61 protein-coding genes (1 of these 61 running past the window's edge) are annotated in these 53,897 nt (G+C 68.2%); 16 read left to right on the top strand and 45 right to left on the bottom strand.

What is annotated here, in order from left to right; all coding sequences use genetic code 11:
* On the bottom strand, positions 1-1,004 hold the 5' portion of the coding sequence (locus tag QO010_RS15180) for an HlyD family secretion protein (RefSeq protein WP_307350478.1). The gene continues 103 nt to the left of window position 1, outside the view; only the first 1,004 of its 1,107 coding nucleotides appear in the window; it begins with the start codon at positions 1,002-1,004; the stop codon falls past the left edge of the window.
* 459 nt (positions 1,005-1,463) lie between these two features.
* On the opposite strand from QO010_RS15180, the gene QO010_RS15175 reads away from it, so the two are divergent.
* Positions 1,464-2,756, top strand: coding sequence for a hypothetical protein (locus tag QO010_RS15175; protein ID WP_307350477.1), 1,293 nt, complete (start codon positions 1,464-1,466; stop codon positions 2,754-2,756).
* A 281-nt stretch (positions 2,757-3,037) separates the two neighbouring features.
* Here QO010_RS15175 and QO010_RS15170 read toward each other — a convergent pair whose 3' ends face one another.
* Entirely contained in the window at positions 3,038-3,280 is a 243-nt protein-coding gene (locus tag QO010_RS15170; protein WP_307350476.1) for a hypothetical protein, read from the bottom strand.
* Positions 3,281-3,405: 125 nt separating this feature from the next.
* Here QO010_RS15170 and QO010_RS15165 point away from each other — a divergent pair, with 125 nt between their 5' ends.
* Positions 3,406-3,873: a hypothetical protein gene (locus QO010_RS15165; RefSeq protein WP_307350475.1), complete on the top strand. Its 468-nt coding sequence runs from the start codon at positions 3,406-3,408 to the stop codon at positions 3,871-3,873.
* Positions 3,870-4,328, top strand: coding sequence for an RpiB/LacA/LacB family sugar-phosphate isomerase (locus QO010_RS15160; RefSeq protein ID WP_307350794.1), 459 nt, complete (start codon positions 3,870-3,872; stop codon positions 4,326-4,328). The genes QO010_RS15165 and QO010_RS15160 overlap by 4 nt, the downstream gene beginning before the upstream one ends.
* A gap of 3 nt (positions 4,329-4,331) precedes the next feature.
* Here the strand turns inward: QO010_RS15160 and QO010_RS15155 are convergent, their stop codons facing one another.
* Together QO010_RS15155 and QO010_RS15150 are read right to left on the bottom strand one after the other, a co-directional pair.
* Entirely contained in the window at positions 4,332-4,805 is a 474-nt protein-coding gene (locus QO010_RS15155; RefSeq protein ID WP_307350474.1) for an SRPBCC family protein, read from the bottom strand.
* Entirely contained in the window at positions 4,798-5,148 is a 351-nt protein-coding gene (locus tag QO010_RS15150; RefSeq protein ID WP_307350473.1) for an ArsR/SmtB family transcription factor, read from the bottom strand. The genes QO010_RS15155 and QO010_RS15150 overlap by 8 nt, the downstream gene beginning before the upstream one ends.
* 133 nt (positions 5,149-5,281) lie before the next feature.
* Here QO010_RS15150 and QO010_RS15145 point away from each other — a divergent pair, with 133 nt between their 5' ends.
* From QO010_RS15145 to QO010_RS15135, 3 genes are read left to right on the top strand one after another with little or no spacing between them, the layout of a single operon-like run.
* Positions 5,282-5,734 (top strand): DUF1801 domain-containing protein, encoded by a 453-nt coding sequence (locus QO010_RS15145; protein WP_307350472.1) that lies wholly within the window; start codon positions 5,282-5,284, stop codon positions 5,732-5,734.
* The gene (locus QO010_RS15140) at positions 5,707-6,435 is read left to right on the top strand and encodes an SDR family NAD(P)-dependent oxidoreductase (RefSeq protein WP_307350792.1); all 729 of its coding nucleotides are present in this window, start codon (positions 5,707-5,709) and stop codon (positions 6,433-6,435) included. The genes QO010_RS15145 and QO010_RS15140 overlap by 28 nt, the downstream gene beginning before the upstream one ends.
* A gap of 7 nt (positions 6,436-6,442) precedes the next feature.
* Complete coding sequence (locus QO010_RS15135) at positions 6,443-7,009, top strand: hypothetical protein (protein WP_307350470.1); 567 nt, start codon at positions 6,443-6,445, stop codon at positions 7,007-7,009.
* Between the two features lie 132 nt (positions 7,010-7,141).
* Here the strand turns inward: QO010_RS15135 and QO010_RS15130 are convergent, their stop codons facing one another.
* The 6 genes from QO010_RS15130 to QO010_RS15105 all read right to left on the bottom strand — a co-directional run bounded on the left by QO010_RS15130 (position 7,142) and on the right by QO010_RS15105 (position 10,637).
* Positions 7,142-7,402 (bottom strand): hypothetical protein, encoded by a 261-nt coding sequence (locus QO010_RS15130; protein ID WP_307350469.1) that lies wholly within the window; start codon positions 7,400-7,402, stop codon positions 7,142-7,144.
* Positions 7,403-7,466: 64 nt separating this feature from the next.
* Positions 7,467-7,742 (bottom strand): hypothetical protein, encoded by a 276-nt coding sequence (locus QO010_RS15125; protein ID WP_307350468.1) that lies wholly within the window; start codon positions 7,740-7,742, stop codon positions 7,467-7,469.
* A gap of 90 nt (positions 7,743-7,832) precedes the next feature.
* Complete coding sequence (locus tag QO010_RS15120; RefSeq protein WP_307350467.1) at positions 7,833-8,864, bottom strand: NADP-dependent oxidoreductase; 1,032 nt, start codon at positions 8,862-8,864, stop codon at positions 7,833-7,835.
* Complete coding sequence (locus QO010_RS15115; protein ID WP_307350466.1) at positions 8,861-9,340, bottom strand: PaaI family thioesterase; 480 nt, start codon at positions 9,338-9,340, stop codon at positions 8,861-8,863. The genes QO010_RS15120 and QO010_RS15115 overlap by 4 nt, the downstream gene beginning before the upstream one ends.
* Before the next feature lie 5 nt (positions 9,341-9,345).
* Positions 9,346-10,047 (bottom strand): SDR family NAD(P)-dependent oxidoreductase, encoded by a 702-nt coding sequence (locus QO010_RS15110; protein WP_307350465.1) that lies wholly within the window; start codon positions 10,045-10,047, stop codon positions 9,346-9,348.
* On the bottom strand, positions 10,044-10,637 hold the full coding sequence (locus QO010_RS15105; RefSeq protein WP_307350464.1) for a 2-hydroxychromene-2-carboxylate isomerase: 594 nt from the start codon (positions 10,635-10,637) through the stop codon (positions 10,044-10,046). The genes QO010_RS15110 and QO010_RS15105 overlap by 4 nt, the downstream gene beginning before the upstream one ends.
* 131 nt (positions 10,638-10,768) lie before the next feature.
* Here QO010_RS15105 and QO010_RS15100 point away from each other — a divergent pair, with 131 nt between their 5' ends.
* Positions 10,769-11,365, top strand: a complete 597-nt coding sequence (locus QO010_RS15100; RefSeq protein ID WP_307350463.1) for a TetR/AcrR family transcriptional regulator — start codon at positions 10,769-10,771, stop codon at positions 11,363-11,365.
* A 61-nt stretch (positions 11,366-11,426) separates the two neighbouring features.
* Here QO010_RS15100 and QO010_RS15095 read toward each other — a convergent pair whose 3' ends face one another.
* Positions 11,427-11,870 carry a MarR family winged helix-turn-helix transcriptional regulator gene (locus tag QO010_RS15095; RefSeq protein WP_307350462.1) on the bottom strand — a complete coding sequence of 148 codons (444 nt, stop codon included), beginning with the start codon at positions 11,868-11,870 and terminating at the stop codon, positions 11,427-11,429.
* 91 nt (positions 11,871-11,961) lie between these two features.
* Here QO010_RS15095 and QO010_RS15090 point away from each other — a divergent pair, with 91 nt between their 5' ends.
* Positions 11,962-13,479 (top strand): nitrilase-related carbon-nitrogen hydrolase, encoded by a 1,518-nt coding sequence (locus QO010_RS15090; protein ID WP_307350461.1) that lies wholly within the window; start codon positions 11,962-11,964, stop codon positions 13,477-13,479.
* 12 nt (positions 13,480-13,491) lie between these two features.
* Here the strand turns inward: QO010_RS15090 and QO010_RS15085 are convergent, their stop codons facing one another.
* The gene (locus QO010_RS15085; protein ID WP_307350460.1) at positions 13,492-14,424 is read right to left on the bottom strand and encodes an AraC family transcriptional regulator; all 933 of its coding nucleotides are present in this window, start codon (positions 14,422-14,424) and stop codon (positions 13,492-13,494) included.
* Positions 14,425-14,527: 103 nt separating this feature from the next.
* Here QO010_RS15085 and QO010_RS15080 point away from each other — a divergent pair, with 103 nt between their 5' ends.
* A complete protein-coding gene (locus QO010_RS15080) occupies positions 14,528-15,559 on the top strand; it encodes an SDR family oxidoreductase (RefSeq protein WP_307350459.1) in 1,032 nt (343 codons plus the stop codon).
* A 12-nt stretch (positions 15,560-15,571) separates the two neighbouring features.
* Here the strand turns inward: QO010_RS15080 and QO010_RS15075 are convergent, their stop codons facing one another.
* Complete coding sequence (locus QO010_RS15075; protein WP_307350457.1) at positions 15,572-16,987, bottom strand: alpha/beta hydrolase family protein; 1,416 nt, start codon at positions 16,985-16,987, stop codon at positions 15,572-15,574.
* A gap of 135 nt (positions 16,988-17,122) precedes the next feature.
* Here QO010_RS15075 and QO010_RS15070 point away from each other — a divergent pair, with 135 nt between their 5' ends.
* The 4 genes from QO010_RS15070 to QO010_RS15055 all read left to right on the top strand — a co-directional run bounded on the left by QO010_RS15070 (position 17,123) and on the right by QO010_RS15055 (position 19,481).
* Positions 17,123-17,686 carry a putative glycolipid-binding domain-containing protein gene (locus QO010_RS15070; protein WP_307350455.1) on the top strand — a complete coding sequence of 188 codons (564 nt, stop codon included), beginning with the start codon at positions 17,123-17,125 and terminating at the stop codon, positions 17,684-17,686.
* 130 nt (positions 17,687-17,816) lie between these two features.
* Positions 17,817-18,290, top strand: coding sequence for a DoxX family protein (locus QO010_RS15065; protein ID WP_307350454.1), 474 nt, complete (start codon positions 17,817-17,819; stop codon positions 18,288-18,290).
* Positions 18,287-18,865 (top strand): 3-keto-disaccharide hydrolase, encoded by a 579-nt coding sequence (locus tag QO010_RS15060; RefSeq protein ID WP_307350453.1) that lies wholly within the window; start codon positions 18,287-18,289, stop codon positions 18,863-18,865. The genes QO010_RS15065 and QO010_RS15060 overlap by 4 nt, the downstream gene beginning before the upstream one ends.
* A 52-nt stretch (positions 18,866-18,917) precedes the next feature.
* A complete protein-coding gene (locus QO010_RS15055) occupies positions 18,918-19,481 on the top strand; it encodes a hypothetical protein (protein ID WP_307350452.1) in 564 nt (187 codons plus the stop codon).
* A 119-nt stretch (positions 19,482-19,600) separates the two neighbouring features.
* Here the strand turns inward: QO010_RS15055 and QO010_RS15050 are convergent, their stop codons facing one another.
* The 31 genes from QO010_RS15050 to QO010_RS14900 all read right to left on the bottom strand — a co-directional run bounded on the left by QO010_RS15050 (position 19,601) and on the right by QO010_RS14900 (position 48,835).
* Positions 19,601-20,659 (bottom strand): hypothetical protein, encoded by a 1,059-nt coding sequence (locus QO010_RS15050; RefSeq protein ID WP_307350451.1) that lies wholly within the window; start codon positions 20,657-20,659, stop codon positions 19,601-19,603.
* A gap of 112 nt (positions 20,660-20,771) precedes the next feature.
* Positions 20,772-21,431: a hypothetical protein gene (locus QO010_RS15045; RefSeq protein ID WP_307350450.1), complete on the bottom strand. Its 660-nt coding sequence runs from the start codon at positions 21,429-21,431 to the stop codon at positions 20,772-20,774.
* A 419-nt stretch (positions 21,432-21,850) separates the two neighbouring features.
* Positions 21,851-23,500 carry a hypothetical protein gene (locus tag QO010_RS15040; protein ID WP_307350449.1) on the bottom strand — a complete coding sequence of 550 codons (1,650 nt, stop codon included), beginning with the start codon at positions 23,498-23,500 and terminating at the stop codon, positions 21,851-21,853.
* Positions 23,497-23,991: a hypothetical protein gene (locus QO010_RS15035; RefSeq protein ID WP_307350447.1), complete on the bottom strand. Its 495-nt coding sequence runs from the start codon at positions 23,989-23,991 to the stop codon at positions 23,497-23,499. Before QO010_RS15035 ends, QO010_RS15040 begins: the two co-directional genes overlap by 4 nt.
* Positions 23,991-24,674, bottom strand: coding sequence for a hypothetical protein (locus QO010_RS15030; protein WP_307350446.1), 684 nt, complete (start codon positions 24,672-24,674; stop codon positions 23,991-23,993). Before QO010_RS15030 ends, QO010_RS15035 begins: the two co-directional genes overlap by 1 nt.
* Before the next feature lie 168 nt (positions 24,675-24,842).
* Complete coding sequence (gene pnp / locus QO010_RS15025; RefSeq protein ID WP_307350444.1) at positions 24,843-26,993, bottom strand: polyribonucleotide nucleotidyltransferase; 2,151 nt, start codon at positions 26,991-26,993, stop codon at positions 24,843-24,845.
* Positions 26,994-27,204: 211 nt separating this feature from the next.
* Complete coding sequence (gene rpsO / locus QO010_RS15020; protein ID WP_307350443.1) at positions 27,205-27,474, bottom strand: 30S ribosomal protein S15; 270 nt, start codon at positions 27,472-27,474, stop codon at positions 27,205-27,207.
* Between the two features lie 15 nt (positions 27,475-27,489).
* Complete coding sequence (gene truB, locus QO010_RS15015; RefSeq protein ID WP_307350441.1) at positions 27,490-28,422, bottom strand: tRNA pseudouridine(55) synthase TruB; 933 nt, start codon at positions 28,420-28,422, stop codon at positions 27,490-27,492.
* Complete coding sequence (gene rbfA, locus QO010_RS15010) at positions 28,419-28,850, bottom strand: 30S ribosome-binding factor RbfA (RefSeq protein ID WP_307350440.1); 432 nt, start codon at positions 28,848-28,850, stop codon at positions 28,419-28,421. Before rbfA ends, truB begins: the two co-directional genes overlap by 4 nt.
* 301 nt (positions 28,851-29,151) lie before the next feature.
* On the bottom strand, positions 29,152-29,940 hold the full coding sequence (locus QO010_RS15005) for a dienelactone hydrolase family protein (RefSeq protein ID WP_307350439.1): 789 nt from the start codon (positions 29,938-29,940) through the stop codon (positions 29,152-29,154).
* A gap of 101 nt (positions 29,941-30,041) precedes the next feature.
* Complete coding sequence (locus QO010_RS15000) at positions 30,042-30,608, bottom strand: hypothetical protein (RefSeq protein ID WP_307350438.1); 567 nt, start codon at positions 30,606-30,608, stop codon at positions 30,042-30,044.
* 12 nt (positions 30,609-30,620) lie between these two features.
* A complete protein-coding gene (locus QO010_RS14995; protein ID WP_307350437.1) occupies positions 30,621-31,139 on the bottom strand; it encodes a DUF2939 domain-containing protein in 519 nt (172 codons plus the stop codon).
* An 8-nt stretch (positions 31,140-31,147) separates the two neighbouring features.
* Positions 31,148-31,288, bottom strand: coding sequence for a hypothetical protein (locus tag QO010_RS14990; RefSeq protein WP_307350436.1), 141 nt, complete (start codon positions 31,286-31,288; stop codon positions 31,148-31,150).
* Positions 31,285-31,740 (bottom strand): hypothetical protein, encoded by a 456-nt coding sequence (locus tag QO010_RS14985; protein WP_307350435.1) that lies wholly within the window; start codon positions 31,738-31,740, stop codon positions 31,285-31,287. Before QO010_RS14985 ends, QO010_RS14990 begins: the two co-directional genes overlap by 4 nt.
* Before the next feature lie 66 nt (positions 31,741-31,806).
* Positions 31,807-32,247, bottom strand: a complete 441-nt coding sequence (locus QO010_RS14980; protein ID WP_307350434.1) for an energy transducer TonB — start codon at positions 32,245-32,247, stop codon at positions 31,807-31,809.
* A gap of 79 nt (positions 32,248-32,326) precedes the next feature.
* Positions 32,327-35,380: a translation initiation factor IF-2 gene (gene infB / locus QO010_RS14975; protein ID WP_307350433.1), complete on the bottom strand. Its 3,054-nt coding sequence runs from the start codon at positions 35,378-35,380 to the stop codon at positions 32,327-32,329.
* A gap of 191 nt (positions 35,381-35,571) precedes the next feature.
* A complete protein-coding gene (locus QO010_RS14970) occupies positions 35,572-36,237 on the bottom strand; it encodes an RNA-binding protein (RefSeq protein ID WP_307350432.1) in 666 nt (221 codons plus the stop codon).
* A 75-nt stretch (positions 36,238-36,312) separates the two neighbouring features.
* Positions 36,313-37,983 (bottom strand): transcription termination factor NusA, encoded by a 1,671-nt coding sequence (gene nusA / locus QO010_RS14965; protein ID WP_307350431.1) that lies wholly within the window; start codon positions 37,981-37,983, stop codon positions 36,313-36,315.
* An 8-nt stretch (positions 37,984-37,991) separates the two neighbouring features.
* Positions 37,992-38,528, bottom strand: a complete 537-nt coding sequence (gene rimP, locus QO010_RS14960) for a ribosome maturation factor RimP (RefSeq protein WP_307350430.1) — start codon at positions 38,526-38,528, stop codon at positions 37,992-37,994.
* Between the two features lie 147 nt (positions 38,529-38,675).
* The gene (locus QO010_RS14955; protein WP_307350429.1) at positions 38,676-39,179 is read right to left on the bottom strand and encodes a hypothetical protein; all 504 of its coding nucleotides are present in this window, start codon (positions 39,177-39,179) and stop codon (positions 38,676-38,678) included.
* A gap of 127 nt (positions 39,180-39,306) precedes the next feature.
* A complete protein-coding gene (gene trmB / locus QO010_RS14950) occupies positions 39,307-39,990 on the bottom strand; it encodes a tRNA (guanosine(46)-N7)-methyltransferase TrmB (protein ID WP_307350426.1) in 684 nt (227 codons plus the stop codon).
* Positions 39,991-39,999: 9 nt separating this feature from the next.
* Positions 40,000-41,220 (bottom strand): methionine adenosyltransferase, encoded by a 1,221-nt coding sequence (gene metK / locus QO010_RS14945; protein ID WP_307350424.1) that lies wholly within the window; start codon positions 41,218-41,220, stop codon positions 40,000-40,002.
* 247 nt (positions 41,221-41,467) lie between these two features.
* On the bottom strand, positions 41,468-41,911 hold the full coding sequence (locus QO010_RS14940; protein ID WP_307350423.1) for a helix-turn-helix domain-containing protein: 444 nt from the start codon (positions 41,909-41,911) through the stop codon (positions 41,468-41,470).
* A gap of 10 nt (positions 41,912-41,921) precedes the next feature.
* The gene (lnt, locus tag QO010_RS14935; RefSeq protein WP_307350422.1) at positions 41,922-43,520 is read right to left on the bottom strand and encodes an apolipoprotein N-acyltransferase; all 1,599 of its coding nucleotides are present in this window, start codon (positions 43,518-43,520) and stop codon (positions 41,922-41,924) included.
* The gene (locus QO010_RS14930) at positions 43,517-44,377 is read right to left on the bottom strand and encodes a hemolysin family protein (protein ID WP_307350419.1); all 861 of its coding nucleotides are present in this window, start codon (positions 44,375-44,377) and stop codon (positions 43,517-43,519) included. The genes lnt and QO010_RS14930 overlap by 4 nt, the downstream gene beginning before the upstream one ends.
* A gap of 7 nt (positions 44,378-44,384) precedes the next feature.
* Positions 44,385-44,816, bottom strand: coding sequence for an rRNA maturation RNase YbeY (gene ybeY / locus QO010_RS14925; protein ID WP_307350417.1), 432 nt, complete (start codon positions 44,814-44,816; stop codon positions 44,385-44,387).
* Entirely contained in the window at positions 44,813-45,754 is a 942-nt protein-coding gene (locus QO010_RS14920) for a PhoH family protein (RefSeq protein WP_307350416.1), read from the bottom strand. Before QO010_RS14920 ends, ybeY begins: the two co-directional genes overlap by 4 nt.
* The gene (gene miaB / locus QO010_RS14915; RefSeq protein WP_307350415.1) at positions 45,751-47,097 is read right to left on the bottom strand and encodes a tRNA (N6-isopentenyl adenosine(37)-C2)-methylthiotransferase MiaB; all 1,347 of its coding nucleotides are present in this window, start codon (positions 47,095-47,097) and stop codon (positions 45,751-45,753) included. The genes QO010_RS14920 and miaB overlap by 4 nt, the downstream gene beginning before the upstream one ends.
* A 268-nt stretch (positions 47,098-47,365) precedes the next feature.
* Complete coding sequence (locus QO010_RS14910; RefSeq protein WP_307350413.1) at positions 47,366-47,776, bottom strand: Fur family transcriptional regulator; 411 nt, start codon at positions 47,774-47,776, stop codon at positions 47,366-47,368.
* Between the two features lie 59 nt (positions 47,777-47,835).
* Positions 47,836-48,264, bottom strand: coding sequence for a GNAT family N-acetyltransferase (locus tag QO010_RS14905; protein WP_307350411.1), 429 nt, complete (start codon positions 48,262-48,264; stop codon positions 47,836-47,838).
* 4 nt (positions 48,265-48,268) lie between these two features.
* On the bottom strand, positions 48,269-48,835 hold the full coding sequence (locus tag QO010_RS14900) for a NifU family protein (RefSeq protein ID WP_307350409.1): 567 nt from the start codon (positions 48,833-48,835) through the stop codon (positions 48,269-48,271).
* 198 nt (positions 48,836-49,033) lie between these two features.
* On the opposite strand from QO010_RS14900, the gene QO010_RS14895 reads away from it, so the two are divergent.
* The 3 genes from QO010_RS14895 (at position 49,034) to QO010_RS14885 (ending at position 53,053) form a co-directional block, all read left to right on the top strand.
* Complete coding sequence (locus QO010_RS14895) at positions 49,034-49,339, top strand: hypothetical protein (RefSeq protein WP_307350406.1); 306 nt, start codon at positions 49,034-49,036, stop codon at positions 49,337-49,339.
* Between the two features lie 462 nt (positions 49,340-49,801).
* The gene (locus tag QO010_RS24060; protein WP_307350404.1) at positions 49,802-51,640 is read left to right on the top strand and encodes a methyl-accepting chemotaxis protein; all 1,839 of its coding nucleotides are present in this window, start codon (positions 49,802-49,804) and stop codon (positions 51,638-51,640) included.
* Between the two features lie 144 nt (positions 51,641-51,784).
* The gene (locus tag QO010_RS14885) at positions 51,785-53,053 is read left to right on the top strand and encodes a cytochrome P450 (RefSeq protein ID WP_307350402.1); all 1,269 of its coding nucleotides are present in this window, start codon (positions 51,785-51,787) and stop codon (positions 53,051-53,053) included.
* A 216-nt stretch (positions 53,054-53,269) separates the two neighbouring features.
* On the opposite strand, the gene QO010_RS14880 is transcribed toward QO010_RS14885, so the two are convergent.
* Positions 53,270-53,740, bottom strand: a complete 471-nt coding sequence (locus tag QO010_RS14880) for a universal stress protein (RefSeq protein WP_307350401.1) — start codon at positions 53,738-53,740, stop codon at positions 53,270-53,272.
* Positions 53,741-53,897 lie beyond the last annotated feature (157 nt).

The raw sequence follows: 53,897 nt of genomic DNA, 5'->3' as shown, positions 1-53,897 counted from the left end.
GACAGGCCGGGCCGCAGGGCGCGGCCGGTGGGCGTGCCGCGGTCGATGGCGATCTTCACCGGCACCCGCTGGGCGATCTTGGTGAAGTTGCCCACGGCGTTCTCGACCGGGATCAGGGCGAACTCGGCGCCGGTGGCGGGGGCGAAGCTGTCGACCCGGCCCTTGATCGTCGCCTTGCCAAAGGCGTCGGCGCGGATCTCGACCGGCTGGCCGATGCGCAGCCGCGCCATCTGGGTTTCCTTGAAGTTGGCGACGATGAAGGTCTGGCCCAGCGGCACGATCGCCATGAGGGATACGCCGGGTTGCACAAGCTGCCCCGGGCGAACGGAGCGGGCCCCGACCACGCCCGAGACCGGGGCGCGGATGACGGTGCGGTCGAGGTCAATGCGGGCCTGCTGCACGGCGGCCCGGGCGGCGGCCAGCTGGGCCAGGGTCTGGGCCTTGGCCGAGCCGAGGGACTCGGCCTGCTTGCGCTCGGCTTCAAGCGCCGCCTGGGCCTGGGAGACGGCGGCGGCGGACTGGGCGGCGCCGGCCCGCACCGACTGGACCTTCTGGTCGGAGACCCAGCCCTTGGCGGCCAGGTCGCCATAGCGGCGGATGTCGGCGTTCATGCGGCCGGCCTCGGCCTGGGCGCTCTGCACCCCGGCCTGGCGCTGGGCGATCATGGCGGTTTCGAGCGAGGCCTTGTCGTCGACGGCGCGGACGGCGGCTTCCAGGGCGTCGGCGTTGGCGATGGCCTGGTCCAGCCGGGCCTGGATCGAGGCCGGATCGATGCGGGCGACCACCTGGCCGGCCTCGACCCGCTGATTGTCGCTGACCAGCACCTCGACGACATAGCCGGAAACCTGCGGGCTGACCTGGACGGTGTCGGCCTGGACGAAGGCGTTGTCGGTGGATTCGAACTGCTGCTTGTCGGCCCACCAGAAGCCGATCCCGACCACCAGGGCCAGGGCGGCGGCGCCGGCGGCGGCCGGGGCGATCATCTTCTTGGTGAAAGCGGGCATCGGCCCCCCCGAAGCGCAGTATGGGCGAAAAATGGACGCTAAAGGTCAAGTTTGGGAGATATACGCCGGTCTCGTCAGGCGGCAAGTGTAAAATGGACGCAGGGGTCCATGTTTCGATGCCGTGTGGCGGACATGCCTGAAAGAGTGCCGCTTCGCGGGGAGGAAGAGGAGTTCAAGAGGAGAAGAGCAAGCGACGGCGCTGGATCGAGCCTGGGCCGTCAAAGCCTGGCAATCTTCTCGAGGCGCTTTGCGCCTCCATAAGCCCTCTGTTCGAATGTGGCCCAGGCGCAGGCGGTCCTTCGACTAGGGCCCCTCACTCTTCTCCTCTTAACTCCTCTTCCTCCCCGCCGAAGGCGGCTTAATCCCACTTGGCCGCGCCACCGCACCCCTAAATTGCGTGTCTTTTCGTGTTTTTCGTGGTCGAACCTTGCGGCCGTTCCGCTTTCCGGGAGTCGCTCCATGCGCCGCCTTCTCAGCCTCGCCAGCCTCCTCTTCGCCCTGCTGATCGGCGGCTCGCCCGCGCTCGCCAAGCCGACCGGTCTCGACGCCGTCGCCGAGGGTTATGTGAAGCTGGTGCTGAGCGTCGGCGAGCATGAGGAGGGCTATGTCGACGCCTATTACGGCCCGGCCGAATGGGCGGCGGCGGCCAAGGCCGACAAGCGCACCCTGCCGGAACTGTCCGCCGAGGCCGACCGGCTGATCGCGGCGGCGCAGGCTTCGGTCCCCGGCAAGCCGGGCAGCCTGGAGGCCCGCCGCAAGGCCTTCCTGATCGCCCACCTGGGGGCGGTGAAATTCCGCATCGCCATGATCGGCGGCGCCAAGTCCAGCTTCGAAGACGAGGCGCAGGCGCTGTTCGCCGTGCGGCCCAGCCTCAAGCCGCTCGCCGCCTACGACCCGGTGCTGGCCAGGGTCGAGGCCCTGGTTCCGGGCGAGGGGCCGCTCTCCGACCGGGTCGAGGCCTTCAAGAGCCGCTACATCATCCCCAAGGACCGGCTGGACGCGGTGATGCGCGCCGCCATCGCCGAATGCCGGACCCGGACAAAGGCCCATATCAGCCTGCCGGACAAGGAGGCCTTCACCCTGGAGTTCGTCACCGGCAAGTCCTGGTCGGGCTACAACTGGTACAAGGGCGGGGCGACCAGCCTGATCCAGGTCAATACCGACCTGCCGATCTTCGTCGACCGGGCCGTCGACCTGGGTTGCCACGAGGGCTATCCGGGCCACCACACCCATAATGTCCTGCTCGAGGACCGGCTGGTGAAGCGGCGGGGCTGGATCGAGTTCGAGGTCTATCCGCTGTTTTCGCCGCTCAGCCTGATCGCCGAGGGCGAGGGCAATTTCGGCATCGACCTGGCCTTCCCCGGCGAAGAGCGCACGGCGTTCGAGGCCAAGGTGCTGTATCCGCTGGCCGGGCTGGATCCGGCGAGCGCGCCCGCCTACGGCCAGCTGCGCGAGACGATGAAGGCCCTGGCCGGGGCGCGGATGACGATTGCGCAGCTGTATCTCGATGGGAAGATCGACCGCGAGACGGCCATTACCCTGACCCAGAAATACAGTCTGGTCTCCCGGGCCCGGGCCGAGCAGTCGGTGCGCTTCACCGAAAACTACCGCAGCTATGTGATCAACTATGGCCTGGGCCAGGACATGGTGGGCGCCTATGTCACCGCCGCCGGGCCGGGCCAGGACGCGCGGTGGAAGCGGATGGAGAAGGTGCTGAGCGAGCCGACCCTGCCGAGTGATTTGCAGGACTAGGGCCGCGCCACTGCGCCACAGGCTGCGGGCGGCCCAAGGGTGGGTTTAAATTGGGAAGGAAGAGAAGGGGAAGAAGAAGCGTAAGCGGTAGGGGCCCGAGCCGATGCTGTGGGCCATCTCCAAGCCGCGATCTATTGAGGCGCGAAGCGCCTCGACGAGAACCAATGGGTGAGTGAAGCCTGACTCAGGGAAGCTCTGTCGCTTACGCTTCTTCTTCCCCTTCTCTTCCTTCCCAATTTAATCCGACGCCCCATGCCGTCTGCGGCCAATGCCGACGGGCCTCAGGCCGCGCAGGCCTCTTCGACCACCTGCCGCATCAGGGCCAGGGCCGCCGGGGTGCTGGGGTCGGCGCAGCCGAGGCCGGCCATCTCGCCGATCTCGCGGGTCTTGTCTTCCATGGCCTGGACCAGCAGGTCGCGACCCTGAGGCAGAGCGGTCAAGGCCTTGAGCAGGACCTCGACGACCATCAGGGCGCCGCCCTGGTCGATGGCGTCGGCGCGTTGCTCGAGCTGCAGAAGCGGCATGGGGGCTCCCCTGTGGTTGACCAACCTTTACGCGAAACACGGTCGCCGAAATCCTAACCGGCCGGGCGGCGGAACGTCGCAGGGGACTCTAGCCGGGGCGCGTGAAGCGTCTTAGAACAGGGTTCATGACGCGCACTTCGCCGATCCTTTACTGGGTGCTGGGCCTGCTGGTCCTGAGCGCGGCGTTCGGCTTCTACAACGGCTTCCACACCGCCACCCACCGCGACACCCCCGCCTGGGCCGGCGGCTCGACCCTGAGCGCCGGGCCGGGCAAGGTCGCCGCCCCCGGCTACGAGCCGCCCGACGCCCAGCCGCTGACCGACAGCCCGGCCGTGGCGGCCCCGGCCGCCGCGCCGGCCGAAAAGCCCAAGCCCAAGGACGAGGCCAAGCCCGACGGCGAGGACACCACCGCCACCGCGCTGGACGAGCCCAAGCCGGTGACCCTGCCCTCGGCGACCGGCGACAAGCCGGCTGACAAGCCCAAACCGGCCGCCAAGCCGAAACCGACGCCCGCCCCCGAGCCGCCGGCCGAGACGTCCAAACCCGCCCCGGACGCCCCGCCGCCGGCGCAGCAGCCGGCGGTGCCCTACTGACCGCCAAGCCCATCGCGATCGCCGCCGACCACAGGGGGGTCGCCCTGAAGGAACGGCTCAAGGCTTGGCTGCGGGCCCACGATCATGAGGTCATGGACTGCGGCGTGGACAGCGCGGCCGAGCGGGTCGACGCCATGGACTATGCCCTGGCCCTGGTCGCCGAGATCAGGCGCGGCCGGTCCGATTTCGCCGTCGGGATCTGCGGCAGCGGCCAGATGATGGCGATGGCCTCCAACCGCTTCGGGTTCATGCGCTCGACCCTGCTGCATACGGCGCAGGAGGCTGAGTGGGCCCGGCAGCACGGCGACGCCAACATGCTGGTTCTGGGGGCCGACATCCTCGACGCCGCGACGGCCGAACAGATACTGGCGACATTCCTGTCCACCGCCGCCCTGGGCGAGCGCTATGCGGAACGCCGCGAACGCCTGGCGCAGCTGGATGTCTCCAAGCTGTAGCCGTCAGGCCCTTGCGCTCAGGGCGATGAGCAGCTCGTCCAGCTGCTCGAACTGCTCGGGCAGACCGTCCTCGCTGCCGTGGCCAAGATCGAAGGCTTCCTTCGAGGGATAGAGTTCGTGCAGGACCAGCAGGGTCTGGCCGTCCCTGTCCTCGAAGGTCACGGTGGTGACGGGGCCGTCCTCGCCTTCGTCATTGGTCCAGACCAGGCGCCTGGGCGGGGTCACTTCCAGGTATTTGCCGAAGAAGGCGAAGGTGTTCGCGGCGTCCTCGCCGAACTCGAAGCGGTAGCCGCCCCCGGTGCGGACATCCATCTCGCAGGACCGCAGCGTCATGCCCATCGACCGGGGCGCCCACCACCGCATCATCAGCTCGGGCGTGGTCCAGGCCTCGAACACCAGGCGCGCCGGGGCGTCGAAGGTGCGGGTGACGACCATCTCGCGCTCGGACGTCCGCTCGGCCGTCGTGGGGTTACTCATCGATTGTCTCCCTGCGTTTCAAGCCTTCGACGACCGCGTCCAGGGCGTCGAAGCGGGCGGCCCAGAGCTGGCGGTAGCGCTCGATCCAGGCCGCCTCTTCCTCGAGCCGGCGCTGGCCCAGCCGGCAGGTCCGCACCCGCCCGATCTTCTCGGTCGCGACGAACCCCGCCTGCTCCAGGACGACGACATGCTTCTTCATGCCGGTGAGGGTCATGTGGAACCGGTCGGCCAGCTCGGTGATCGAGGCGTCCGAACGGCCCAGCTGCTCCAGCACGCCGCGCCGGGTGGCGTCGGAGAGGGCGGCGAAGGAGGCGTCGAGACGGGGTGTCGAAAACTGAACCATGTGGTTCAGTGTTTAGCGTGCGGATCGGCGTCTGGCAAGGGGGCCGGCCGCAGGGTGAGAAAAGTTCAGGAACGATGTCGGTTTTCCACGACGGCCGTTCGTCATTCTGGGAAGAGACCGGAAGGGCGCCGACATGACCGTGCAAGAACAGATCGACCAGTATATCGCCGACCAACCTCAGCCCAGGCGCGACGAGCTTGCGGCCTTGAACCGGATCATCCTCGCCGCGGCGCCAGGCTGCAGGCTGTGGTTCCTGGACGGCCGGAACGACGAGGGCAAAATCGTTTCCAACCCGAACATCGGCTACGGCGTGCTGCCGCACAGATACGCCAGCGGCGAAACCCGGGACTTCTACCGGATCGGGCTGAGCGCCCACACGACGGGCCTATCGGTCTACGTCATGGGTCTCGAGGACAAGACATACCTGTCGCAGACCTACGGCCAGACGCTCGGGAAGGCGAAGATCACCGGCTATTGCATCAAGTTCAAATCGATCGGAGACATCGATCTCGACGTCTTTGCAGGGATGGTCGAAAGTTTCCTGGGCGGTTCGCCGCCCTGGCCGTCGCGAAAGGACTCAGCCTGAGCTCCACGTCACCGGACCTGCGGGGATCGATCCTCATCGTCGGCGCCTCGCGGGGCCTCGGCCAGGCGATGGCGGCCGAGTTCGCGGCCAGGGGGTGGTCCGTGGTCGGCACGGTTCGGGCCGCCGCAACCCCGCTGCATGCCCTGGCGGCCGAACGGCCGGGCAGCGTCGAGGTCGAGACGCTCGACATGACCGACCCTGATCAGATCCAAGCCTTGAGCGAACGCCTGGCCGGCCGGCGGTTCGATATCGTCTTCGTGGGTGGCGGCATCGCCAACCGCCGGCCCGCCGACACCATGGCGCAGGTTTCCACGGACGAATTCGTCCAGCTCATGCTGACCAATGTTCTGGGCGTCATGCGCGCCGTCGAGGCGCTGGGCCCCCTGGCCGGGCCCGATGGGGTGATCGGGGTGATGTCCTCGGGCCAGGGCAGCCTCGCCAACAACACCAACGGCGCCAACGACGTCTACCGCGCCAGCAAGGCGGCCCTGAACCAGGCCATGGCCAGCTATGCCGGCCGCCACGGGCAGGCGGCGATGGTCCTGATGGCCCCCGGCTGGATCCGCACCGAGCTGGGCGGCCCGGGCGCGCCGTTCGGCGTCGAAGAGGCCATGCCGCAGATTGTCGATGTGCTGCTGGCGCAACGGGGTCGGCCGGGCCTGCGTTTCCTGGACCGCTTCGGCCAGACCGTGCCCTGGTGACGCGGTAATGGACCGGAACTCGCCAAAACCATTCGCGGAGGCTGCACGCGGCGCGTTTCCGTTCGCCGGCCGCGCTCTGGCGGAACAGGCCATCGGCTGTCTTTCCCGGTTCGTGGACGATAGCTATCGAATGCGATCGGCCGAGTTCGATGTGCTGGGAGAGACCGTTCGGCTTCCCAACCGCCTGTATTTCCCCGGCCTGTCCGCAACCGATCCGATGATGGCCGGCCTGCCGCCAGCGGCGCTTTGCCTGGTGTCACGCGCGACCGATGGATACCTGCGCCAGCGCGCCGTCGTGTCGCTGTTGGGCGTTGGAGACGCCTGGGCGGCGCCGTTTGTCGCCTCGCTTCTGGCCGACTACGTGCGCGAGATCGTCGAACCCATTCACGACGGCCTGCCGGCGCTAAACCGGTCGATCTATGCAAACCTGGTCCGCGAAAACCGGGGCGCGTTTCGGGTGCTTCGCGCGCGGGCGACGAGCTACTGGGCTGCCTACTATCGCCATCTCTATCCGGAGAAGCGCGACTATCCAGGGCTGAAGGCCCTGCACGAGATGGAGGCGTGGGCCGCTTGAGCCGACCTGGACGCGGCGGGGCTCACCTGGCGGAGCGAACTTGACGCGGAGGCGGCCGAGCGGGGGTGGGGCGAGCTGTTCGCCCACTACGGCCGCGCCCTGACCTAGGAAGCGGCCCCGGACCGCTTCAGTTCAGCGGCCGGGTTTGCGGAAGGCGGGATCGAAGTTGGGGTTCGGCTTGTATTCGCCCGTGATCTCGCCCTGGTCGTCGACCTTCCACGCGCCCTTTATGGCCTGAGGCGGCACGGCTTCGACCGCGTCGTAGCCGCCGCCGATTTCGTAGACCCATCCCCCCGGATTGGCCTTGGCCTCGGCCCGGGCGGCCTCGCTGGTCGGGGGCCTGGGTTGATCGCCGTCTGGTTTCGGCCTTGACCCGAACAGCTTGGAAAACATGGCCGCCCCCTTTTCGCCGGTCCGCCCGTCCGAATTTCAGCTCAGGATACCGCCCAACCGTTTCTCACCGGACCCTCTCCTTCTCCTTCGGCGCCGAAACCTTGCGCGTCCGGGGCTCGGACCTGGGCTTGGGCAACAGGCGGAAGCGGGTCTGGCACCAGGCGAAGTCGACGCCGACATCCAGCAGGGCGTCGGACCGTCCGCAGGGGCAGGCGAAGTCCATCACGTCGAGGACCCGATAGGTCTCCCCGGCCACCAGGGGCACGGGCTGTCCCGTCACATGGTTGGGGGCGGCGTTGACGCACAGAACCAGATCGCCGGGGCCTACGGTATCGCTCATGGCTTCCATCCGCTGAGGTGAGGGGAAGGATAGACCCTGACCGGCGGGGGGAGAACCCTCAGGCGGCGTTGTCCACGACCGCGCTCCGATTCAGAGAGACGGGCCATCGGTGGGCCGCCTGGCGGCGGCGTCTCTGGAAATCACCACCTTGCCGCGCACGTGTCCGGACGCCACCCGATCCAGGGCGGCGGGCGTGTCGGCGAAGGCGAAGACGCGGTCGATCACCGGACGGATCGCCCCGGCGTCGACCAGCCCGGCGATCCCGGCAAGCTGCGCGCCGTCGGCGCGCATGAACAGAAACGAGTAGTCGACGCCGCGCTTCCTCGCCCTGCGACGGATATTGAAGCTGAGGAGGCGCAGCAGCTGGCGGACAACCCAGTTGGCGCCGATCTCGCGGGCGAATTGAGGGTCGGGCGGGCCGGAGATCGAGATCAGCCTGCCGCCCGGCTTCAGCACGGCCAGCGAGGCTTCGAGCACGTCGGGACCGAGCGAGTTCAGCACCACGTCATAGCCGCTCAGCTGCTTTGCGAAGTCTTCCTTGCGGTAGTCGATGACGACGTCCGCGCCCAGGCTCCGGACCAGGTCGATGCTGTCGGCGCTCACGGTCGTGGCCACGCTTGCGCCGAGGTGCTTGGCCAGTTGAATGGCCACCGTGCCGACACCGCCGGAACCGGCATGGATGAGCACCTTCTGTCCCGGCTTCACCTGCGCGCGCTCGACCAGCGCCTGCCAGGCCGTGAGCGCGACCAGCGGCAGGGACGCGGCCTGCGACATGCCAAGGCTGGCGGGCTTGAGCGCCAAATCGGTCTCGGCGATGGCGATACGCTCGGCGAAGGCGCCGATCCGGCCCTTGTCCGGGCGCGCGAAAACCTCGTCGCCCGCCTTGAAGCGCTGCGCGCCAGGGCCGACCGCCACGACGACGCCGGCCAGGTCATGGCCCAGTATCAACGGCATCCGGTAGGGCAGGATCGCCTTGAACTCGCCGTCGCGCAGCTTCAGGTCCAGCGGATTGACGCTCGCCGCGACGATCGCGACCACCACCTCGCCGGGCCCGGGCATGGGGTCGGCGACATCCCGCAGGGCGAGGGCGCCCTTGTAGCGGTCGATGACGAAGGCCTTCATGACCCGGTTGCGGGGCGGGGGCCGGAACCGGGTTCGAGGTCGAACACCAGCAGGGTCGAGGTGGCTGTCGCGCAAAGCCGTCCCTCGCCGTCATGGAGCGTCGCCTCGGCGAACGCCACGCGGCGGCCGGCCGTAACGACGCGACCGGTGGCGCGCACCGTGCCGCTCCGCTCGCTCAGGCCGCGCAGATACGACACCTTGAGCTCCAGCGTCGTATGGCCGCGACCCGGGCCCAGTTGCGACTGGACCGCGACGCCGCAGGCGCTGTCGAGCAGGGTTGCGGCATAGCCGCCATGCACCGATCCGAACGGGTTGTAGGCGCTGCGGTCCGGCCGGCCCTCGAACACCACCTGGCCGGCCTCGGCCTCGACGAGGCGGAAGCCAAGCGTCTCCCCCATCGGCGCCTTGAGCGCGCCGCTCATCATCGCCCGCAGCGGCCCAAGGCCGTCGGGCGCGGCGTCGACATCGTCGGCCATCGCGGTCACCACGGCTCGTGGAAGGGACGAACCTCGGCCAGGAACGACCAGGCGTCGCGCGGCTGATGGGCCAGGTGATGGACCTCGGCGGCGATCGAGGCGGGCGAGATGAAGAAATCGTCCGCCGCGTCGGGCATGCGCGCACGCTGCCAGGGCACATCGATCACCGCGTCGATCACCAGATAGGCGACATGGACGCCCTTGGGGCCGAGGTCCCGGGCGAGGGATTCGGCCAGGATGCGCTGGGCCGCCTTGGTCGGCGCAAAGCCGGCGAAAGCCGCCCGCCCACGCTGCGCCGAGGTGTTGCCGGTGACGATGATCGCCCCCTCGCCCGCGGCGATCATCGCCGGCGCCGTCAGCCGGGCCAGGTGGAACAGCGCCAGGGTGTTGATCTCGAAGTTGCGCTGCAGCACCTCGGCCTCGACCTGCTGGAATGTGCCGAAAGCCCCGCCGACCGCGTTGTGGACGACGACCCTGGGGTCGCCGACCTGGGCGACCGCCCGCTCCAGCGCGGCGGGGTCGGCGACGTCACAGGGGATGGCGATCGCGCCGGGGATTTCCGCCTCCAGGGCGGCGAGCCTGGCCTCATCGCGGGCCAGCATAGCGACGCGATAGCCGCCCTCGGCGAAGCGGCGGACGACCGCCGCGCCCGTGCCGGGGCCGACGCCGGTGACGAGGGCCAGCGGTTTGGTCTGGGCGACGGTCATGCTGCTTCCTCCAGGCGCGCCAGTTCCTCGCGCACGAAATCGAGCCGGTCGTTGCCGAAGAACATCGCCTCCCCGACGAACAGGGTCGGCGAGCCGAAGACGCCGCGCCGGGCGGCTTCATCGGTATTGGCTTCGAGCTGGGCGACCACCTCGGCCGCGTCGATGCGGGCGGCGATAGGGTCGGGGTCCAGGCCCGCCGCCGTGATCGCGGCGAGGACGTCGGCCGTGGTCGCCAGGGCCTTGCCCTCACTCCAGGAGGCCCGGTAGAGCGCCAGGGTTATCGCGCTCGCCTCGGCGGGCGAGCTCGCCGCCAGCACGGCGCGGGAGCAGGCGTCGCCGTCGTTGTCGCGCATGTTCGAGGGGTTGAACGCAATGCCATAGCGCTGGCCCCAGCGCGCCAGGTCGGCGCGGGCGTACTGGCCCTTGGCGGCGCAGGTGATGGTCGTCGGCACGTTGCCGACCTTCTCCATGACCTTGAGGATTTGCATCGGCCGCAGCGCGAGCTCGACATCCATCTGCAGCAGCTGGGTGAAGGCCAGATAGCTGTAGGGACTGCGGAAATCGTAGAACAGTTCTATTCGCCGGGTCACTTGAGGACTCCTGTGCTGGGTGATCTGGGGGCGTCTCCAGGGCCGAGCCATCGCCCTCGGCCGACAGTTGCATTACGATCATAATATGTCATTATGTTCGTAATGCAATAGGCTCCCCGGTATACTGGCTCATGCGCTACGAAAAAGGACGCAAGGACGTTTCCCGCCGCCGGATCACCGAGATCGCGGCCGAGCGATTCCGCCGTGACGGCATCGCCGCCTCGGGCCTGGCCGGCATCATGACCGAGGCCGGACTCACCAACGGGGCCTTCTATCCGCACTTCCGCTCAAAGGCCGACCTGGTCCGCGAGAGCCTGGGGACCGCGCTGGAGGACCAGGCGAACCTGCTGGAGCGGGCCCTGGCCGCCGGGGGACTGGAGGCGGTCCTGGCGGCCTATCTGTCGGCCGAGCACCGCGACAACCCGGGACGGGGCTGCGCCTCGGCCGCGCTGCTGCCGGAAGTCGCCCGCCAGCCGGAGGAGACCCGGGCGCTGTTCGCCGAGCAGCTGGAAGGCGTCGTCGCCCAGTTCGCCCAGACCCTGCCGCCGCGGACCCCCGACCCGCAAGGCGTCGCCCTGGCCATCTATGCGGTCCTCATCGGCGCGCTGCAGCTCGCCCGGGCCGTGCCCTCGAAGGCGCAGTCGGACCGCATCCTCGCCGCCGGCGCCGAAGCGGCGCGCGTGTTGGCGCGGGCGGCCCAGGGCGTCTCCCCGGCCGGCGGCGGCTGAGCCCCGGCCTTCGCGCGGCTCGTCGAGGCGCTGAGGTGCAGGGGGTAGGGCGCTCGCGGCCCTATTTGCAGTCCAGCGGCGGGGCGGCGCCTTCCAGGCGTTCGACCAGGGCCTGGAACCAGGCCTTCTGCTCGGCCGTCACCGCGCCGAACAGTTCGGCCTCCAGGGTCTCGGCGATGGCCAGGCCCTGGCCCAGCAGCGCCTCGCCCGCCGGGGTCAGCACCAGCACGTGGCGGCGGCGGTCGGCGGGGCTGACCTGGCGCTCGACCAGGCCCTTCTGCTCCAGGGTGTCGATCAGCCCGACCATCTGCGGGGCATAGATGCCCAGCCGCCGGGCCAGGTCCTGCTGCGAGCGGCCGTAGCCGTCCTTGATGCAGACCAGGGTGTCCAGGGCCAGCGCCCTGATCCCCAGCGGCGCCACCGCCGCCTCGGCCCGCGCCAGCACCAGCTCGCCCAGCCGCACGGCGTGGTTGGCGAAGCTGCGGCGGGGGTGGGGGGCGGACATGCGCCGCTTCTCTCCCGGCTTGACGAAATCGTCAATCTGCGGAATCGTTATAGATTATAACGATTATGGCGACAACGATCAGGGGGCCAGCATGGCGTCGATCACCCACAGCGAAACGAGCGGCCTGAGCCTGGCCCCCGCCCGCCCCTGGCTCTGGCTGGTCCTGGGCGGGATGGTGGCGCTGCTGGCGGTGGACGGGCGGTTCGACGTCCCGCTGGCCGCCTGGATCGCCCCGGCGCTGCTGCTGCGGTTCAGCCGGACCAGCCGGCCGGCGCCCGCCATCGCCGGGGTGGTCGTCGCCGCCGGGCTGCAGATGGCCGTCTACATGCTCGAGGCCGCCGCGCCCTTCACCCCGATCGCCATCGTCCTGTGCCTGGTCCTGGGCCTGCTGTTCGCCATCCCCTACATCCTCGACCGGCTGGTCGGCGGCCGGCTGAGCAGCCCCGCCCGCCTGTTGCTGATGCCGCTGGCCTGGGTCATGACCGAGTTCGCCGCCGCCAGCCTGCTGCCGGTCGGCACGGCCATCGGGACCCGCGCCGTCACCCAGGCCGAGACCCTGGCCCTGATGCAGGTCATCTCGCTCTTCGGCCCCTACGCCATCGGCTTCCTGATCGCGCTCATCGCCACCGCCGCCAACCAGGTCTGGGAGCGCCCCACGCGCGCCAGCCTCATCCGCTATGGCGGCGCCGCGGCGGTGGTGCTGGCGGCCGTCCTGGCGTTCGGCGAGGCGCGGCTGATGCAGTCGTCCGCCGCCGCGCCCGGCCCGACGGTGAAGATCGCCGGCGTCGTTCCGCCGACCGCCCTGCGCGGGCCGGCCTGGGCCGGGGTCACCATGGCGAACTGGCCGCCCTCCGCCGCCGCGCGCGCCGCCGTGGCGACGCCACGGGCGCGGGCCGCCTACGCCCGGGTGCAGGACAGGCTCCTGGCCGACACCCAGGCCGCCGCCCGTTCGGGGGCGAAGATCGTGCAGTGGTCGGAGACCGGCGCCCCGGTGCTGGAGGCCGACAAGCCGGCCCTGCTGGCCAGGGTCGCCGCCCTGGCCAGGGTCGAGGGGATCTATATCAACGCCGCCATCGGCGTGCCGTTCGAGCGCAACGAGACCTACCTGTTCGCCCCGGACGGCCGGCAGCTCTGGCATTACCGCAAGAACCATCCGGTGCCGGGGATGGAGCCGGTCGCCCCCTTCAAGGGCCCCGCCCCGGTCGCCGATACGCCCTATGGCCGCCTGAGCAGCATCATCTGCTACGACGGCGACTTCCCGCCCCTGGCCCGCGCCAAGGCCGACATCCTGCTGCTGCCCGGCTGGGACTGGCCGGAGATGGGCCATGTCCACACCATGCGCCTGGCCCGGCTGCGGGCCATCGAGAACGGCTATGCCCTGGTCCGCATCGACTACCAGGGCGTCTCGGGCGCCTTCGACCCGTACGGCCGGGTGCTGGCCAGCCAGAATACCCTGCCGGGCGAGGCCTATACGCTGCTCGTGGACGTCCCGACGAAAGGGGTGACGACGCTGTACGGGATGACCGGCGACCTGTTCGTCTGGCTTTGCGTGTTGGCGACGCTGGGGCTGTGCGGGCTGGGGATGGTGAGGCGGCGGGGCGGAGCGTAGATCGGCGGACCGTCAGGCCCGCCAGGAGCCCTGCCGCGCTCGGGTCCGGAAGGCGCGGGGCGGCTCGCCCGTCTGCCGTTTGAAGGCGTTGCTGAAGGCGCTCTCGGAGGCATAGCCCAGGGTCTGGCCGATCTGGGCGATGGGCGTCGTCTCGTCCCGCAGCGCCCGTTCGGCCAGGCGCATGCGCCACTGCATGAGGTAGTTCAGCGGCGCCCGGCCCGCGACGGCCTTGAAGTGGCCGGCGAAGCTGGTGCGCGACATGGCGCAGGCCCTGGCCAGCTCGTCCAGACGCCAGTCCCGGCCCGGATCGCCGTGCATCAGGCGCAAGGCCGGCGCGGCCCGGCGGTCGGCCAGGGCGCGCAACCAGCCGGCCGGCATCGGTCCGACGGTCTTCAGGTGCGCCCGCAGGATCTGGGTGAACAGCAGCTGGGCCAGGTGGTTCGACACCAGCCGCGCGCCGGGCCGGGCCAGCGAGCCCTCCTCGACCAGTTGGTTGAGCAGCCACTGGAAGGTCGAGGCCTCGGGCAGGCCGGCCTTGATGTGCAGCCAGGGCGGCAGGACGTCGGCCAGCAGCGCTCCGTTCGACGGGTTGAGCTGGATATGGCCGCCGATGAAGCTGAAGTCGCCGCCGTCGCCCAGCACCGCCATGGACCGGCCGGCGCCGGAGAACAGGCTCGTCGCCTCGATGGGCTCGAGGCTGAGATCGCTGGCCATCACATAGGAGCGCTGGGCGGCCAGCAGGCCGACATCGCCGGCCTCGAGGCGCACGGGCTCTACCTCGCCGTCGAGGCGGATCCAGCAGGAGCCGGACAGCACGGCCGACAGCTTGATCTTCTCGCGCGCGGGAAAGCGGATCGCCCACGGCCCGCCGGCCGTGAAGCCGCCGGCCAGCACGGCCTGCGCCTCGGTGAGGTGCAGGATTTCGGAGAAGGGGTCCGCATCCATTCTCGCACTTTCGCGCAAGTAACTCGCACCCACAAGCATTCTCCGTCCGGAGCGCGGCCGGTAACCTGCCATGAGTTTCAGCCGCGCATCGGAAGGTCAGCTCATGGCGAACGACAGGATGGTCCTGGTGACCGGGGGAACGGGCTTCATCGCCCAGCACTGCATCCTGGCCCTGCTGAACGCGGGCTACCGGGTGCGGACCACCGTTCGCACCCTGGCGCGCGAAGGCGAGGTGCGGGGCAATCTCAGGACCGGCGGCGTCGAGGCGGGCGAGCGGCTGTCCTTCGTTACGGCCGACCTGGGCGCGGACGCTGGCTGGCCCGAGGCCGCCGCGGGCTGCGCCTATGTCCTGCACGGCGCGTCGCCCACGCCGTCGGGAGACCAGGTCCGGGAGGAGGACTGGGTGCGGCCGGCGGTCGACGGCAACCTGCGGGTCCTGCGGGCGGCCCGCGACGCGGGCGTGGGGCGCGTGGTGCTGACCTCGGCGATCGGCGCCGTCGCCATGGGCCACAAACCGATGACGCGGCCGTTCAACGAGGAGGACTGGACCAACCTCGAGGGCGACGTCGCGCCCTATCAGAAATCGAAAACCCTCTCCGAAAAGGCGGCCTGGGCGTTCGCGGCGGCCGAGGGGCGGGGACTGGAGCTTACGGCCATCAATCCCGCCGCGGTCCTGGGGCCGGTCCTGGGGCCCGACTACTCCCACTCCATCCGGATGATCAAAACCATGCTGGACGGCATGCCCGGCTGTCCGAAGGTCAATTCCGGCTATGTCGATGTTCGCGACCTCGCCGACCTGCACCTGCGGGCCATGACCGATCCGGCCGCCAGGGGCGAGCGCTTCATCGCCACCGCCGGCGACAGCCTCTGGATGATCGAGGTCGCCCGCCTCCTGCGCCAGAGACTGGGCGCGGCGGCCCGGAAGGTCCCGACGCGGGAGATCCCCAACACCGTCGTGCGCCTGGGCGCGGCCGCCAACCCGGCGCTGAAGGCCCTGGTCCCGTTTCTCGGCCTCAACCTCAACGCCACGAGCGAGAAGGCCGTGCGCCGGCTGGGGTGGTCTCCACGACCCCGGGAGGAGGCGATCGTCGCGGCGGCGGAAAGCCTGATCCGGCACGGCCTCCTGGCCGACTGACCGGACGGGACCTCAATCCTTCGACGCCGCCGTGCTCTTGAGTCCGGGCTTCACCGGCCCGCCCGTCACGCCGGGATAACGGGCGGCCGTCGCGGTGAGGTCGGCGGGAACGCCGGTGAGCGGGCCTGAGAGGAAGGCCGCCAGGATGTCGGCCGTCGCCTGCTGGGTGGCCGCGGGGCCGCGTCCGCCGCCCATCACCTGGGCCAGCAGCCAGCGGCCCGGTGGGGCGAAGAAGAAGGGCGCGTCGGTGAAGCTGTAGTGGTTGGCGCGCCTGATCTCATAGTGGAAGCCGGGCGCGGTCATCTGGGCCAGCAGCCTGCCGTTGCCGTTGATGAAGAGTTCGCCGTGGTGCGTCTCGGCCTGGTCGCTCTGCAGCAGCAGGAAGGGCCGGGTGAGCCGGCGGTCCGGCAGGTCGCCATAGGGCGTGCCGTCGATGTTGGCGGCGGCGACGACGCGGGGGTCCTCGCTCAGCGCCATGGCCGCCGCCGCGCCGCCGAAGGAGTGGCCGATCACCGCCACCTTCGAGGTCTCGATCCGGCCCCGGAGCGGCGGCGACAGCGCATCCGGACGCGCCAGCTGGTCGATGACGAAGCGGATGTCGGCGGTCCGCACCGCCTGTTGGTCGGGCATGTAGCGGCGGCGGCCCGGACTGCCCGGCGCCGGCTCCCGGGTCCCGACCACCCGGCCGTCGGGCAGCTGGGTCACCCCCGACTCGAAAGGATGGTCCAGCACTAGGACGACGAAGCCGCGGCTGGCCAGCCGGGTCGCGAGGCCGGTGTAGACCGCGCGGGCGGCGCCATAGCCCGGCGAGAAGATCACCACCGGCCAGGGCCGATCGCCGGCCGCCAGCGGCGCGGCAGCCTGGGCGTGGGTGTCGATCTGGCCGTAGCGGGCCAGCAGGAAGCCGGGCATGACGCTGACCTGGCCGGGCATCTGGCCGATCCCGTCGATATAGGGGATGCGCGCGCCGCCGCGGGGCCGTTCGAGGCGCGTCGTCGGATACCAGGCCTGGGCGATCACGCTGCGCCGGTCGTTCGGGTCGGCCGTATGCGGCTCGCCCCGCGCGGCGTCGGTCCAGCGATAGACCTGGGTGGCGACGGCGTAGCGGCCGTCGGGCGGCGGCAGGGTCGGGACCGCGGGCAGGATCCAGACGCCGATACAGGCGGCGGCGAGCCCGGCCAGGCCCAGCCGGCCGATCCAGCCCGGCACGGCGCCCGTCCGCACCGGCGGCAGCGCGCTCAGCGCCAGCAGCAGATACGCCGGCAGATCCTGCCAGGTGAAGCCGCAGAGCGCCCATTGGCCCGCCGCCAGCGCCACCCCCAGGCCGGCCGCGGCCATCCGCAACCTGGGCCGCCAGCCCGGCGCGACCAGCCGCCACCCCGCCAGGGCCAGCACCCAGGCCAGCAGGATCAGATCGGGGATCAACATCGCTTCACTCGCACGGGGGCCGGGATAGGGGGGAATACCGCGCCTGTCACCGTACTGTCTGGTCCGGTTTTCGCGAACGGCCGGTCTGGCCGGGCGTTATCATCGTCCGGGTCATCAGCCAGCCGAAACGCCAAAATGCCTCCCTCCCAAATCCTGTTCTGGCGGCGAACCGATGTGGCGGGGCTGGAGCGCCTGTCGCTGACCCTCTCCGCCGACGGCGTAAGCGCCCAGTCCACCATCCTCTGCGCGGAGGACGGCGGCTTTCGCCTCGATCATCGATGGGAACTGACCCCCGAGTGGCGGACGACCCGCCTGGACGTGGAGCGATCGGGAGCGCTGGGGACCGAACGCCTCACCCTCGAGCGAGCGGGCGAGGGCTGGTGTGTGGACGGCCATCGCCGCGCCGACCTGGATGGCGCGGAGGAGCCCGACCTTTCCGTCACGCCCTTCTGCAACACCTTCCCAATCCGGCGAACCCCCGCCGCGGTGGGAGAGAGCCTGACGCTTGACACCTGCTACATCGACGCCGCCGCCATGACGGTGGCCCGCTCCCGCCAGAGGTACGACCGCCTGGGCCCCAGGCGCCTGCGCTATGTCGACCTGGGGGTTTCGCGAGGTTTCGAGGCGGACCTGCTGGTCGATGACGAAGGGCTGATCGTTTCGTACCAGCATCTCTTTGAGCGGGTCGCGGCCCAGTAGGTCGCGAGCAGAGGCGGGCCTTCGACGCCGGTGTCCCCCGATTTTCGCGCAAGCGCCTGCCACCCGTTGCGGACCTTCATCGCGTGGCGTTATCTCAGGGGCGGCGCACAGGCGGGTTCAGGGGCGGACGATGCGGAAGGCAGGGTTGGCGGGCGGGCCGACGCCCGAGACAGCGGCCTTGCTGATCCGGGTGCTGCTGGGAACGCTGTTCATCGCCCATCTCTACTGGAAGCTGGCCATCCTGCCGGGCGGGCTGGAGGCCTGGTGGGGCAACCTGCGCGCGGCCGGCTATCCGGCCTTCGTGCCCGCCTATGTCCTGTCGGCGGAGGTTGCTGGGGCCGTGCTGCTGATCCCGGGGGTCATGCCCCGCTACGTGGCGCTCTACGCCATGCCGATGATGCTGGGCGCGGCCCAGTTCTGGCTGGCGCGCAAAGGCTTCTACTTCACCAGGGCCGGCGCCGAACTGCCGCTGGTCTGGCTGGCGCTGCTGGGCGTTCAGGCCGTCGCGGGGGATGGCGCCCTGGCCGCGGTCCGCTCGCCCGATCCGCGGCGCGTCCTGGCCTGGCTGGGGCGTCGCGGCGCTTCCCCGGGCCGCGCCGCATGACCGGTCGGCGCACCGTCATCCTGGGCCTCGCCGCCGCGTCGCTGACCGCCCCGGCCCCAGCGTGGGCGAAGGGCAGGCCGCTGTTCAACGGCAAGGACCTCGAAGGGTGGACCCCGGTCGGCGACGCCAACTGGGCGGTGAGGGATGGCGCGATCTCGGCGGACCAGGGCGGGATCAGCTTCCTGGTCTCGAAGGACAGTTTCCGCGACTTCGACCTGCGCGCCCGGTTCTGGGTCAGCCCCGACGCCAATTCGGGGATCTTCATCCGCTGCTCCGACCGGGACAGGATCACCGCGGCGAACGCCTACGAGGTCAACATCTTCGACACCCGGCCCGATCCCACCTACGGCACCGGCGCCATCGTCAATGTCGCCAAGGTCTCGCCGATGCCCAAGGCGGGCGGCCGGTGGAACCTGATGGAAATCCGCGCGCGGGGCGACGTCTTCTCCGTCGTTCTCAACGGCCGCAGGACGGTCGACGCCGCCAGGGACGCCGCCCACGCCGAGGGCCCCATCGCGCTGCAGTACGGCGCCGGCGCGGTGAAGTTCCGAAGCGTGGCGATCCGGCCGCTCTGACGCGCCTCCGGGCGGAACCTGTCGTCCAATTCTCTCACGAGGCGCGAAACACATGGACGTTGCAACGAACCATTCGGTCACGCTGATCTCGATCATCGTCGGCCTCAGCCTGACCGCCCTGCTCGGCAACCTCTACAGGCTCATTCGAGATCGCAAGCGTGTCGCCTGGGACGCCCTCCCGCTCGCCTGGTCGGCGTTTCTCCTGCTCTTCGTGCTGAACTACTGGTGGGCTTTGGTCGGCGGCCTGGCCGGCTCGCAGCGCTTCACCAGCGTCGCCGAGTTCGGGCTCTTGCTTGCGCCGCCGCTGCTGCTGTTCGTTGCCTGCTCGGCGGCGCTGCCCAGCTTCGACGCAGGCGAAGCCCTCGACATGCGATCCGCCTACCAGAACGAGCGCCGTGTGCTTTTCCTGGCGCTCGCGTTTTACCAACTGTCGATATGGGCCACCATAATCCTGACGCGAGGCTTCGTCTGGGACAACATCGCGATCCTGCGCACAACGATCCTCGTCCTGATCCTATCGGCGTTCTTCACCAAATCGCGCCGTTGGGACTGGGTCGTCGTCACGCTCGTGATCGCCTCGATCGTCTATCGTATCGCCATCCAACCGGTGCGCTGACTTTGGCGGCGCGGAGATCAGGGGACACAACACCCATTTCCCGACCAAATCAGTACTGTGTCTCCCGATTTCCCTTGTCACCGTATTGCTTCCTTATCTAGACCTCGTGGATTCGACTCTCAGTTGGCCTTCAGTTCAAGCGTTCCGTAACTTAATTTCCAAGAGGTGCCATCCCAAACTAAGATGTTCCCACAACTCTGAAATTTATTTTCAAATATCGCGGCCCTATTGCTCATGTAAAGATTGGCCGCAAATGTTACGGAGTCAGGGTGGGCAGATCTACTCGGCATTTCGCTTTCAATATCGCCAGAAAATTGGATATCGTTCCCCGGTATACCTTTCGCATATCCACAAAAGGTAAACTTACTACTTTGGGCGTCACGAAGGTCCACATACTTTGTGGTGAGAGAAAATTGAGATTGGTGTCCCAGAAACCCCGGCTCACCGCTCCAAACAAGTGGTGAAACAATTTTCACCCTGGCAATCCCACCGTTGCTCAAAGGGTTAGTCGCTGTAACTGTCCTCCCAACTTTGAAGAACTCCTCAATTTGGGATTTGAGCGCGATAAATCTAGCATCGATCTCCGCAAAGTCGGCTTTCGCCTCCTTTATATAGGATTGATACTCCGGAGAATCCTTCAGAACGTAGTTTTCGCCCATCGCGCTGGGGGGGAGCCCTGGCAGATCCGCGAAACTCGTGTTGCACCCGATCCTCCACCCATCCACTTCCTTTGTATAGGTGCAGTCGGATGTGAATGGCGTCTCAGTTCCTGCCTTCACGGCGGGCACTACTACAGCCTTGGGGTGCCTCTGCAGAACGAACCCTGCGGCTTCCTGCGGGATGCCGGAAGACACAAGCAACCCCTGAACATCTGCGCTGGGCAAGGATGCGTAGCGATCCAGAATGAGCGCCAGTGTGCCGCGACAACTTGATCGTCCTGCCGCTTCTTGACTTTTGTCTGCGAATGATTCGCACTTCAGGCTCTTAATAGAATAGCCGCCGATAGTCTGGACTATGTTGTTCCGAAGGTTATCTGTGCTGGGACTTGGATGACTACATCCTGCCAGGGCCCAAGCCATAGATAGGCCTAGGATCAAATACGCCGTTGTTTTAGAAACTTTATTCATAGCTGCGCCCCCGCACCATTCTGCCAGATCACTCTGACGACTATCGATCATACTCGCTTAGCGGGATTTGTCGATGTGTTCACGCTCATAGCGGGATTGGTTGTGCATACCAGCGGCTTTTCCGCCAAGTAGCAAATGCTTATCCTGTCACCCCATTCTTCACTTAGGCTGCGCGAGTAAAGGCGCGTTCAATCATAGTGAGGATCTCATCGACACTCATGCCGTTGTGACGACCATCATAGGTCGAGGGCGTACCGTTCCAGCGGCTGCCGTTCGACACGAACAGCATCTTGCCGTTGAACCAGCGAACGACCAACCGCGACTTGTCGGGTAGCGGGATTTCCCGGCCGTCGTCGTCGTAGTCGAGGAAGCCCTGATCCCAGAGGCTCCGGTCGCGGTAGTCGCCTGGGTCAAGCTCCACCACCTCTTCGCGGCGCGAAAGCGAACCCTCCCTGCGGATGGGATTGACGCCGGACGGCGCAAGGTCGGCGAGTTCCAACAGGCCGAACGAATCCCCTGGCGATACCGCGACCCGCTGGAGGATAAGGCGCGCGGGACGGGCCACATAGACCAAGCCACGCTCGACCTGGAACTCGAGTGCGCTAGGTTCGCGGGAGATGCAGACCTCAGAGTAGGTCTGGCCGCCGCCAGTCGGCAGATGGGTGTGGCTGCGTGTGTGGGCCAGAAGGAGGTTGAGCACCTCGACTATGTGGGACGTGTCGGTCCATACACGCTGCTCGGCGCCGGCGTTCAGCAGCGCCGTCGTCTGGCCGAAAACCTCTAGACAGCGGGCGAGATAGGTGTCCCGGCCGAGCTCGGACATCCCATGTGGGCGATCCGGAAATTCTGAGATTGGTGGTCGCGAAGGCAAGCCGCATCCGGGCGATAGCACGCGTCGCGCGTGAGTCCAGTTAGTGAAGCCGTACTGCTCGGCGACGCGATTCAACGCCTCGCCGTGAGTGATGTTTTGCTCGCGGCCGAGGGCCGTGGCCCTACGGCGAAGGCTCTCGAGCGAGCGCGGGGGGATAGGCATGTCATGTCTCCGGCCCGTCAGATGCGTCGCCCGCCACCGCACCGCAGGCCCGGTCATGACATGATCGGGTGCGTTCAAAGGCACTGCCGCTAGCAGCTTGGCCTGGCGGGCGTCGGGCTCGTGCCGGGAGCCTGACCCAATATATGCCCGCAACGGCCAGCCGGGAAGAGGCCCTTAGTCGAGGGAGATAATACTCATTTTTCTGCATCTCAGCCTGACCCGGCCGTGCGGACCTCGACCGTCATGCCGGGAAGCGCGATCATCGTCGGCCCCCCGAAGCTTTCCCGGGCGATATGGGGACGCCATCCGCCGCTGATGACCTCCAGAAAGCCATCGCAGTCGGGTTTGTGCATCCCCTCACTCAGGGCATGCCAGCTTATCCACGAGGCGCGTTGATCGTACCGGCTTTCGCCGACGAACGTGGCGGCATGTCTTGGCATGACCAGGAGTCTGGGCGGTACTTCGGCCGCCGGTCCCCAGCCATAAGCCTTGGCGAGCTGCGCTGAGGTTCGGCCATCGACCCAGCCGTCGACTTTCTCGACCCACTCGTTGCCCTTCTCCAGCAGGTTGTCACGCCGGCTATCGCGCTCGGCCAGACTGAAGCCGTGGGCGTCGTACCATTTCAACTGCACGAGCACGGCGACTCCGGTCTCGCGGTCTATGGCTACGGCGTCGATGTCCGTGAGGTGAGATTTGTCCTTGCGGCGTAGTCTCTGGCCCCGCTCCAATACTTTGTAGCGCGGTTCCGGCAGCAGGCGACGCAGGTCCTCGCGAAAGATGTTCTCGCGACCGTAGACGATGCGGTCCCAGTCGGGCCGGTAGGTCCGGCGAAGGTGATCTAGGAGGCCCGCGTGGGGGTTCATCAAACCGCCGAACATCGGCAACAATACGAAATGCTCGCCAGCGTCGATGTAGTACGGCAGCGGGATTTCGTACCGGTCCTCATTGGATGCCGCGACGTCCGCATCGAGGGTCAGGCCAGTCATCAACTGCATGGCCCGCAGACGGCTATCGCCGCGCTCGGTTAGCACCTCGACGATGTCGTCGCGCCGCGCATAGATGGTCATCAGGTCGCGCATGTTCAGCTTTGGCTTGCGATCCCGCAAGCGCCCGGCCGCGTCAATGTGGTGGAGCACTGCGCCATAGGCGCTCGTTGAGGCGTGGCTCCATTCGCTGAAAGGCCGCCCGCCGATCATCCCGACGGGCGGTAACGCCTCTGCTTCGAACACACCGGCCGCCTGGATGCCCGCCAGCGCCTTGTAGTGCTCGACGAGGAAACTGTCGTTGTCGTAGCCGATAAACCAGCCCATCGCCGCACGGCCGTAGCGATCCAGGCGGCGACATACCTCGGCGCTTTGCGCCGCCAAGTCCGGTCGCTGCGCGAGAAATGCGACCCTGGCCCGGGCGCTGGCTGCATGTCCGGCCTCGACCTCAGCGTACTCCTCGGCATCGGAGAGTGCTTCTATGACGATCCGATCATCGGCGACGACGGTAGCGGTAGCTATGCCATAGCGCTCCATAGCCGCCAGGCGAATCGCCACGGTGAACCGCCCGCAGGCCAGGAGGTAGTTGTCGAAGGCCAGAGCATTGTCGGGGCGGCTTGGCCCCCAGGGAATGCCGCCGGGCATGTCGCGCACAGCCTCGAGAAGCGGTCGTAGCGCCGTTGCGGCCCCGCGCACCCTCATGCCGGCGTTGGGGTCGCGGCTGGAGCCATCCCGCGCCACCCGGAGGTTATAGGCGGCGACGTCGAGACCGCGGACCAGCGTGATCAGTAGTTCGCGCTCGTGCCCACGCCAGTTTTCACACACCGTTGCGACGTAACGGTCGCGCTGCGCAATCAGCCGCTGCTCGGCCGTCACGGGCGCGGATCAGGCTTGCTGGTCCGTCGGACTCCTCTCGCCATGTCCGAACGGGCGAATGCTGATAGCCGAGCAGCGGTCTTGGCGAGCGCAGCGGCGCCTGAGTCTATATCGTCGAACCAGCTATCATATGAGGTCTCCAGCACCTTGCGTAGCGCGGCGATCTCCTCAGATACTGGTTGGGGCAACAACCATGTCTCGGCATTGACGGCGCGCATAAGCTTGGCCTTAGCCAAACGATATGTCGCTGCCCGCTCAGCATCGACCTCTGGTGTCGTTTCGCGGTGAAGGTAGATCGTGTTTAGCCAAAAATCGTGGACTTCAGCCATCTCGCCCAAGGCTTCGAAAATTGCGGAATACGCAGCCGCCTTGCGTATCCAAACTCGTTCATCGTGACTGCGAGTGGCGGTCAACTGCGCAGTCACCACTGCCACGATGAGTGCCACAGAAGCCGAGATCAGCGCTGGCGTGAGGGTCGCGGCTAGGTCCATCAGTCCCACCACACCTCGGCGGCCAGATAGTCGCGGATCACCATCCGCACGTGCGCGCCATCGACGCGATAGCGATAGCGTCTGCTTTGAACTTCCTGCCAGCCCTCGTCGAAGACATCGACGCCCGTCACAAATAGGCGGCTCATCGCCCGGCTGCCGACCTCTGGCCAGATTTGGGGGAGATCGGGAACATGTTCGAAATCGCGCCGCACCGCAGGGCTCATCGCTAACAAGGGCTGAAATCCCCTTCCAGCCGGCTCGTCGAGCCTTGGCTCGCCGCTCTCGAAGGCGACGTGTCCCCGTGCGAGCTTAACTACCACATTGTTGACGCGCTCGACTTCGACATCCCAGAGCACACCGTCTCCCTCGCTGCGCCGTGCTGCCTCAAGCCGTTTGCGTAGGCCCGGCTGATCGCGAAGCTTTCTAGCAATCGCAGATCGTTCGACATCATCGGGATGCGCCGAACCGGCCAGGATGCACTCAAGCAGGCAGGCCAGATATTCTTCGTCTCGCGAAAAGCCCTCATTGCAACTTGCGCAGGCTGGCGTCACCGGCAGGTTCTCGGGGAATGGCCGATCCAGGAAAACCTTGGAGGGCATATGGTCGTCAGTTTCGTAGGGGCCGCCGCAATGAACGCACCAGCCCTTGTTGCGCTCGTCTGAAAAGTCGGTGACCTGGCGCATTGTGTCCCACCTCCCGAGGCACAGCTTGGTGGCAACGTCCACGCGCGGTCAATCGGGTAGGCCACGACTCAGCCATCGAGTCACAATCCAAGCCCCATCCCCCCAAACGCAAAACGGGCGGCCCTCTCGGACCGCCCGCTCGCACGTCTAGCTCGGTAACGCCGCCGCTTAAGTCGCGACCGCGTCCTCCGGAGCCACTTCTTCCTTCTTCGACAGGTCCTCGCCCGTCTCCTGGTCCACGACCTTCATCGACAGCTTGGTCTTGCCGCGGTCGTCGAAGCCCAGGAGTTTGACCTTGACCATCTGGCCTTCGCTCAGCACGTCCGAGGTCTTGGCGACCTTGTCCTTGCTGATCTGGCTGATGTGGACCAGGCCGTCCTTGGCGCCGAAGAAGTTCACGAAGGCGCCGAAGTCGACGACCTTGACGACCTTGCCGTTGTAGATGGCGCCGACTTCCGGCTCCGAGGCGATCGACTTGATCCAGTCCTTGGCGGCGTCGATCTTGGCCTGGTCGGAGGCGGCGATCTTGATGGTGCCGTCGTCGGCGATGTCGACCTTGGCGCCGGTGGTGGCGACGATCTCGCGGATCACCTTGCCGCCGGTGCCGATCACTTCACGGATCTTGTCGAGCGGGACCTTGATGGTCTCGATCTTGGGGGCGTATTCGCCCAGCTCTTCGCGGGGCGCGTCCATGGCCTTGCCCATCTCTTCGAGGATGTGGGCGCGGCCGGCCTTGGCCTGGTCGAGGGCCTTCTTCATGATCTCCTGGGTGATCCCGGCGATCTTGATGTCCATCTGCAGGCTGGTGATGCCCTCGCTGGTGCCGGCGACCTTGAAGTCCATGTCGCCCAGGTGGTCTTCGTCACCCAGGATGTCGCTGAGGACCGCGTAGCCGTCACTTTCCAGGATCAGGCCCATGGCGATGCCCGAGACCGGACGGATCAGCGGCACGCCCGCGTCCATCATGGCCAGCGAGGAGCCGCAGACCGTGGCCATCGAGGAGGAGCCGTTGGACTCCATGATCTCGGAGACCAGGCGGATGGTGTAGGGGAAGTCTTCCGTCGACGGCAGGACCGGACGGACCGCGCGCCAGGCCAGCTTGCCGTGGCCGATTTCGCGGCGGCCGGGGCTGCCCATGCGGCCGGTTTCCCCGACGCTGAAGGGGGGGAAGTTGTAGTGCAGGAGGAACTTCTCCTTGTAGGTGCCCTCCAGGGCGTCGATGAACTGCTCGTCGTCGCCGGTGCCCAGGGTGGCGACCACCAGGGCCTGGGTCTCACCTCTAGTGAACAGCGCCGAGCCGTGGGCCCGGGGCAGCACGCCCACTTCCGAGACGATCGGGCGGACCTTGTCCACCGGGCGGCCGTCGATGCGGATGCCGGTGTCGAGGATGGCGCGGCGGACGACGTCGGCCTCCAGTTCCTTGTAGACGCCGGCCAGCTTCAGCGGGTCGTGGCCTTCAGGGTTGGCGTCCGACTTGCCCAGGGCGGCGATGGCCTTCTTCTTGGCCAGGCCGATCGCTTCGTAGCGGTCCTGCTTCTTGGTGATCTTGTAGCCGGCGATGATGTCGGCGCCGACCAGGGTCTTCATCTCGGCCTTGATGGCGTCGGTGTCTTCCGCCTGGAACTCGAAGGGCTCCTTGGCGGCGTGTTCGGCCAGCTCGATGATGGCGTCGATCACCGGCTGCATGCCCTTGTGGGCAAAGTCGATGGCGCCCAGGACGATCTCTTCGCTGAGTTCCTTGATCTCGGATTCGACCATCATCACCGCGTCGGACGTGCCGGCGATGACCAGGTCCATCGCCGATTCCTTGAGCTCGTCGATGGTCGGGTTGAGGACGTACTCACCATTGATCCAGCCGACGCGGGCGCCGGCGATCGGGCCCATGAAGGGGGCGCCGGAGATGACCAGGGCGGCCGAGGCGCCGACCATGGCCAGGATGTCCGGATCATGCTCCAGGTCGTGGGCCAGCACGGTGCAGACGACCTGCACTTCGTTCTTGAAGCCCTTGACGAACAGCGGACGGATCGGCCGGTCGATCAGGCGCGACACCAGGGTTTCCTTCTCGGAGGGCCGGCCCTCGCGCTTGAAGAAGCCGCCCGGGATCTTGCCGGCGGCGTAGGTGCGCTCCTGGTAGTTGACGGTCAGGGGGAAGAAGTCCTGACCGGGCTTGGCGGCCTTGGCGTAGACGGCGGTGGCCAGGACGACGGTCTCGCCCATGGTGACCAGGACCGCGCCGTCGGCTTGACGGGCGATGCGGCCGGTTTCCAGGGTCAGCGGCTTGCCGCCCCAGTTGATGGTTTTCTTTTTGATGTCGAACATGAGTCTTTCGTTTCTCTCATTCCCGCGGGCGTATTCCCTACGGGGCGGACAGGGCGGCTGTGCCGAAATCCTCTCCAGATGTCAGGCCCGGTGAGGATCTCGTTTGAACCCTCGACGGTCGTGTATCGCCGCCGGCGCTCCAGAGCCTGAAGGAGCGGATGGCGGATAGTCGAACGCCCCGGCCAGTGATGACCGGGGCGATCGGGATGGCTTAGCGGCGCAGACCCAGCTTTTCGATCAGGACCTGGTAGCGGTCCGCATGGGTCTTCTTCAGGTGGTCCAGGAGCGACCGGCGCTGCGAGACCAGCTTGAGCAGGCCGCGGCGCGAGTGGTTGTCCTTCTTGTGGGTCTTGAAGTGCTCGGTCAGGTTCGAGATCCGTTCGGTCAGGATCGCCACCTGGACTTCGGCGCTGCCGGTGTCGGCTTCGCCGCGGGCGTGTTCGTTGATGAGCGCGGTCTTGCGCTCGGCCGTGATCGACATCGGGTTTTCTCCGCTCTAGGCCTGAATGAAGACCCGCACCGGATTGAGCTGTCCGGCGCGCATCTCGGCCAGGGCGACCAGTCTCTTTCCCTCCATCGCCGAAACCATCCGGGAGCCGCCGGTGAGGCGGGCCTTCAGCGCTTCGACCTGTCGGGGAAGGAGAACGATGGACCGTCCCTGGGCCAGCCGGAAGGCGTCCTCTGCGGTCACGGCCAGCACCGGGATGTCGTCCAGTGCGGTCTCGACCGGGAGCATCGTCTCCGGAAGGCCGGGCTTATGGCTCATTTCTTCCAGTTTTTCCAGCGTTATCGCATTGTCTTCCCCAAACGGGCCGACCCGGGTGCGGCGCAGCGAGGCGACGTGGGCGCAGGCCCCCAGCTTTTGGGCCAGATCCCGGGCGATGGCGCGGACATAGGTGCCCTTGCCGCAGTCGATGGTCAGCTCGATGTGGTCGGCGTCCGGGACGTCGGTGACGGCGGCGGAGTGGATGACCACCTTGCGGCTGGCCAGCTCGAAATCCTCGCCGCTGCGGGCCAGGTCATAGGCCCGCTCGCCGTCGACCTTGATGGCCGAGTAGTTGGGCGGGACCTGGTCGATCTCGCCGACGAAGTCCGGCAGCACCGCCTCCACCTGCTCGCGGGTGGGGCGCACGTCGGAGCGGGCGGTGACCTCGCCCTCGCGGTCGAAGCTGTCGGTGGCGATGCCCCAGCGGATGACGAAGCGGTAGGTCTTGTCGCTGTCGACCAGGAAGGAGACGGTCTTGGTCGCCTCCCCCAGCGCAATGGGCAGGATGCCGGTGGCCAGCGGGTCGAGCGTGCCGGCATGGCCGGCCTTCTGGGCGTTGAACACCCGCCGCACCCGGCCGACGGCCTGGGTCGAGGTGATCTCGTAGGGTTTGTCCAGGCAGATCCAGCCGGAGACCTTGTCGCCCTTCTTGCGGCGGCTCACTGGTCCTCGTCCCGCTTGGCCAGGTCGGCCTGCACCTTGGGATTATCGAACAGCCGGTCGATCTGGCTGGCCGCGTCGAAGCTCTGGTCGTGAACGAACTTCAGGTCGGGGGTGAACTTCATGTCGATGTGCCGGCTCAGGCGCCCGCGCATGAACTTGGTCGATCTGTTCAGCGCCTTGACGATTTCCGCCTCGTTGCCCGCGCCGGTGACGCCGGCGCCCAGCGGCTCGACGAAGCAGATGGCGTGCTTGAGGTCGGGGCTGATCCGCACCTCCGACACCGTGATCGAGACGTTCTCGATGGCCGGATCCCTGGGCGGTTCCTCACGGAGGATCTCGACCAGCGCATGGCGGATCAGCTCGCCGGCGCGCAGCTGGCGTTGGGTCGGGCCTGTCAGGACAGGACGCTTGGGAGTGGTTCGGCTCATGGCCCTTTGCCTTGCCCGGCGGCGGATCGAACGCGCGGCGGGCTCAAAATCGCGAAGGGCGGGTCTCTAGGCGCGTTAGGCCGGGGTGTCCAGCCCGGAAGCTGCCGACAGAACTCTCCTCGCCCCTAGGGCGAGGTGGCAGCGAAGCTGACGGAGTGGGGAGCACGCCCGGCACTCAGATGCAGAACGAAGCGCCGCCGGTGGAGGAACGCCTGTTCTTGTGTGCTGTAGTCGCTCCCCACTCCGGCCCTCCGGGCCACCTCGCCCTAGGGGCGAGGAGAGAGCGGAGCAATGTCAGCGGCTAAGCCAGCCCCAACCGCTCCCGGAAGAAGCTGACCGTGCGGGCCTCGGCGTCCTTGGTGGGTCCCGAATTGCGCAGATGGATGGTGAGCACCGAGTGGGGCGGGCGGCCCGTGCCGGGGGCGCCGTCCTCGGCCGCCAGGGTGATGTCCTCGAAGCGGTCGCCGAAGGTTTCCTTCAGAAAGGCGAAGCGCTCGTCCGGCACGAAGTCGTCGCCCTTGAAGCGCAGGCCCAGCAGGGAGAGGTCCTCGTCCTCGAACCGCCGCTTGGCGCAGGCGATCTCGGCCGGCGAGCTGTCGATCGACGCCTTGCCCTTCTTGCCCAGCGGCAGCGAGGGCTGCGACAGCACCGGGGCCACCACGGCCGGCTCGGTCATCATGGCCAGGGCGAAGCCGCCGGTGAAACACATGCCCAGCGCCCCGACCCCCGGCCCGCCGCACTCGGCATGGGCCTTGCGCGCCAGGGCCCGCAGCCAGTCGACGATGGGGCTGGAGCCCTGCCCGGCCCAGACATGGAATTCGCGGCGGATACAGATGTTCATGAACATCTCGCCGAGCGCGTAGGGGATGGTGACCTTCCTGCCCGGCGCGCCGAACAGGCTGGGCAGGTAGACGCTCATACCGGCGGCGGCGACCCGGTCGGCATAGTCGACCACCTGCGGATGCAGGCCGGGGATCTCATGCATGATGATCACCGCCGGGCCCGAGCCCTTGCGGAAGACCTCGCGGGTGCGGCCGTCATGCGTGAACTTGAAGCGGTCATAACCCGCCAGCGCGTCGATATCGGCCATGCTCGCTCCCCGTAAGAGGAGGGATTAGGGGCCAGGGACTAGGGGTTAGCAAGACCGGGCTGGATACGAATCCGCAGCCCCTAGCCCCTAATCCCTAGCCCCTAGCTGCCCGGATAGCCGTAGTCGGCCTTGAACACCGCCTTGGTCGGGTCGATGCCGGGGACGCCGGGCATGCGCCATTCGCCGCGGAAGGCGAAGTCCATCCTGGCGCAGATGCGCAAGGCGCCGCCCGAGGGGTTGTCGCCGAAGGCGTAGACCCTCAGGCCGCGATGGCTGGTCAGGTCCGAGACGGCCAGCCAGCCCCGGGTGGAGCCCGGGCAGAAGGCCTTGATCATCACCTTGCCCTCGGCCGCGTCGGGGTCGATCTGGAAGAGCTCGCCGCGGCCGCCGTCCTCGCCCATCAGCCGGTCGAGCTCGCGGTTGACCGCGCCGTCGCGCGAGGGCTTGGGGATGATGCCGACCGGCACGGCGGTGGCCCGCACGGCCAGCACCTTGGGGGCGCCCAGCAGGCTCTTGGTGAAGACGAAGGTCAGGCCGGCGCCGGTCAGCTGGCGGGCCTCCGGCGAGGCGGAATCGAAGGTGACCATGCGTTTTTCGGCGGCCTGGGCGCCAGTGGCCAGCAGCAGGGGAACGGCGGCGAAAGCCGCGAGACGCAGAACGGTTTTCATGACGGGCTGTTTCTACCGGGCGGCCTTGGTGCGCAAGTCCGAGATGTCGCCTTCGAAGCCCGACAGCTTCCAGGCCCCGTCCTCGCGGGTGAAGATCAGCACGCAGGGCCCGTCCTTCTTCTTGGTGGCGCAGACCCGGCCGTCGGGCATGGCTTTCAGCGCCGCGCCGATGGCCAGTCGCCCCGGGATCGGCTTGTCGGGGGTGTAGCCGTAATAGTTGGCCACGCCCCGGAACACCTTGGGCTGGATCAGGGCGTCGCCGGCCACGTCGGCCAGGGTCGGGGCCAGCAGGGCGGTGAGGGCTTTGAGCTTGTCGTCCATGTCGGTCTTCTGGGCCTCGCGGACCAGGCGGGACTCGATGGAGGCCTTCAGGGCCTTGCGGTCGACATGGTTGTTGAACGTCGCCCGGTCGTTGTCGCGGATGGCGACCAGCAGGTCGTGGACATCGCCCGCCGCGTCCAGCCGCTCGGCCGTGGCGCAGGCCGACAGGGTCGTGGCGGCCAGCAGGAGGGGGATCAGAAGCTTGCGCATGACCGGGATTATCCTTCGTCCTGTGGCTTTTCCTTGGCCCGCCGCGCCCGCGCCACAAGGGTCGCCGCCAGGATAGCGAGGAGAACCACGCCCAGGCCGATCAGTACGGCCTGGGCGTCGATCGTCAGTGTCCAGGGCTGCAGCGTCACCGCTTGGCGAACCGCGCGGCGAAGTGGGCGATGATCAGACCCAGCAGGATGTTGGCCAGGACCGTCAGGACGAAGTTCATGTCCAACTTGGGCATGTGCCAGCCGCCGCCGGCCTTGGAGAGTGGCACGACGACATAGTTCATCACCAGATAGACCACGATCCCCAGCAAGGTCCCGCCCAGCCAGGGCCGGCGCAGCAGCGAGCCGGCGAACTGGATGTAGAGCGCGGCGATGATCATGCAGATCAGCGCCTGCGACAGCGCCCCGACAATCACCGACTGCATGCCCATCTCGAAGCTGGCCTTGCCGTACCAGCCCCGGGCGACCGCCTGCAGCGTCTTCTGCCAGGTGGGGATGTGATAGATGACGGTGGCGACGGCGATATCCACCGCCCCGGCCACCAGACCCCCGCCGACAATGGCGACGGCACTGCCGTTGTTGTTCCTGGCCATGGATTGGGCCCTCCCTATTGGCCGGGAGGATGGGGTTAGTTTCGGGCGGCTGGCAAGCCGGCCGGTTCAGGGCTTGTCTCGATAGCGTCCTGTGCAGGGATCGGGGTTGGGGTAGGGTCCCGCAGCCTTGAGCAGGCGGAACTCTATGCGGATTTCGCTCTCGGTATTGCGCAAAAGGCGAGACAGCCGCGCGGCGGACTTGTCGAAGCCAGCGTCCGGCGGGGTGGCCGAGAGAACCCGGCAGGGTTCAGCCAACGCGCGTTTGCTGCAATCCATCACCGCCACGCCAGACAGCCCCGAGGTCTTGGCCTCTTCCGGGTAGTAGCGCTCGAAGTCGTCACTCAGCACGGTGCGCACGCCGTCGATGACCATGTGAACTTCCACTTCCGCGCGGGGAACGTCGACCACGCAGTCGAGCTGCATCGACGGATAGATGACCTCGGTCTTGGTGGCGCAGCCGGCCGCCAACAGGGCCGGCGCCAGGAACAGCCATCGCCAGGCTCTCATCGCCGCCTCCCAGACAGCCAAAGGGCGCGGAACCGGCTGGTTCCACGCCCTCGACTTGATCACAAGGTTCGCGTCGCCGCTACAGCGACCGCTTGACCTCTTCCACCGTGAAGCACTCGATCTCGTCGCCTTCGCGGATGTCCTGGAAGCCGGCGAAGGCCATGCCGCATTCCATGCCGTTGGTGACTTCCGCCACCTCGTCCTTGAAGCGCTTGAGGGTCTGCAGGGTGCCCAGTTCCAGGACCACGACGTTCTCGCGAACGATCCGGACCTTGGCGCCGCGGCGGACCACGCCCTCGGTGACCCGGCAGCCGGCGACGCGGCCGACCTTGGAGATGTCGAAGGCCTGCAGCACCCGGGCGTTGCCCAGGAAGGTTTCCCGCTGGATCGGCGAGAGCATGCCCGAGAGCACGCCTTTGATGTCGTCCAGCAGGTCGTAGATGATCGCGTAGTAGCGGATCTCGACGCCTTCGCGGACGGCCAGGTCGCGGGCTTGCTTCGACGCACGGACGTTGAAGCCCAGGATCGGGGCCCCGGCGCCCTTGGCCAGCATGACGTCGCTCTCGCTGATCGCCCCGGCGCCGGAAAGGATGATCCGCGCGCGGACCTCCTCGGTGCCGATCTTGTCCAGCGAGCCGACGATGGCCTCGGCCGAGCCCTGCACGTCGGCCTTGATGACCAGCGGCAGTTCGCTGACCTTCTTGGACTGAAGACGGGCCATCATGTCGGCCAGGCTGGCCTGGGCGACGGGGGCGGCCCCGGTCTTTTCGCGGCGCTTGCGTTCGCGGTATTCGGTGATCTCGCGGGCCCGGGCCTCGTTCTCGACCACGGCGATGGCTTCGCCGGGCGAGGGGGCGCCGTCCAGGCCCAGCACCTCGACCGGGGTCGAGGGGCCGGCCTCGGTGACCTGTTCGTCCCGCTCGTTGAGCAGGGCGCGCACCCGGCCCCAGTGGGAGCCGGCCACGATGATGTCGCCGCGTTTCAGGGTGCCGCGCTTGACCAGCACGGTGGAGACCGGGCCGCGGCCCTTGTCCAGCTTGGCCTCGATGACCACGCCCTCGGCCGAACGGTCGGGGTTGGCCTTGAGGTCGAGGACCTCGGCCTGCAACAGGATGTTGTCGATCAGGTCGTCCAGACCGGTCTTCTTCAGCGCCGAGACTTCCACCACCTGGGTGTCGCCGCCCAGGCTTTCGACGACGATCTCGTGCTGCAGCAGCTCGTTGATCACCCGGGTCGGATCGGCGTCGGGCTTGTCCATCTTGTTGATGGCCACGATGATCGGGACGTTGGCCGCCTTGGAATGCTGGATGGCCTCGATGGTCTGGGGCATGACCCCGTCATCGGCGGCCACCACCAGAACCACGATGTCGGTGACGTCGGCGCCCCGGGCCCGCATGGCGCTGAACGCCGCGTGGCCGGGGGTGTCGAGGAAGGTCACCCGGTGGCCGTCCTTCAGGCGGACCTGGTAGGCGCCGATATGCTGGGTGATGCCACCATGCTCGCCGGAAGCGACATCGGTGGAGCGCAGGGCGTCGAGCAGGCTGGTCTTGCCGTGGTCGACGTGGCCCATGACGGCCACGACGGGGGCGCGGACTTCCAGGTGATCGTCGATGTCCTCGTCGCCGATGAAGCCCTCTTCGACGTCGGCTTCCGAGACGCGGCGGACGGTGTGGCCGAACTCGGTGGCCACCAGCTCGGCGGTGTCGTTGTCGATGACGTCGTTGATCTTCATCATCACGCCCTGACGCATCAGGAACTTGATGACCTCGACGCCGCGGGTGGCCATACGCTGGGCCAGCTCCTGCACGGTGATGACGTCGGGAATGACCACTTCGCGGGCGATGCGGGCCTGTTCGACCCCGCCGCCACGGCGCTTCTCGCGTTCACGCTCCCGGGCCCGGCGGACCGAGGCGAGCGAGCGCATGCGCTCGACGGCGCCCTCGTCGTCACCGGCCAGGGTCTGGATGGTCAGGCGGCCTTCGCGGCGCTGCGGAGCGCCCTTGGTGCGGGAGACGGCCTTGTCCGTGCCGGGCGCGGCCTTGGCGCCGCGGCGGCCCTCGTCCTCGTCGGGACGGCGGTCGAGGTTGGCGGAGCCGGGGCGGGGCGCCTGGCGGGTGGCGCGCTGGATCTCGGGCGTGGCGGGCGGGCCGCCGACCGGGGCGCCGCGCGGCGGGCGCGGGCCGGTGGGACGCTCGCCCGGACGGCCGGGGGCCGGACGCGGGGCCAGGGCCGAATAGCGGACGGTCTCGCCGGCCTTGGGCTCGCCGCCACGGGGACGGTCATTGCCGCCCTCACGAGGGGGACGGGCCGCATAGCCGCCGTCGCGGGCGGCCGGGGCGCCGGGTGCGGCGTCTCGCGGAGGCCGGGCAGCGAAGTCGCCGCCGCCTTCACGCGGGGCGCGCTGGCCGTAATTGACGTTGGCCGGGCGGTCGGGCCGGTAGGTGGTGGTCGAGGGCCGGTCGTCGCGGCGGTCGCGGGACGGCTCGTACTGGCGGGTCTGGCCGGGCGCGGGGGCCGGGGTCTGGGCGCGGGGCGGTTCGGCCGGGCGCGGCGCCGGAGTCGGAGCGGCCGGGGCCGGCGCGGGCTGGGCGGCGACCGGAGCCGGCGCCTCGGGCGCGGCGGCGACAGGCGCGGCCGGGGCCGGCGTCGGGGCGGCCGGAGCCGGAGCGGCGGGCGCTTCAGCGGCGGGGGCGGCTGGCGCGGGTTTCGGCGCGGCGGCGGCCGCTTCGGCGGCGCGGCGGCGGGCTTCGTCCTCGGCGCGGGCGCGTTCGGCGGCGGCGGCGCGTTCCTGGTTCTCGCGGGCCAGCTCGATGGCGCGCTGGCGGGCGCGCAGTTCTTCCTGGCTCAGGCCGGACGGATCACGGCCGCCGGAGGGCGCGGCGCCGGGCGGACGGGCCTGGGGCGCGCCGCTGGGGACCGTGCGTTTTTCGGCGTTGGAGGGGCCGGCGAGATTGCCCATGGGCGCCGAATGCGGGCGGGCCCGCTTGGTCTCGACGACCACGGTTTTCGACCGGCCATGGCTGAAGCTCTGCTTGACCACCCCCGCGCTGACCGAGCCCGCGCGGGGCTTCAGCGTGAGAGGGGTCCGTCCACCAGGGGACTGCGGCCGGCCGTTGTCGTTCTCGTCGCTCATTCGCTCTCTTACTCACCACCGGACGGTACCGGCTCTAGAACCCGTATGAAGGAGGGGTTTCCGTCAGGGTGAAGAACCCCTCAGGACCTGCTCCCGATGCAACGGCGAAAGGGCGGAAAACCCGCCCCTGTCACCCAGCCTTCTGTGAAGGCCTCTCGCCCCTGATGTCTCGCGAGCGGGGCGTTCAGGTCCTACTTGACCCTTTTACCCGCAGGCTCCTCGCGCCAACCCTCAGGGAGAAGCGGGCGGAAACCGGTGAGGCGCTCGACGTCTGAGGTCCAGCGATCCGCGGTCCGCCCCGCAAGGAAGGCGGTGTGTATCACATTCTCCCCGCCCAAGGCCAAACCCAATTCCTCGGCGGTGAAAACCCCGATCAGCCGGGGCGGTTTGTCGACGTTGCGGCAGATGCCGAGCAGCTTGCGCCGCCCGTCCTCGGCCCCGTCGGAGGCCTCGACCAGCCAGGCGGCCTTGCCGTTATGGATGGCGGCGGAGACTTTCGCGAACCCCGAGATAAGCGCGCTGGCCCGCCGCGCAAGACCCAGCCCGTCCAAAAGCCGCCGGATCAGCAGCCGCTCGACCTGGTCGGCGAGGTCGGGGGCGGCGATGACCTTGGCCTTGGCGGCCCGGGCGAACAGGCCTTTTTTCGCGGCGGTCTCGATGCTGGCGCGGTCGGCGGCCACCCACATGCCGCGGCCTGGGAGCTTGCGGGCCAGGTCCGGGACGACCTGCAGGTCCGGGCCGATGACGAAGCGGACCAGCTTCGACTCTTCCATCACCTCGCCGGACACGAGGTCGCGGCGCTGGCGGGAGACCTCGGCGAGAGTCTTGGGGTCGTGGACGTCGGGCTTCTTGGACATAGGGGTTAGGGGCTAGGGATTAGGGACTAGAAGTAGGGGCTGGGTTTCTAACCCCTAGCCCCTAGCCCCTTGCCCCTAGGCTTCCGTCTCCGCTTCAGCTTCCGGCGCTTCACCCTCAGCCTCGGCGAAGTCCTCGCCCTCGCCTTCGGACTCGACGTATTCTTCCTCGTATTCCGGCTCGGGCGGGGCCTCGACCCAGCCCATGACGATGCGGGCGCGCATGATCAGGGCCTCGGCGTCTTCCGGCGAGAGGTTGAAGCTTTCCAGGATGCCGCTCTCGCGCACCCGCTCGCCGTCCTTGGTTTCGAACCAGCCGCGCAGGTCGTCCGGCACCAGGCCGGCCAGGTCCTCGACGCTCTTCACATCGCCCTCGCCCAGGGCGACGGCCATGGGCAGGGTGACGCCTTCGATCTCCAGCACGCCGTCCTCGACGCCCAGCTCGACGCGGCGGGCGTCCTGGGCGGCGGCTTCGCGTTCCAGGAATTCGCGGGCCCGGGTCTGCAGCTCCTCGGCGGTTTCCTCGTCGAAGCCCTCGATGGCGGCCACTTCATGCGGCTCGACATAGGCGACGTCCTCGACCGTGGCGAAGCCTTCGGTGGCCAGCAGCTGGGCGATGACCTCGTCGACGTCCAGGGCTTCCTGGAACAGCTGGGTGGTCTCGGCGAACTGCTTCTGGCGGCGCTCCGATTCCTGGGACTCGGTCATGATGTCGATCTGCCAGCCGGTCAGCTGGCTGGCCAGGCGCACGTTCTGGCCGCGGCGGCCGATGGCCAGCGACAGCTGCTCGTCGGGAACGACCACTTCGACGCGCTCGTCCTCCTCGTCCATGACGACCTTGGAGACTTCGGCGGGCGCCAGGCCGTTGACGATGAAGGTCGCCTCGTCCGGGCTCCACTGGATGATGTCGATCTTCTCGCCCTGCAGTTCGGCGACCACGGCCTGGACGCGCGAACCCCGCATGCCGACGCAGGCGCCGACGGGGTCGATGGAGCTGTCGTTGGAGACCACGGCCATCTTGGCGCGGCTGCCCGGGTCGCGGGCCACGGCGCGGATCTCGATGACGCCGTCATAGACTTCCGGCACTTCCTGGGCGAACAGCTTGGCCATGAAGCCGCCGTGGGCGCGGCTGAGCATGATCTGCGGGCCCTTGGTCTCGCTGCGGACGTCGTAGATGTAGCAGCGGATGCGGTCGCCGATGTTGAAGTTCTCGCGCGGGATCGACTGGTCGCGGCGCATGATGCCCTCGCCCCGGCCCAGGTCGACGATGACGTTGCCGTACTCGACGCGCTTGACCACGCCGTTGACGATCTCGCCGACGCGATCCTTGTATTCCTCGTACTGCTTTTCGCGCTCGGCCTCGCGGACCTTCCCGAACACCACCTGGCGGGCCATCTGGGTCTGGACCCGGCCGAACTCGAAGGGCGGCAGCTCCTCGGTGTAGGTCTTGCCGATCACGGCGTCCTTGTCGAAGGCCAGGGCGTCCGACAACTCGACCTTGCCCAGCTCGCCTTCCAGGTCCGTGCCGTCGGCGACGACTTCACGGGTCCGGGTGATCGAGGTCTCGCCGGTGCGCGGATCGATATGGACGCGGATGTCGTGCTCGGCGCCGTAGCGGGTGCGGGCCGCCTTCTGGATCGCTTCCTCGATGGAGGCGATGACGATTTCCTTGTCGATATTCTTCTCGCGCGCGACGGTTTCGGCGATCGCCAGCAGTTCTTGGCGGTTGGCGGAGATGCCGGTGGCCATGGTGGTTCCTACTCTTCGGGTTCGGATTGCAGTCTGGCGGCGCGCTGCTGCTCGCCGCGTTTCATCAGTTGATCGTTGAGGACCAGCTTGGCCTCGGCGATCCAGTCGAAGGGAATGTAGACGGTGGTCTCGTCGTCGCCCTCGGGGTTGATCCCCACGGCGCCGTCTTCGGTTCCCGCCAGCTCGCCCTTGAAGCGCTTGCGGCCGTCGGCCAGGCGGTCCAGCTCGATGCGTACCTCCAGGCCTTCATAGGTGTCGAAGTCCTTCAGCCGGGTCAGCGGCCGGTCGATGCCGGGGCTGGAGACCTCCAGGGCGTATTCGCCCTCGATGGGGTCGGCGGCGTCGAGGATCTCGGAGATGGCGCGCGACAGCTTCGTGCAGTCGTCGATGCCCATCTCGCCGTCCTCGGGGCGTTCGGCCATGATCTGCAGGCGGCGGGTATTGCCGCCCATCAGCCGCAGACGGACGATCTCGTAGCCCGCGGCCTCCGCCACCGGGTCGAGGAGTTCGAGAAGCTGTTTGTCCTCAGACGTCTTGCCGCGCACTTCAAAAAACCAACAAAAAAGCGGCGGGCCTCGCGGCCGCCGCTCATAAGCGCTATCCAGCGCAAATGGACGATGTGGGCCCTATATAGCCCCGGCCGGCCCGCGAGGGAAGAGGGCAGTCTGTCCTCCCCTCGCCGGACAACCCCCTCAGGAACTCCGGGCGATCCGCCCCAGGGTCAGGCCTCCCAGCAGCCCGCCCAGTGGAATACCGACCAGGAAGGCCCGGAAGAGCCAGAAGTCGAAGGTCTCGTTCGGGGTCATTTCCAGGCGGTGCGGCCCGTGCAGGGCCAGCAGGGCGCTCGAGGCCGGATAGACCAGCAGTTCGAGAAGCTCGCCGGGATGGTGGCGGGCGGCCCAGCCGCCGGCGAACAGATAGGCGAGCGCCGTCGCCAAGCCGCCGGCGGCCATCCACAGGGGTTTTGCCGGCAGCAGGCCTGTGCGGACGGCGATCGCCAGGGGTAGGGCGAAGACGGCCGCTATGGGAATGCCGATCGGGGCGAAGGCCATGGCAAAGACGGCGCCGGGGTCGGTGAATCCCCTGGAGAGGGCCGCCGTCGCCAGCAGCAGCGGAACCACCACCGCCACGCCCGAGGCCGCCAGCAGGGCCAGCAGCAGGCGGCCCCAGGATGGGCGGGTGGTGTGATGGTTCATCAGGAGAGCCCGCCATACGACATGGGGCGGATCAATCCCAGAGACGCGGGGCTATGGGGCGTGAGGCAGGCTGGGCGGTGGGTAATGGCCGCGACGGATGAACCCGTTAGCGACTATCTGACGAACCTCAGACCCGCACGAAGTCCAGCCAGACCGGCGCGATGTCGCCCAGCTTCTTTTCTTCGTAGCGGGTGGTGATGTGGTCGGCGGGCGGGGTGCGCCAGTCGTCGGCGCGGTGGGGATTCCAGGTGAAGAGGCCGCTGGCCAGCACCCGCTCCAGGGTCCAGTCGGCGTAGTCGGCCCAGTCGGTGGCGAAGCGGAAGGGGGCGGCGGGCTTAAGCAGGCGGGCGGCCTCCACAAGGAATTCCGGCTGAATAAGCCGGCGCTTGTGGTGGCGGGCCTTGGGCCAGGGGTCGGGGAACAGGATGAAGAGGCGGTCGAGGGAGCCGTCCGGCAGCCAGGCCATCAGCTCGCGGGCGTCGCCGTGGTGGAGGCGGACGTTCTGGACGCCGGCCTCCTCGATGTGGCGCAGGGCGCTGGCGACGCCGTTCATGAAGGGTTCGGCGCCCAGGCTCAGCACGTCGGGGCGGCGGGCGGCCTGGGCGGCCAGGTGCTCGCCGCCGCCGAAACCGATCTCCAGCCAGACTTCGGCGGCGTCCGGCTTCAGGGTCAGCGGGTTGAACGGGCCTTGCGGCACGGTGATGGCCGGCAGCAGGCTGTCCATCAGGGCGGCCTGGCGCGGCTTGATCGGGCGCGACTTGATGCGGCCGAAGCTGCGCAGCGGGCCGTGCGGCTGTTGCGGTGAGGTCATCCGCTGGCTTTAGGCCAGGCGGCGCAGCTCATCCACCAGATTGGTCTGTTCCCAGCTGAAGCCGCCCTCGTTGTCCGGCTGCCTTCCGAAATGCCCATAAGCGGCGGTGCGGGCATAGATCGGCCGGTTGAGCTGCAGATGCTCGCGGATGGCCCGGGGCGTGGCGCCGCCGATCAGGTCGGGCAGGGCCTTTTCCAGCACCGCCGGATCGACCTCGCCGGTGCCGTGGGTGTCGACATAGAAGCTGAGCGGCCGGGCGACGCCGATCGCATAGCTGATCTGGATGGTGCATTTGCGGGCCAGGCCGGCGGCCACGACGTTCTTGGCCAGATACCGGCAGGCATAGGCCGCCGAGCGGTCGACCTTGGTCGGATCCTTGCCCGAGAAGGCGCCGCCGCCGTGCGGGGCCGCGCCGCCATAGGTGTCGACGATGATCTTGCGGCCGGTCAGGCCGGTGTCGCCGTCCGGTCCGCCGATGAAGAAGTCGCCGGTCGGGTTGACATGCCACTTGGTCTTCTTGGTGATCAGCCCCTCGGCGAACAGCGGTTCGACATGGGGGCGCAGGGCCGCCAGCATGCGCTTGGAGGTCACCTTGTGCAGACCCATGCGCTTCCTGTGCTGGTGGCTGATGACGATTTCCTCGACATGCACCGGGCGGTCGTTCTCGTAGCGCAGGGTGACCTGGCTCTTGGCGTCGGGCTCCAGGAAGTCCAGCTCGCCCGAATGGCGCAGCTGGGCCAGGCGGTGCAGGACGTCGTGGCTGTACTGCAGGGTGGCCGGCATCAGGGCCGGGGTGTCGTCGGTGGCGTAGCCGAACATGATGCCCTGATCGCCGGCCCCCTCGTCCTTGCCCTCGCCGGCGTCGACGCCCTGGGCGATGTGGTCGGACTGGCCGTGCAGGAAGCACTGGAACTTGGCCTTGTCCCAGTGGAAGCCCTTCTGCTCGTAGCCGATGTCCTTGATGGCGGCGCGGACCTTGGGCTCGAGGCTGGCGATGATCTGCTTGTTGCGGTCCTTGTTCTCGTGGCGCGACAGGCCCGGCTTTCCGGCGCGAACCTCACCCGCCAGGACGATGCGGTTGGTGGTCACCAGGGTCTCGCAGGCCACCCGCGCTTCCGGTTCAAAGGCCAGGAAGGCGTCGACCACGGTGTCGCTGATCCGGTCCGCCACCTTGTCGGGATGGCCCTCGGAAACGCTTTCACTGGTGAAGATGTAGTTGGAACGGGACAAGACGGGCTCCTCAAGCAAGGCCGGCGGACCCTATAAAGATATCCTTATGTCCGCAAGACGAAGCGGGCCGGCGGGGGAATATCTGGAGCGAAACGTGGCTTAATCCAGCCCACAATTCCGCTCATCCCCGCGAAAGCGGGGACCCAGGTGTTTTTCGTTGCAGAATTTCCGCCGCCCAGCGTGTCGGGATCGCCCCCAACGGTAAAAAGCCTGGGTCCCCGCTTTCGCGGGGATGAGCGGATGATTTTTAGGCCGCCGCGCCTTCCTCGGCCTCGTCCTCGGCCATGGCGCGGACCAGGTCGACGACCCGGCGGCGCAGGCGCGCGCGCTTGATCTGGGTGAACAGCTCGGCCAGCTCCAGGCCCTCGGCGCTCATCAGAAAGGCGTTGACGAACTGCTCGGAGGCCGGCTGGGCGAAGCCGTCGGTTTCCTTGGCCGTGGCGGGGTCGGCCAGGCCGTCGAAGAAATAGCTGACCGGCGCCGCCAGCGAGGCGGCGATCTCGTAGAGCTTGGAGGCGCTGATGCGGTTGGCCCCCCGCTCGTATTTCTGGACCTGCTGGAAGGTCAGGCCCAGGTCGGCGGCCAGCCGCTCCTGGGTGACGCCCAGGGCCTTGCGACGTTGTCGGACCCGCCGGCCCACATGGACGTCGATCGGGTTGGGGCTGCGGCTGTCGTCGGCTTTATCGGTCATGGGCGTCCTGTTACGGAAAAAGCTCCGTGGCAGTCACCCCCCTTTCCGTATCTTGTGCGCGATTTCTGGATTTTGCCAATGGCCATCTCACGCCCGCGGCCAGAGAAATCAACAAAAGCGCGAAAAAACACCAGTCGCCCAACCGGCGGAAGAGCGTCGGCGCGGCCAGCGGCGCGGGCAGTCGGGCGTCGATCACCCCCTCCTGGCCCTGTTCCAGACGGCGCAGGATGCGGCCTCGCGCGTCGATCAGGGCCGAGACACCGGTCGGGGTGACCCGCACCATCGGCAGGCCCTCCTCGATGGCCCGGTAGCTGGCCAGGTTCAGGTGCTGCAGCGGGCCGCTGGTCGTTCCGAACCAGGCGTCGTTGGAGACATTGACGATCCAGCGCGGGGTGACGCCGGTGCGGGCCGCCCCCTCGCGGGTGAAGCCGGGATAGAGGCTTTCGTAGCAGATCAGCGGCTGGAAGGCGGGCAGGCCCGGCGGGGTCAGGGGCCTGGGGCGCGGGCCGATGGAGAAGCCGTCGCCGACATGGACCAGCTTCTTGAACCCGATCCTGCCCATCACCGAATCCAGCGGCATGAACTCGCCGAACGGCACCAGGCGGTATTTGTCATAGAGGCCGATGGGGGTCAGGCCGTCCGCGTCCCGGCGCACCACCGCCAGGCTGTTGTAGTAGCGCGGCCCGTCGATGCGGTAGGCGCCGACGATCAGCACCTGGCCGGGCTTGAGGGCGGCCTGGATGGCGTCGCGGGTCCAGGTTCCCGGCGCCAGGTATTCGTCGATGGCGGCGGGGATGGCGCCCTCCGACCAGATGACCACGTCCGGCGTCGTCTTGGCGGGGGCGACGGTGCCCCTGATGTAGCGGTCGACGATGCCGGCGAAGCTCTGGGCGTCGTACTTGGCCAGCTGGGGCACGTTGGCCTGGACGATGCGGACCAGCGGGCCGGTCGCCGGCGGGGCCTTGGCGGCCAGGGCCAGGGCGCCGAAGATCCACAGCCCGGCCAGGGCAAGGGCGGCGGCGCCGACGGCGATCCGGGCGCGGCGCTTGTCGGCGGGGGCGATCAGCAGAGCCGGAGCCGCGGCGATGGCCAGGGTGAGCCAGGTCAGGCCATAGGCGCCGACCAGGCTGGCGGTCTGGGACATGGCTGAACCCGCCCGCCAGGTCTCGCCGACCAGGTTCCAGGGGAGGCCCGTCAGCACATGGCCGCGCAGCCATTCGAACAGGGCCAGGACCCCGGCGAAGACCAGCAGGCGGGCCAGGCCCTTGGGGTTGATCGCGCGGTAGACCGCCATGGCCGCGCCCCAGAACAGGGCCAGGCCGCCGGCCATCAGGGTGACGGCGATGGGGGCCATCCAGCCCTGGTTGGCGGCGTCGACCAGGAAGGCCTCGGCGATCCACCACATGCTGAGGGCGAAATAGCCAAGGCCCGCCAGCCAGCCCCGCAGGAAGGCGGACTTGCGGCTCGGCGCCTCGTCGACCAGCCAGAGCAGGACGGCATAGCCCAGCAGGCCGGGCAGGAGGCCGAAGGGCGGATGGGCCAGGGCGGCGGCCAGCCCGGCCGCCAGCGCCAGGCCGCGCAGAACCCAGGGGCCTTTGGGCAGGGTCACGGCTCTTGCGGCGGCGCCAGCAGCGCCTGGGTCCGGTGGATGCGGACCCGGCGGACCTTGCGCGGGTCGGCGGCGGTGACCTCGAACTCGAAGCCGGAGGGGTGGGCGATCACCTCGCCCCGGCGCGGGACCCGGCCGGCCAGGGCGGTGACCAGGCCGCCGACCGTGTCGATCTCTTCCTCCATGTCGTGCGGGGCCAGCTCGCCATGGCCCAGCCGCGCCTCCAGGTCCTCGAGCAGCACCCGGGCGTCGGCGTCCAGGTCGCCGTTGGGCCGCTCGGTCAGGCCGCTGACCTGGGCCTCGTCATGCTCGTCGTCGATCTCGCCGACCACGGCCTCGACCAGGTCCTCGAGGGTCACCAGGCCATAGGTGCCGCCATATTCGTCGATGACCAGGGCCAGGTGGGCCCGGCTCGACTGCATCCGCGCCATCAGCGCCTGGGCCGGCATGGAGGGCGGCACGAACAGCACTTCGCGGGAGATCTTCTTCAGGATGGCCGAGCCGGTGCGCGGTTTCTTGCCGGCCATTAGCTTGAAGACGTCCTTGATGTGGACCACGCCCACCGGGTCATCGAGCGTGCCGCGATAGATGGGCATGCGGCTGTGCTCGGCCTCCAGGAAGCGGGCGACCACGGCCTCGAAGGGGGTGTCGATGTCGATGCCGACGATATCGGCCCGGGGGGTCAGCACGTCCTCGACGGTCAGCTTGGCGAAGTCCCGGGCCTGGCGGGCGATGTCGGTGGTCCCGGGCTGGGGCGGCTCGGGCTCGATCGGATAGGCCAGCAGCTCCAGCAGCCAGTTGCGCAAACCGCCGCGTTTCTTGCGGGCGGGAGGACTTCGGTCGTCGTCGCTGGCCATCGTTTCCCTAGGCGTAGGGATCGGAGACGCCGATCCCGGACAGAATGGCGCGTTCCAGCGCCTCCATCGCCTCGGCCTGCGCCTCGGTCTGGTGGTCGTATCCTAATAGATGCAGCACACCGTGCGCCACCAGGTGTTGCAGATGGTCGGCCAGGGACTTGCCCTGCTCGGCCGCCTCGCGGGCGCAGACGCCATAGGCCAGGGCGATGTCGCCCCGGCTGTCCTCGGGATTGGGCGGGGCGGGGAAGCTCAGCACATTGGTCGGGCCGGCCTTGCCGCGGAACTGCTGGTTGAGGGCGGCGACCTCATCGTCGGAGGTGAGCAGCACCGCGACGGTTCCGCCGCCGGTCAGGGCCGCGTCGGCCGCGACCATGACCAGGATCTCGGCCTGCGGCAGGGCCCGGGTCCAGGCCTCGTCCTCGATTTCGACTTCGATCATCGGCCGCGTTTCGCCGCATCGGCGTCGTAGGCGTCGACGATGCGGGCGACCAGCGGGTGGCGCACCACGTCGGCGGCGGTGAAGCGGGTGACGCCGACCCCCTCGACGCCTTCCAGGATGGCGACGGCATGAGCCAGGCCCGAGTCACGGGCGTTGAGCAGGTCGATCTGGCTGGGATCGCCGGTGACCGCCATGCGGGCCCCTTCGCCCAGCCGGGTCAGCACCATCTTCATCTGCAGGCGCGAGAGGTTCTGGGCCTCATCGACGATGACGAAGGCATGGGCCAGGGTGCGGCCGCGCATGAAGGCGACGGGGGCGACCTCGATCTCGCCCTTGTCGCGGCGGCGGCGCAGCTGCTCGGAGCCGACGATCTGGGTCAGGCTCTCCCAGACCGGAGCCATGTAGGGGTCGACCTTCTCGGTCAGGTCGCCGGGCAGGAAGCCCAGCCGCTCGCCGGCCTCGACGGCGGGGCGGGTGACGATCAGCCGGTCGACCTCGCCCCGCATCAGCAATCCGGCCCCGTGGGCGACGGCCAGGAAGGTCTTGCCGGTGCCGGCGGGCCCCAGGCCGAACACCAGGTCATGGCGGCCCATGGCGGCCATGTAGTCGGCCTGGTTGGCGGTCTTGGGCGAGACGGGCCCCTTGCGGGCGCCGCCGGGGGCAGTGGAGGCTCCGCCCGAGCGAGCCTGGCCGACCGCCACCCGCACGTCGGACTCGCCGACCGTGTCGCCGGCGTCGGCCTTTTCGGCCAGCAGGGTGATGGCGGTCTTGGCCTGGCCGCGGGCGCGGGCGTCGCCGTCGACCGAGACGCCGCCGCCGGGGGTCTCGACCAGCACCTTGAAGGCGTCCTCGATCAGGGCGGCGTGGCGCCCGCCCGGACCGGAAATGGCGCGCACCGCCTCGTCGGAGAGCGGCAGGAACTCGGGGGGTCTGCTCATGCCAATACGGACTCTTCGACCAGGGTCCCGGCCAGGCTCTGGCGGGCGGCGCTGTCGATGCGGACCTGGGCGATCTGGCCCATCAGGCCGGCCGGGGCGGTGACATGCACCGACTGCAGGTAGGGGCTGCGGCCGATCAGCTGGCCCGCGTGGCGGCCGACCCGCTCGAAGAGGATCGGCAGGACGCGGCCGACCTGGCTGTCGTTGAAGGCCTGCTGCTGCTCATTGAGCAGGGCGTTGAGGCGGGCCAGGCGCTCGTCCTTGACCTCGTCGGCCACCTGGCCGGGCATGGCCGAGGCCGGGGTGCCGGGGCGGCGGCTGTATTTGAAGCTGAAGGCGCCGGCGTGCTGGACCTGGCGGACCAGGTTCATCGTGGCCTCGAAGTCGCTGTCCCGCTCGCCGGGGAAGCCGACGATGAAGTCGCCGCTCATGGCGATGTCGGGCCGGGCGGCGCGGATCTTCTCGATCAGCGTCAGGTAGGTGTCGGCGGTGTGGCCGCGGTTCATGGCCTTGAGGATGCGGTCCGAGCCCGACTGCACCGGCAGGTGCAGGTAGGGCATCAGCTGGGGCAGTTCGCCATGGGCGGCGATCAGGGCCTCGTCCATGTCGCGCGGATGGCTGGTGGTGTAGCGGATGCGGTCCAGGCCGGGGATTTTCGCGAGCTGGCGGGCCAGGCTGGCCAGTCCGCCGTCACAGCCGTCATAGGCGTTGACGTTCTGGCCCAGCAGGGTGACCTCCCGCACCCCCTGGTCGGCCAGCTGGCGGGCCTCGTCCAGGATCTTGCCGGCCGGTCGGCTGTATTCGCCGCCGCGCGTATAGGGCACCACGCAGAAGGTGCAGAACTTGTCGCAGCCCTCCTGGACGGTCAGGAAGGCGGTGACGCCCTTGACCTGCCGCGAGCCGGCCAGGGCGTCGAACTTTTCCTCCGGCGCGAAGTCGGCGCTGAGGCGCTCGCCGCTGGCCCGGTGGGCGCGGGCGATCAGTTCGGGCAGCTGGTGATAGGCCTGCGGGCCGACCACCAGGTCGACGGCGGGCTGGCGGCGCAGGATCTCCTGGCCCTCGGCCTGGGCGACGCAGCCGGCGACGGCGATGGTCATGCGCCCGCCGCCTTCGGCCTTGCGCTGCTTCATCAGCCTGATCTGGCCCAGCTCCGAATAGACCTTCTCGGTGGCCTTCTCGCGGATATGGCAGGTGTTGAGCACCACCAGGTCGGCGCCCTCGGCCTCGTCCGTCATCGCGTAGCCCAGCGGGCGCAGGACATCGGCCATGCGCTCGCTGTCATAGACGTTCATCTGACAGCCGTAGGTCTTGATGTAGAGGCGCTTGGCGGGGGTCTGGGTCATTGCGACGGGTTTATGGGGTTGCGGGTGTGGCGGCGCAAGCTTGGCGCGGCCGTCAGGCGTGGATGCGGGCCGATCGGCAGTAAGATTTTCACCACGAACAACACGAACAACACGAACGGGTCCGCGCCGACCCGAGCTTCGACCCGAAGGGTCTCTCAATAGGAACGGCCTTCGGCAAGGACACGCTCTTGGCTCCGTTCGTGTTGTTCGTGTTGTTCGTGGTGAAACCTTGCGGCCTCACCGCTTCCACGGCTTCGAGGCGGAGCGACTACTCGCTGTCCGCCGGCACCCCGTAGAGTTCCAGCCGGTGGTCGACCAGGCGGTAGCCCAGCTTGCGGGCGATGGCCTGTTGCAGGCGCTCGATCTCCTCGTCGACGAACTCGATGACCTTGCCGGTCTTCATGTCGATCAGGTGGTCGTGGTGGGTGTCGGGGGCTTCCTCGTAGCGCGAGCGGCCGTCGCGGAAGTCGTGCCGCTCGATGATGTTGGCTTCCTCGAACAGCCGCACGGTCCGATACACGGTGGCGATGGAGATGTGCGGATCGACGGCGTGGGCGCGGCGGTAGAGTTCCTCGACGTCCGGGTGGTCGTGGGCCGTCGACAGCACGCGGGCGATCACCCGGCGCTGGTCGGTCATCCGCATGCCTTTTTCCACGCAGAGTTTTTCGAGGCGGTCCACAGGGCTCTCCGAATACGAGTCTCTTAGGCCAGGTTGGGCGGAACATAGGCCGCCCGGCCTCACCTGTTAAGGGAAAGCCGCATCACCAGGGCGTCAGAGCCGTCGGCATAGTAGTCGCGGCGCCGCCCGACCTGCTCGAACCCCAGCCCCGCATAGAGATTGATCGCCGCCGGGTTCTCGGCGCTGACCTCCAGAAACAGGGTCGCCGCGCCCAGCTGGACCAGCACGACCTGGGCCGCCTCGATCAGGGCCCTGGCCTGGCCCTGGCGGCGGGCGGCGGGAGTCACGGCCAGGGTGACCACCTCGCCCTCGTCGACGACATGGCGGCAGAGGATCAGCCCCTGATCGGTGGCCAGGCCGAACATGCCCGGTTGCGACAGCAGGTCGGCGAAGGCCTTCTCGCCCCAGACCTCGTCGAAGGCGCTGGCATGGATGGCGGCCAGGCGCTCGGTCTCGGCGGGGGTGGGCTCGATGAGGCGGGGGTTCACGGCCCTAGAGGGTCTGCTCGACCCGGGTCACTTCCGGCACATAGTGCCTGAGCATGTTCTCGACCCCGGCCTTCAGGGTCGCCGAGGACGAGGGGCAGCCCGAGCAGGCGCCGCGCATGTGCAGGTAGACCACGCCGCTCTCCGGCTCGAAGCGCGAGAAGACGATGTCGCCGCCGTCCTGGGCCACGGCCGGGCGGATGCGGCTGTCCAGCAGCTCCTTGATCTCGGCGACGATCTGGGCGGTTTCGCCCTCGTATTCGGTGGTGTCGTGACCCTGGTCGCTCATGTCGGTCAGCAGCGGGGCGCCGCTGGTGAAATGGTCCATGATCGCCGCCAGGATCGGGGCCTTCAGGTGCGGCCAGTCGGCGTCCGGGTCCTTGGTCACGGTCAGGAAGTCGGGGCCGAAAAACACCCGCGACACATTGTCCAGGTCGAACAGGGCCTTGGCCAGCGGGCTGGCGGCGGCCTCCTGGGCGTCGCGGAATTCCCGGGCGCCCTCGCCCAGCACTTCGCGGCCCGGCAGGAACTTAAGCACTTCAGGATTCGGGGTATTTTCGGTCTGGATGAACATGAGAGTCTTTATAGCCCGCTTTGGGACGAGGGTCAGCAACGCCGTAGATGGCGCTTGAGTCATGGGCCGGCAAGGACCTGAAAAAAACCGCTGATATTCAATCCTCGATAACGGCTTGTAAGTCCGTTTTTAACCCCAAGCCCCTAAACCTCTGAGGGTCAAAACCACTCCTAACTGCTCAGAAGGGGCTATAGCAGGATGAAATATCCTCTCTTCATCGCCGGTGTTGTCGGGGCCGCCATGGTCGCTTCGTCGGTCGGCGCCGCCGATCTGCAAGGTCAGATCTCCGGCTGCCTGGCCAAGCACGCCAATCCGCGGCAAGCCGCCAACATCATGCTCTCCTGCACCGCCGACGGCGGCAAGCTGACCAACTGCGCGGTCGTCGAGAGCGATGCGCCGAACAAGGGCTTCGAAGCCGCCGCCATGTGCGTCGCCTCGGTGCTGCCCATGGGCGCCAAGACCGGCACGGTCCGCGTGCCGGTGCGTTTCCCGGGCGGCGGCTGATCTTCAGCCTCTAGGTCTACAGGGGATACCTGCAACGGGGCGGACAGCCATGTCCGCCCCGTTCGCGTTCGGGGGTGCAGGAGCGGAGCGAAACCCGAAGCTCCGGGGTCGCGGACGCACGGGATTTTGGGGTCGCTTCGCGACAGGAAGATAAGTTCTAGAGAAGAAGAGCAAGCGACAGTGGCTCGCTGGATGCGCCGCAGGCTGTCTTCGAGAAATAATGCCTGCGGCGCTATCGAGGGACAGCGTCGCAGCTTGCGCTTCTTCTTCCCCTTCTCTTCCTTCCCAGTTTAATCCCACCTCTCATGACGCCCGGCGGTGGATCGATGGCTTGGCGTCGCCGGCGCCCCGCCGAGACGACAATTTTTTCACGTCCAGGCGGTTTCCCGGAACATCCTTAACCTTCGGCTCATCTTCGGCCCCCAAATTAGGTTTACCCTAACCAAGGCTGACTGAACCGACATGCGCATGTTCCGCCTCGATGACGCCCCGCTGGCCGTGAAGATCGGCCTGGCGCCGCTGCTGGCCCTGATCGCCCTGGCCCTGGTGGCCGGCGGATCGTTCGTGCTCAACCAGCGCCAGAACGCCCAGCTCGGCACGGTGGTCAACACCGACATGCCGGCGAGCCTGAAGCTGGCCCAGATCTCCAACGAGATCACCGCCGAGCACGGCGAGCTCTATCTGCTGCTGACCCACAAGTTCGCCGAGATCGAGACCGACAAGCTGGATGGCCGCGCCGCCGCCCTGGCCACCGCGATCGGCGTCACCCGCAAGGAGGTCGACGACGCGCTGAAGACGGCGCCCAAGTCGCAGGTCAAGTCGCTGACGGCCCTGAAGAAGGACCTCAAGGACTACGGCGACGCGGTCGACCTGGTGTTCTCCATGCTGTCGGCCGACGCCAGCACCGCCGCCCAGTTCACGGTGCCGTTCGAGCAGCAGTATGTGACGATGAACAAGCGACTGGCCGCCGCCCAGGCCGCCAGCACCGCCGCCACGGTCGCCGAAGCCAAGAAATCCCAGGCCAGCGCCTCGGCCATGGGCCTGGCCGCCGCCGGGCTGGCGGGCCTGACCCTGCTGGTCGTGGCCGGCATCGCCGCGGTGCTGGTCATCCGCACCCGCCAGGGCGTCATCAAGATCGCCGACGCCACCCAGAAGCTGGCCGCCGGCGACAACAAGGTGGATCTCGACAGGATCAAGCGCGCCGACGAGCTGGGCGCCATCGTCCGCTCGCTGGTGGTGTTCCGCGACAACCAGTTGCGGCTGGCCGAACTGCACGAACGCGAAAAGGAACTGGACGCCGAGCGGGCCGCCGCCGGGGCCGACCAGGAACGCTCGCGCGCCGAACTGGCCCGCGAACAGGCCACCGTCGTCGAGGGCCTGGCCAGCGCGCTGGGCCGCCTGACCGCCGGCGACCTGACCTGCCGCATCGAGCAGCCCTTCGCCAGCGCCTATGAAAAGCTGCGCACCGACTTCAACGGCACCGTCGACCAGCTGCGCGAGATCATGGGCAGCATCGCCGCCGGGGCCACCGGCATCGAGGCCGCCTCGGGCGAGATCAGCTCGGCCGCCGACGACCTGTCGCGTCGCACCGAGCAGCAGGCCGCCAGCCTCGAAGAGACCGCCGCCGCCCTGCACGAGATCACCGCCGCCGCCGTCCGCACCGCCGAGGGCGCCAGCCATGCCGACCGCACGGTCGCCGAGGCCGGCGACGACGCCCGCAACAGCGGCGAGGTGGTCCGCAAGGCCGTCGCCGCCATGAGCGAGATCGAAAGCAGCAGCCGCCAGATCACCCAGATCATCGGGCTGATCGACGAGATCGCCTTCCAGACCAACCTGCTGGCCCTGAACGCCGGGGTCGAAGCGGCCCGGGCCGGGGAAGCCGGCCGCGGCTTCGCGGTCGTCGCCTCCGAAGTGCGGGCGCTCGCCCAGCGCTCCGCCGACGCGGCCAAGGAGATCAAGAGCCTGATCGACACCTCCGGCTCGCAGATCCGCTCGGGCGCCTCGCTGGTCGGGGAAGCGGGCGCTGCCCTGGAACGCATCGCCGGCCGGGTGGTCGAGATCACCCGCCAGATCAGCGAGATCGCCGCTTCGGTGCGCGAACAGTCGACGGGCCTGGCCGAGGTCAACGGCGCCGTGAACCACATGGACCAGATGACCCAGCAGAACGCCGCCATGGTCGAGCAGTCCACCGCCGCCTCGCACTCGATGCGCCAGGAAGCGGTGCAGCTGGGCGGGCTTATCCGCCGCTTCAAGCTGGGCGACCAGCCGCAGCCGCGGCAGGGCTACGCCCGAGCCAGCTAGGCGGGCTGCGTAGTTCTCCTCCGCATTTGACTTGCGAAACCTGACGCAGGCGTCACCATGGCGCCTGCGTCTTGCCGTACGGGTGGCTGTGCAGGCCTCCTTGCAAGAAAACGGGGCGCACAAGAAAAGCGACGGGAGACAGCCATGGCCGACGGAGCCTTCGATCTGCAACGGGCAGCGCGCGAGGACGCCTACAGCCGCCCCCTCTCGAGCATCGACGTCGCCGATCCCGAGCGGTTCCGCACCGATACCTTCTGGCCGTATTTCGAGCGGCTGCGCAACGAGGCGCCGATCCACTGGGTCGAGACCGAGGCCGACTACGGGAACTACTGGTCGGTGACCCGCTACGCCGACATCATGGCCATCGACACCAACCACCAGGTGTTCAGCTCGGACGCGCACCTGGGCGGCATCACCGTCGGCGACTTCGACGAAGACTTCGTCATGCCGATGTTCATCGCCATGGACCCGCCCAAGCACGACATCCAGCGCAAGACGGTCAGCCCCATCGTCTCGCCCCACAACCTGGCCCAGATGGAGCCGATCATCCGCGAGCGGGTCGGGGGCATCCTCGACGGCCTGCCGATCGGGGAAGAGTTCGACTGGGTCGACAAGGTCTCGGTCGAGCTGACCACCCAGATGCTGGCGACGCTGTTCGACTTTCCCTGGGAGGATCGCCGCAAGCTGACCCGCTGGTCGGACATCACCACCACCATCCCCGGCGTCGGCGGCCTGGTCGAGACCGAGGACGAGCGGCGGGCCGAGCTGATGGAGTGTCTGGCCTACTTCACCAACCTGTGGAACGAGCGGGTCAACAGCGAGCCCAAGGGCGACCTGATCTCCATGCTGGCCCATGGCGAGGCGACGCGGAACATGGAGCCCATGGAATACCTGGGCAATGTCATCCTGCTGATCGTCGGGGGCAACGACACCACCCGCAACTCGATCACCGGCGGCCTGCTGGCGCTGAACCAGAACCCGGCGGAATACGCCAAGCTCAAGGCCGATCATGGGCTGATCACCTCGATGGTGCCCGAGATCATCCGCTGGCAGACCCCGCTGGCCCACATGCGCCGCACCGCCGTCGCCGACTACGAGATCGGCGGCCAGACCATCCGCAAGGGCGACAAGGTGGTGATGTGGTACGTCTCGGGCAACCGCGACGAGCGGGCCATCGACAACCCCAACGCCTTCATCATCGACCGCGAGCGGCCCCGCCAGCACCTGTCGTTCGGGTTCGGCATTCACCGCTGTGTGGGCAACCGCCTGGCCGAGCTGCAGCTGAAGATCGTCTGGGAAGAGGCGCTGAAACGCTTCCCGGACATCCAGGTCGTGGGCGAGCCGCGGCGGGTCTATTCGAGTTTCGTGAAGGGGTATGAGACACTGCCGGTGGTGATTCCGGCGCGGTATTGAGGGCCGCTCCTTACGGCCGAGGCGCCGCCTTGGCCGTAAGAATTTCACCACGAACAACACGAACAACACGAACGGGTTGGCGCTGCCCCGAGCCCCTTCGGCCGAAGGCCTGTTTCGGTTCCCAGACCCTACGGGTCAGTCGAGAGATTGGCTCGGACCGTTCGTGTTGTTCGTGTTGTTCGTGGTCAATTCTTCTTTCGGGCGTTCCGACCACCCTCACGCCAGATCCGCGATCTCCTCGTCCGTCAGATCGCCTGGCACGATAGTGACCGGCAGCTTGCGGCCGCCCCAGCTGACCCCGTCCTTGGCCAGCGAGCTGATCATCGGCCCCGGATTGCGGCCGGGGGCGGCGGCCAGGACCATGATCTTGATGTCGGGATCGGCCAGCACGGCGTCGCGGATGGCCGCGCGGGTGGTCTCGGCGTGCTTGATCAGGAATTCGGGCGGCGAGCCGGTCTCGGTGACGATAAGTTCGGCCAGCTTCTGCAGCTGGGCCTCGGCCTCGGCCCGTTCCTGGCGCTCCATCTCCTCGCGCACCCCCGACCAGTGCTCGAACACCGCTGGCTGGATGACCCGCAACAGCGCCAGCCGCCCCCCGGTCGAGCGGGCCCGGCGGCAGGCATAGCGCAGCGCCGCCTGGAACTCGGGGCTGTCATCGGCGATGACCAGGAACTTCCGCGCGCTCATAGGGCGACGGTGGATGAAGTGCGCGGCGGGTGCAAGGTATGGCGCACCCCTCCTCCTCGATGTGTTTGGACCGGAGACATCCGTGACAAGCGTTCGGGGACATCCGTGACAGTTTTCCGGCCTTCGGAAGGAGGCTGGGGATGCCGTTCACGGGAGT

Origin of the sequence: Caulobacter ginsengisoli, from assembly GCF_030814835.1 — a bacterium.
Classification (GTDB): domain Bacteria; phylum Pseudomonadota; class Alphaproteobacteria; order Caulobacterales; family Caulobacteraceae; genus Caulobacter; species Caulobacter ginsengisoli.
This window is presented reverse-complemented; position numbering and strand designations above follow the sequence as displayed.

Coding starts and splice junctions, on each gene's coding strand:
- QO010_RS14900 (WP_307350409.1), bottom strand. CDS start 48,835: ATGTTCATCCAGACCGAAAATACCCCGAATCCTGAAGTGCTTAAGTTC.
- QO010_RS15125 (WP_307350468.1), bottom strand. CDS start 7,742: ATGAGCGATACCGTAGGCCCCGGCGATCTGGTTCTGTGCGTCAACGCC.
- nusA (WP_307350431.1), bottom strand. CDS start 37,983: ATGGCCACCGGCATCTCCGCCAACCGCCAAGAACTGCTGGCGATCGCC.
- QO010_RS15065 (WP_307350454.1), top strand. CDS start 17,817: ATGCGGAAGGCAGGGTTGGCGGGCGGGCCGACGCCCGAGACAGCGGCC.
- QO010_RS15045 (WP_307350450.1), bottom strand. CDS start 21,431: ATGTCCGAGCTCGGCCGGGACACCTATCTCGCCCGCTGTCTAGAGGTT.
- QO010_RS15075 (WP_307350457.1), bottom strand. CDS start 16,987: ATGTTGATCCCCGATCTGATCCTGCTGGCCTGGGTGCTGGCCCTGGCG.
- QO010_RS14880 (WP_307350401.1), bottom strand. CDS start 53,740: ATGAGCGCGCGGAAGTTCCTGGTCATCGCCGATGACAGCCCCGAGTTC.
- QO010_RS15090 (WP_307350461.1), top strand. CDS start 11,962: ATGGCGTCGATCACCCACAGCGAAACGAGCGGCCTGAGCCTGGCCCCC.
- QO010_RS15050 (WP_307350451.1), bottom strand. CDS start 20,659: ATGATCGATAGTCGTCAGAGTGATCTGGCAGAATGGTGCGGGGGCGCA.
- QO010_RS15085 (WP_307350460.1), bottom strand. CDS start 14,424: ATGGATGCGGACCCCTTCTCCGAAATCCTGCACCTCACCGAGGCGCAG.
- QO010_RS15095 (WP_307350462.1), bottom strand. CDS start 11,870: ATGTCCGCCCCCCACCCCCGCCGCAGCTTCGCCAACCACGCCGTGCGG.
- QO010_RS15145 (WP_307350472.1), top strand. CDS start 5,282: ATGACCGTGCAAGAACAGATCGACCAGTATATCGCCGACCAACCTCAG.
- QO010_RS14885 (WP_307350402.1), top strand. CDS start 51,785: ATGGCCGACGGAGCCTTCGATCTGCAACGGGCAGCGCGCGAGGACGCC.
- QO010_RS15155 (WP_307350474.1), bottom strand. CDS start 4,805: ATGAGTAACCCCACGACGGCCGAGCGGACGTCCGAGCGCGAGATGGTC.
- QO010_RS15150 (WP_307350473.1), bottom strand. CDS start 5,148: ATGGTTCAGTTTTCGACACCCCGTCTCGACGCCTCCTTCGCCGCCCTC.
- QO010_RS14920 (WP_307350416.1), bottom strand. CDS start 45,754: ATGAGCAGACCCCCCGAGTTCCTGCCGCTCTCCGACGAGGCGGTGCGC.
- pnp (WP_307350444.1), bottom strand. CDS start 26,993: ATGTTCGACATCAAAAAGAAAACCATCAACTGGGGCGGCAAGCCGCTG.
- QO010_RS15000 (WP_307350438.1), bottom strand. CDS start 30,608: ATGAAAACCGTTCTGCGTCTCGCGGCTTTCGCCGCCGTTCCCCTGCTG.
- QO010_RS15110 (WP_307350465.1), bottom strand. CDS start 10,047: ATGACCGTCGCCCAGACCAAACCGCTGGCCCTCGTCACCGGCGTCGGC.
- QO010_RS15005 (WP_307350439.1), bottom strand. CDS start 29,940: ATGGCCGATATCGACGCGCTGGCGGGTTATGACCGCTTCAAGTTCACG.
- QO010_RS15115 (WP_307350466.1), bottom strand. CDS start 9,340: ATGGCCGACGATGTCGACGCCGCGCCCGACGGCCTTGGGCCGCTGCGG.
- QO010_RS14955 (WP_307350429.1), bottom strand. CDS start 39,179: ATGAACCATCACACCACCCGCCCATCCTGGGGCCGCCTGCTGCTGGCC.
- QO010_RS14970 (WP_307350432.1), bottom strand. CDS start 36,237: ATGTCCAAGAAGCCCGACGTCCACGACCCCAAGACTCTCGCCGAGGTC.
- QO010_RS14985 (WP_307350435.1), bottom strand. CDS start 31,740: ATGGCCAGGAACAACAACGGCAGTGCCGTCGCCATTGTCGGCGGGGGT.
- QO010_RS14995 (WP_307350437.1), bottom strand. CDS start 31,139: ATGCGCAAGCTTCTGATCCCCCTCCTGCTGGCCGCCACGACCCTGTCG.
- QO010_RS15175 (WP_307350477.1), top strand. CDS start 1,464: ATGCGCCGCCTTCTCAGCCTCGCCAGCCTCCTCTTCGCCCTGCTGATC.
- QO010_RS15100 (WP_307350463.1), top strand. CDS start 10,769: ATGCGCTACGAAAAAGGACGCAAGGACGTTTCCCGCCGCCGGATCACC.
- QO010_RS15035 (WP_307350447.1), bottom strand. CDS start 23,991: ATGGACCTAGCCGCGACCCTCACGCCAGCGCTGATCTCGGCTTCTGTG.
- rbfA (WP_307350440.1), bottom strand. CDS start 28,850: ATGAGCCGAACCACTCCCAAGCGTCCTGTCCTGACAGGCCCGACCCAA.
- infB (WP_307350433.1), bottom strand. CDS start 35,380: ATGAGCGACGAGAACGACAACGGCCGGCCGCAGTCCCCTGGTGGACGG.
- QO010_RS14895 (WP_307350406.1), top strand. CDS start 49,034: ATGAAATATCCTCTCTTCATCGCCGGTGTTGTCGGGGCCGCCATGGTC.
- rpsO (WP_307350443.1), bottom strand. CDS start 27,474: ATGTCGATCACGGCCGAGCGCAAGACCGCGCTCATCAACGAACACGCC.
- QO010_RS14980 (WP_307350434.1), bottom strand. CDS start 32,247: ATGAGAGCCTGGCGATGGCTGTTCCTGGCGCCGGCCCTGTTGGCGGCC.
- trmB (WP_307350426.1), bottom strand. CDS start 39,990: ATGACCTCACCGCAACAGCCGCACGGCCCGCTGCGCAGCTTCGGCCGC.
- QO010_RS15055 (WP_307350452.1), top strand. CDS start 18,918: ATGGACGTTGCAACGAACCATTCGGTCACGCTGATCTCGATCATCGTC.
- QO010_RS24060 (WP_307350404.1), top strand. CDS start 49,802: ATGCGCATGTTCCGCCTCGATGACGCCCCGCTGGCCGTGAAGATCGGC.
- QO010_RS15135 (WP_307350470.1), top strand. CDS start 6,443: ATGGACCGGAACTCGCCAAAACCATTCGCGGAGGCTGCACGCGGCGCG.
- QO010_RS15070 (WP_307350455.1), top strand. CDS start 17,123: ATGCCTCCCTCCCAAATCCTGTTCTGGCGGCGAACCGATGTGGCGGGG.
- QO010_RS15130 (WP_307350469.1), bottom strand. CDS start 7,402: ATGTTTTCCAAGCTGTTCGGGTCAAGGCCGAAACCAGACGGCGATCAA.
- QO010_RS15165 (WP_307350475.1), top strand. CDS start 3,406: ATGACGCGCACTTCGCCGATCCTTTACTGGGTGCTGGGCCTGCTGGTC.
- QO010_RS15170 (WP_307350476.1), bottom strand. CDS start 3,280: ATGCCGCTTCTGCAGCTCGAGCAACGCGCCGACGCCATCGACCAGGGC.
- QO010_RS14940 (WP_307350423.1), bottom strand. CDS start 41,911: ATGACCGATAAAGCCGACGACAGCCGCAGCCCCAACCCGATCGACGTC.
- QO010_RS14930 (WP_307350419.1), bottom strand. CDS start 44,377: ATGGCCAGCGACGACGACCGAAGTCCTCCCGCCCGCAAGAAACGCGGC.
- miaB (WP_307350415.1), bottom strand. CDS start 47,097: ATGACCCAGACCCCCGCCAAGCGCCTCTACATCAAGACCTACGGCTGT.
- ybeY (WP_307350417.1), bottom strand. CDS start 44,816: ATGATCGAAGTCGAAATCGAGGACGAGGCCTGGACCCGGGCCCTGCCG.
- QO010_RS15060 (WP_307350453.1), top strand. CDS start 18,287: ATGACCGGTCGGCGCACCGTCATCCTGGGCCTCGCCGCCGCGTCGCTG.
- QO010_RS15120 (WP_307350467.1), bottom strand. CDS start 8,864: ATGAAGGCCTTCGTCATCGACCGCTACAAGGGCGCCCTCGCCCTGCGG.
- QO010_RS15030 (WP_307350446.1), bottom strand. CDS start 24,674: ATGCGCCAGGTCACCGACTTTTCAGACGAGCGCAACAAGGGCTGGTGC.
- QO010_RS15080 (WP_307350459.1), top strand. CDS start 14,528: ATGGCGAACGACAGGATGGTCCTGGTGACCGGGGGAACGGGCTTCATC.